This is a genomic window from Aeromonas sp. QDB62 (assembly GCF_027705695.1).
Lineage (GTDB): Bacteria > Pseudomonadota > Gammaproteobacteria > Enterobacterales > Aeromonadaceae > Aeromonas > Aeromonas allosaccharophila.
In genome coordinates this window covers 1-57,671 of record NZ_JAPDCD010000002.1, presented here as the reverse complement: position 1 = coordinate 57,671, position 57,671 = coordinate 1, and the positions used below count along the sequence as shown (strand labels likewise).

Below are 57,671 nucleotides of genomic sequence, written 5' to 3'. Positions count from 1 at the left end.
TGGCAGAGGCCGGTCAGGTCGATCTGGTGCTGGATCTGGTGGGCGGCGAGAGCGGCAAGGCGGCGCTCGCCTGCGTCAAGCCGGGTGGCCGTCTGGTGACGGTGCCCACTATTACCGCCCAGCTGATCAAGGATGCGGGTGCTGCGGCGGGTATCGAGGTGGTCGGCATGCTGGTTCACCCCGATCAGAAGCAGCTGGGTCAGATGTTGATGCTGCTGCGTCAGGGGGAGGTGAAGGTCACCCTCGCCGGTGAGTTCGCTCTGGCTGAGGGTGCGCTGGCCCATCAGGCCATCGAAGGGGGCCATGTGCGTGGCAAGCTGTTGCTGCGGATGCCTGCGGCCGACGGCCTGCCCGGATGAATGGCATTACCGAGATGGGTCTGGGGTGGCTGTTTCTGAGCGCCTTCACCTCCGCCACCCTGCTGCCCGGCAGCTCCGAAGTGCTGCTGGGGGCCATGGCGGCCAAGGGGGAGTGGAGCATGGCGAGCCTGCTGCTGTGGGCGACGCTGGGCAATACCCTCGGCTCCATGACCACCTGGTGGCTCGGCTGGCTCGCCACCTTCAAGAAGAAACCGGAAGATTTTCAAGGCCGTGGGGAACAAAAAGCCTTAGGCTGGCTCAAACAACATGGTCACTGGTGTCTGCTGCTTGCCTGGACGCCGGTGGTCGGTGATGGTCTCTGTCTGTTGGCCGGTTGGCTGCGCTTCTCCTTCTGGCGCTCTCTTATCCTGATCGGGCTCGGCAAATTGTTCCGTTATGCCCTGGTTTTTCTGCTGGCCAGTCACATTTTCTAGCCTGTTTTTGTCACTCACGAGGTTACCGTGAACAAAGTCATACCTTTAACGATTCTGCTGGGCTTCACCCTGCCGGTGCTGGCGGCACCGACCCTGATCGCCGAACAGGGCAAGGAGGAGGGCAAGCTCGCCATCCCCTACCAGATGTACAAGCTGGACAACGGCCTGACCGTGATCCTGGCCCCCGATCGCTCCGATCCGCTGGTGCACCTCGATGTGACCTATCACGTCGGCTCATCCCGCGAGACGGTCGGCAAGTCCGGCTTCGCCCACTTCTTCGAGCACATGATGTTCCAGGGCTCGAAACACGTCGGTGATCAGGAGCATATGCGGATCATCAACGAGGCCGGTGGTGACATGAACGGCACCACCAACAAGGACCGCACCAACTACTACGAGACTGTGCCTGCCAACCAGCTGGAAAAAGTGCTCTGGCTGGAGGCGGATCGGATGGGCTTCCTGCTCGATGCTGTGAGCCAGAAGAAGTTCGAGATCCAGCGCGCCACCGTCAAGAACGAGCGGGCCCAGCGGGTCGATAACCAGCCATACGGGCTGGTGAGCGAGAAAGTGGGGGAGGCGCTCTATCCGCGCACTCACCCCTACTCCTGGCAGCCCATCGGTTACGTGGAAGATCTCGACCGGGTCGATGTGAACGACCTCAAGCAGTTCTTCCTGCGCTGGTATGGCCCCAACAACGCCACCCTGACACTGGGCGGCGACTTTGACAGCAAGCAGGCCCTCGCGTGGATTGAGCAGTACTTCGGCTCTATCCCGCGCGGCCCGGATGTGGCTGAGCCTGCTCCCAAGCCGGTGACCCTGCCCGAGACCCGTTATGTGACGCTGCAGGACAAGGTACACCTGCCGTTGCTCTATATCAGTTACCCCACCGTCTCTCTTGGCGATCCGCAGGAGCCGGCGCTCGACATGTTTGCCGACGTGCTCGGCGGCTCGGCCAGCTCCATGCTCTACCAGTCGCTGGTGAAAACCGGCAAGGCGATCGATGTGGGGGCGTCCCACTACTGTGAAGAGCTGGCCTGTACCCTGACCGTCTACGCCTACCCCAATCCGTCGCAGGACGGCAGCCTCAAGACCCTCAAGGGGGAGGTGGACAAGGTGATCGGCGAGTTCGCCCAGCGCGGTCTCAAGCCGGAAGATCTGGAGAAGGCGATCGCCAAGTACCGTGCCTCCGCCATCTGGGGTCTGGATAGCGTCTCCGGCAAGGTGAGCCAGCTCGCCATGGGTCAGGTGTTTACTCAGGATCCCAACTATGTATTCAAGACTCTCGATGCCATCGGCAAGGTGACCCCGGAGCAGGTGAAGGCCGCTTACGACCAGTTCATCGCGGGCAAACCGGCGGTGGTGCTGAGCGTGGTGCCCAAGGGCAAGACAGAGTGGCAGGTCGCTACCCCGAACTTTACCCCCGCCAAGCGTGAGCTGCCGGATTACAGCAAGCATGACGAGGCGCTGGCCGAACGACCGGTGAAAGACAATTTCGATCGCAGCGTGCAGCCCAAGGCAAGCGAGGCGGTGAGCGTCAAGGTGCCCGCCATCTGGCACGGCAAGCTCGACAAGAACATCGAGATTATCGGCACCAAGAGTGACGAGATCCCCGCCGTCTCCATCATGATCGCCCTGCCGGGCGGCATTCGTGCCGAAGATAAGGGGCAGCTTGGGCTGGCCAATCTGACTGCCGCCATGATGGGGCAGGGCACGGTGCGCCTGACCGAGGCTCAGCTCAGCGACGAGCTGCAAAAGCTGGGCTCTTCCATCGATGTCTCCAGCGCCCAGTACAACAACCTGATCACCGTCAGCTCTCTGGCGGACAAGTTGCCCCAGACGCTGGCGCTGGTGCGCGAGGTGCTGGAGCGCCCGGGCATGCGGGAGGCGGACTTCGAGCGGGTCAAGGCGCAGCTGCTGCAAGGGATGCAACAAGCGCAGCAACAGCCCGAGTGGCTGGCCGGGCAGGCGTTCCGCGAGCTGGTCTACGGTAAGCAGAACCGCCTCGGTCAGCCTTCCGACGGGGTGCCGGCCGATGTGGCCAAGCTGACGCTGGCGGATGTGAAGCACTTCTATCAGGCCTACTACAACCCCACCAATGCCAAAGTGGTAGTGGTCGGTGATGTGGGCCAGAAGCAGATCGAGGAGCAACTGGGCTTCCTGACCGAGTGGAAGGGGGCCACGCCGACCCTGGGGGATCTCAAGCTCAAGGGTGAGCAGGCCAAGCCGGGCATCTATCTGGTCGACAAGCCGGGGGCGCCCCAGTCGGTGATCCGCATCGGTCGTCGTGCCATGCCGTTCGATACCACGGGGGATTACTTCACCGCCGGGCTGATGAACTTCAACCTGGGTGGTAACTTCAACAGCCGCATCAATCTCAACCTGCGGGAAGAGAAGGGCTACACCTACGGCGCCAGCTCCGGTTTCTCCGCCAACCGCGAGGTGGGTACCTTCGCCACCGGCGCCAATGTGCGGGCCGATGCGACCGTCGATGCCATCCGTCAGTTCCTCAAGGAGATGGACACCTACCGCAAGAGCGGTCCGACCCCGGTCGAGCTGGCCTATATGCGCAGTGCGGTCTCCCAGCAGGATGCCCTCTCCTACGAGACCCTAGGCCAGAAGGCAGGCTTCCTGTTGCAGATGGTGATGTATGATCTGAAGCCGGACTATGTGCAGGCCCAGAGCAACCTGATCAAGACGGTGTCGCCCGAGGCGCTGAAGGCCAGTGCCGCCCGTTGGCTCAATCCGGCCGACATGGTGATCGTGGTGGTGGGAGACAAGCAAAAGCTTGAAAAACCCCTGCAGGAGCTTCATCTTCCCATCTATCCGCTGCAGTTGCCGTAACTGACGCTTTATAAAAATCAAGAGCCGCGCCGGATGGGGCGGCCTCACATGAGCCGTGAATATGACTACAACAAGCTTGTCGCTCACCGAGTTGCTGAATGCGTTGGGATCACCGGAGCGCCGCACCGCGCTCAAGGGGATCCGGCGCGGGATCGAACGTGAATGCCTGCGCATCACGCCGGATGGCCGACTTGCCCAGAGTGACCATCCCCGGGCGCTGGGCTCGGCCCTGACCCATCCCAATATCACCACCGACTACTCGGAGAGCCTGCTGGAGTTCATTACCCCGGCCACCGACTCCATCGACAGTCTGATGGATCAGCTCGGCGACATCCATCACCATGTGATTCAGCATCTGGGTAACGAGCGGATTTGGCCGCTCTCCATGCCCTGCTTCGTCGGCGGGGAAGAGAGCATCCGGCTGGCCCAGTACGGCAGCTCTAACATCGGCAAGATGAAGACCCTCTACCGGCAGGGCTTGAAGAACCGCTATGGCAGCCTGATGCAGGTGATCGCCGGGGTGCACTTCAACTTCTCCATGCCCGATAGCTTCTGGTGCGAGTGGCAGGATCTGGAGTGCGTCGGCTGCTGCAGCCAGCGCTTTATCTCCGACAAGTACATGGGGCTTATTCGCAACGTCTACCGCTTCGGCTGGCTGGTGCCCTATCTGTTTGGTGCCTCCCCGGCCATCTGCGAATCCTTCCTCAAAGGGCGCAAGAGCAACCTGCCGTTCGAGAAGACCGGCAAGGGCACCCTCTATCTGCCTTACGCCACCGCGCTGCGTCTCTCTGATCTCGGTTACACCAACAGTTCCCAGGCGGGGCTCAAGATCAGCCACGACAGCCTGCCGGCTTATGTCAGTAGCCTGCGCCGTGCCATCAATACCCATGACCCCGAGTTCGCCAAGATCGGGGTCAAGGTGAATGGCGAGTACCGTCAGCTCAACGACAACGTGCTGCAGCTGGAGAACGAGCTGTACGCCCCGATCCGCCCCAAGCGCACCCCGCGCAGCGGCGAGAAGCCCTCGGATGCGCTGGATCAGCGCGGCATCGAATACATCGAGCTGCGCACCGTGGACGTCAACCCCTTCACCCCGCTCGGTATCGATGCGGATCAGATTCGCTTCTTCGACCTGTTCCTGGTCTGGTGCCTGCTGCGCCCCTCTCCGGTGCTGAGTGACGAGGAGATTGCCCGCAACCGCCGCAACCAGAACAAGGTGGTGCTGGAAGGGCGTCGTCCCGGCCTGATGCTTGAAGATGAGCAGGGCAATGCCATTGGCCTCAAAGAGTACGGTCTCAAGCTGTTCGACGAGCTGGCTCAGGTAGCCGAGCTGCTGGATCGCTGCTGCGGCCGCAACCGCTACCGCGAGACGCTGGCGATGCACCGGGAGAAGCTGCTCGACCCCGAGCTCACCTACTCCGCCCGCATGCTCAAGGAGCTGCTGGAGAGCGGCAAGGACAATGGCTGCTACGGCGACAAGCTGGCGACCCGTTATCGCGAGGAGCTGCTTGCAGGGGAGCTGCAGTACTGGGATGAGGCCTACTTTGCCGGTGAGGCGAAGGATTCGCTGGCCAAGCAGCGGGAGCGCGAGCGCAGCGACAGCCTGTCGTTCGATGACTTCCTGGCCGACTACTTCGGTACCAGTACCACCACAGCCTGATATCAAATAAACCAGAAGCCGCTCGATGAGCGGCTTTTTTATTGGTTAAGGCGTTATGGATTGCGGCTGAGGCAAACCAGCCAGATGACGTAGTTGGGTCAGCAGATAATCCCGGTAGAACTGCCCGAACAGTTTGTTTGGCTCTATTGAGTCTAAAAATGTCTGACGCAGCCGCTCCAGATTGCTGGGCAGGCGGCGCACATGGGTATCGATCCAGACGATATTGCCGGCAGGGGATAGCATCAGGTTGCCCAGATGAAGATCCCGATGATAGTAGCCGTGCTTGGCCAGGTGATAGAGATCCTGGGCGAGCCGATGCAGCAGGGCCAGGCGATCGTTCTCCCCTGCCTGTTTGAAGTAGTGTTCGCCGGAGCAGTGCTCCGCCAGGTAGTGCACTGCCAGAAAAGAGGCATGGGGATTGAGTGGATTGAGGGCGATCCCGGCGGCCTTGCAGGGAACCACCTGTAGCCCGGCTTTGCGCAGACGGCGATTGCTCTGCCACTCGCGCAGGGCATCGATATGACCCACCAGACGCTTGCCGAGCAGATCCCGACGCCACCAGCCAAGGCTCCAGCGCGGGTACTTGTCTGGCACTATCTTGCACAGGCTGTTGCTGGCGGGATGTAGCCAGAATTGGCTGCTGGCAATGGACTCCAGCCTGCGGGTCAGCTCGCTCTGTTGCAGGGCCCAGTGATCCAGTCCGAGCTCGTCGTGGAGCAGCAGGTAATAGTGTTTCTTGCCGTGCAAGTCGAGAGTGGTCAGCGTCATGGCATCGGGTGTCAAATGGGGGGATGAATCTCATCCATAGGGGATGATGAATATCTGAACCACTTTATGCCCCCCTTGCTGACCGAGGCTGAATGAGCAACAAAAAAGCCGTCCCGGGAGGGGACGGCTTTCTTGGGGAGGACGTAGAGGCGATATCAGACGTGGTTATACATGGCCTCGATTTCGCTCTGGTACTTGGCCTCGATGATCTTGCGGCGCAGCTTCATGGTGGGGGTGAGTTCACCCAGCTCCATGGAGAAGGCGCTCGGCAGCAGGGTGAACTTCTTCACCTGCTCGAACTTGGCCAGCTCTTTTTGCAAGTCAGCGATGCGTGCTTCGAAGAACTCCTTCACCCGGGAGTTGCGCAGCAGCTCGCTCTTGCACTGGTATTGCAGGTTGATGGAGCGGGCGTACTCTTCCAGCGACTCGAAGCAGGGGACGATCAGTGCCGAGACGAAGTGGCGGGCATCGGCGACGATGGCGATCTGCTCGATAAAGCGATCCTTGCCGATGGTCCCTTCCACCAGTTGCGGGGCCACATATTTGCCGTTGGAGGTCTTCATCAGCTCCTTGAGGCGCTCGGTGAAGTAGATATTGCCCTGGCTATCGAGCTCACCGGCATCGCCGGTACGCAGGAAGCCATCTTCGGTCATCACCTCGGCAGTGGCGTCCGGTTTGTTGTAGTAGCCGCGCATCACGGTGGGGGAGCGCACCAGCAATTCGTTGTTCTCACCCAGCTTCACTTCGATGCCGTTCAGTGCTGTGCCGATGGAGCCGAGCTTGAACTGGCTGTCTTCATAGCAGCAGACGGTGGCTGTGGTTTCGGTCATGCCGTAGCCGTACTTGAGATTGAGCCCCATCGCCTGGAAGAAGAGGTTTACATCATCGGCCAGACGGGCGCCTGCCACCGGCAGGAAGCGGGTACGGCCGCCAAAGCGGGCACGCAGCTTGCGAAACACCAGTCGCTCCGCCAGCCAGAGCTGGGCATAGAGTTGCGGGGAGGCGGATTTGCCCGCCTGACGGGTAGCAACCATCTGCTTGCCTACCTTGGTCGCCCAGCCAAACAGGGCGCGACGCAGGGCCGGCGCCTGAGCCACCTTGGCCTGGATCATGGCGTAGGCCTTCTCGTAGAGGCGCGGCACGGCGCACATCACGGTCGGTTGTACTTCGCCAATCACATCCATCACTTTCTGCGGGTCGCGGATATAGACGTTTTCACCACCGCAGTAGAGCACGTAGAAACTCCAGACCCGCTCGAACACATGGCTGAGCGGCAGCATGCAGAGCGACACATCCTGCGGATTGAGGTCGAGGCGGCTGTTGTGCATCTCGAAACAGGCGGCAACGTTGGCAAAATCGAGCATCACCCCCTTGGGTTCGCCGGTGGTGCCGGAGGTGTAGATCAGGGTCAGCAGGTCGTCCATCCGGTACTGACTCTCGCGCTCCCGTAGCACCTGTTCGCTGGGCTGATGGTTGCCGGAGACCAGAAACTCCTGAAAGTGGCTCGCTTGCGGGCAGCCGTGCAGATTAACGTTGCCATCGAGGGCGACGATCTGGCGGATTTCGCCATCCTTTAACAAGTTGAGCGCCTGATCGAACTGGGGCTGTTCACCGACGAACAGCAGGCCGATGTTGGCATCGCGCACGATATAGCGCAGCTGTTCGAGGGTGCTGGTGGGGTAGATTGGGACACTGACGCCGCGGGCGGCAAGGATGCCGAGATCGGCCTGGGTCCACTCCGGCATGTTGCGGGCGTAGATGCCGACCATTTCGGTTGGCTGGTGGCCGGCACGGATCAGCGCCTGGGCGCAGTAGTCCATGGCCTGGCCCAGAGTACGCCAGCCGATGGCGCGCCACTGGCCATCTTGCTGAACCCGCAGGGCAGCCTTGTTGCCAAGCTGGGCAATACGTTCACGCATCAGTCGAACCAGATGAAGCTTCGGCATCAGTCAAACATCCTTTAATTACAGTTGTACGCCCGCGAGGGCACTAAAAATCGGGCTAGAGTTTAAACTCCAACATTACAGCTTACAAGTGTTCGCCGTTTGTCTTGGATCACAAAGAGTGCAAATAGCTACGCCTTCGGGCAGGCTGGCCGATACTGCAAGGGAGTGCAAAGAGGGTTAACGATATGAATCTGTGGGTGAAAGTAGCGTTGGCCGCAGTCGGGCTCATGGTGGTGGGTGGCGGTGCAGCCTGGTTCTTTTTTGGCAAGGGGGCTCAGGGGCCCGCCAATCCCTGGTATCAGGGAGCCGAGGGGTATCATCAGGCCCAGCAACAGGCGCTGGCGTTGGGTTATCCGCTGCTCTATGTGCTGGAGACCCCCAAGTGCCGCCGCTGCGGCGATCTGGAGAAGAAATTCTGGCAGAGCAAGGAGATGGCAGGCCCGCTCGCCCGGCTGGTGAAGGTGCGGCTCAACCCGGGCAAGGGGGATGGCAGCGAGCAGATCCTGCGCCGCTTTCCCAAGGTCGCCACACCGCCCGGTATCTATATCCAGCAGCCGGGTCAGCCCCTCAGGCCCATCAAGGTCGTGGTGGATATCGACCAGATCTGGATGCCCGGAAAAACCTGGCAGCGGGGCTTCTATATGCCGCTCTCTGCCGCCGGATTCGAGGCGGTGGTGCACACGACCCTCTCCTTGCAGGACCCCGCGCTGGACAACGCCCCCCTCGATTGAGGGGGCCAAGACGCCTGAGCACGGCGAATTGGCCGGATCAGCCGAAATCGAACAGTCGCGACATCAATACCGCATCTTCCCGATCGTTGCCGGTGCCGTAGTAGTCGGCGCGGCGGCAATATTCGGCAAAACCGGCGCTCTCGTAGAGGTTGATGGCGGTCTGGTTACCGGCCCGCACCTCGAGAAACCAGGCCTCTGCGCCGGCTTGCTTGCTGCGTGCCAGATAGGCCTGCAACAGCGCCCGTCCCAACCCCTTGCCCTGAAACGCCGGATGCACGCAGATGTTCATCAGCGAGCTGTCACCGGCCACCAGATCCGAGATATAAAAGCCCGCCGGGCGACCGTCGACCAGCATCAAGCCGTTGAGATAGCGAGGGCCGAAGCAGGAGAGCAGGTTGGCCTGACTCCACGGCTCCTTGTGAGCGGCTTGCTCGATGGGGTAAACAAGGTCGAAATCGCTCTCGAGCAGGGGACGAAACTCAGGCATGGGGGCTCCGGATGGCAAGATATTGGGCACTGGGGGTGGCAGGGGCGGCGTGTATAAAATCAGGTAAAAAGAGCGGCATCACGGTGGGGCTCGGCGGCATGATGCAGGATCACGCCGCGCTGGCCGCAAGGTGCTGGCGCAGTTGTTGCCACAGGGCGCGCTTTTGCGCGGCGCTGGGGACGAGCGGGCAGATCAGCGCATCCGGCCGCGCGGGGTTGGCCTCCGTCAGCCAGAGCAGGGGGGAGGTGTCCGCCCTTTGCAGGTCGGCGGGCGGCAGCTCGCTGAGCAGGGAGACCTCATCGGGCGTCATGCCGAGCAGCTGGCAGATATCCGCCAGCAGCGTGGTGGCAGGCAGTCTGGGCGCCAGCAGCCAGAGTTTGCCGCTGGGCAGCGGGGCGCTGCTGGCCGGGGCCGTCTGGCCGGTATGTTGCTCAAGTTCGGGAGCAGGTTCTGCGCCCAGCAATGCCGGACGACGCAGCTGCCAGCTTTGAATGCCCATGCGGGCCAACATGCTCTGACGAACGGGATCTTGCATCTGGGGCGACTCACTCTTGATCTGCATTGGGGAAAATCGTGTTGCGCAGGGTACACTCGAACCGGTTTTGCTGCACCCTTTGCAACGTATCATCTGGCGCATGCGGGCATGACACGCAGATCATGATGCTGATAACCACTCTGGTCACACATGGGCGCTGCAACGGTATCGCACCGCCCTGGCGTTTTTTCCTGCCAGAGTCGGGTATTCTGTGGCAAGAGATACCAGAATAAACATCATAACAAGACAAAACCCAAGGTCGAACAAATGGATATCGCACCTTGGGGCTATCATCATCCCAGCTTCGGAACAGTCTCTATGTCGTCTTTAGCTCAAGCCCAGAACCCCGCGCGTCTTATTCCCATCCAGGAGCGGCTGCCCCGGCTGCTGGCGGCCCTTGGCGAGGGGCTCTACGAACGGCAGGATGCCCTGCGCCTCGGTCTGCTGGCCGCCCTCAGCGGCGAGAGCCTCTTCTTGCTGGGCCCGCCCGGCATCGCCAAGAGCCTGATTGCCCGCCGCCTCAAGCTGGCATTTCACGACGCCCGCCACTTCGAATACCTGATGACCCGTTTCAGTACGCCGGAGGAGGTGTTTGGCCCCCTCTCCATTCAGGCGCTGAAAGAGGACGGCAAATACCTGCGCCTCACCGCCGGTTATCTGCCGGAGGCCGAGGTGGTGTTCCTCGACGAGATCTGGAAGGCGGGCCCCGCCATCCTCAATACCCTGCTCACCGCCATTAACGAGCGGCAGTTCCGTAATGGCGACAGTCAGCACCCCATCCCGATGCGCTTGCTGGTGACCGCCTCCAACGAATTGCCCGCGCCGGATAGCGGGCTGGAAGCGCTCTACGACCGGATGCTGGTGCGGATCTGGATGGACCGGGTGCAGGAGAAGTCGAACTTTCAGGCGATGCTGGCCAGCGATGGCCATGCTCACCAGAACTTGCCGGAATCCTTGCAGATCCGGGGCGATGAGTACGAGCAGTGGCAGAGCCAGATTGAGCAGGTGCGCCTGCCGGATGCCTGTTTCGAGCTCATCTACCAGCTGCGCCAGCAGCTCGACAGCCAGCTGGCCCACCGCTGTTATGTGTCGGATCGCCGCTGGAAGAAGGCGGTACGGCTCATCAAGGCGAGTGCCTTCTTCAATGGCCGCGACGAGGTGGCCCCCCTCGACCTGCTGCTGTTCAAGGATTGCCTCTGGCATGACGAGGAGTCCCGCACCACCCTGATGGAGATGATGACCGAGTTCTCCCGTCTCTATGGTTATCAGCAACTGGCGATGACTCGCCAGTTGCTGGCGCTGCGGGATCAGTTCAAACAGCTCAAACAGAGCGTGGCCCAGCGGCTCTGCACCAAAGCGCGCCAGCGCAAGCAGTGGTTTGGCCGCCGCGCCCGGGGCATCGAGATCCCGCTCGCCAATGCCAGACCCTTTGGCAAGCAGGTGCACTTTCATCTGCTCACTCCGGCGCCGCTGGATGGCAGCGATCCCGAGCGCCTCACCCGCACGCTGGTGTTCGATCGTACCCTGCTCTCCCACTGGCGCCCCACCGGCGAGGCGCTGGTCGGCTATCAGTTCGGCAACCCGAAAGAGGGGCACTACGAGTTGGTGCTCGATGATGAGCTGCGGCTGCAGGTGCTCGATATCCAGCGCCAGCAGATCCCGCTGGTATTGATGGAGCGCAACGCCATTCCCGAGGTGGTGCTGGAGCCCTGGTTGCAGGCGCTCGACGAGCAACTGGTCCAGGTCGGCAAGGTGATGCAGGAGCTCAAGCAGCAGCGCAGCCTGTTCGAGCGTCATCAACAACACCTCTTTATTTCCTCACGCTGGCTGCAGCAGGTGGAGGACAGCTTCTTCGTACTGAACCGGGATCTTGAACTGCTGCGCAGCGAGTTGGTGCAGTGGCGCGAACGGTTGCCGAGGCTGGACGAGTAAGGGACGCACATGCTTGAGATTGGCATGCTGGATCTGGGGCTCCTGATGGGCGAAGGGGAGCTGGCGGGTGAGGTGGCGCTCCTGCTGGCAGCCTCGCCCAAGATATCCGAATTTATCAAACGCTCCCCGCTGCAAGGCAAGCTGCTGAAAAAGCGCCTGCAGAGCTGGGGCGAACAGCTCGGCGAGGAGATCCGCCACAAGCCGGTGCCGGTGGCGCTGGAGCAGGAGTACCTGCTCTATCAGGCACACCGGCAACTGCCGATGACCGAGTTGATTGGTCGCCTGCCCGGCCTGCTGGAGTCGCTGGATCAGTACAGCCCCTTCGCCGGTGAGGCCCGCTCCTTGGTGCGCCAGCTGATGGCTCACCCCACCGAGGGGCTGCGCCAGCTCTTTATCGACAAGTGGCGCGCCAGTCTGGTGGGGAGCCTGTTGCAGTTGCAGCAGCAGATCGCCGAGTCGGAGCGGGAGAAGCAGCGTCAGGAGATTGAAGATCAGCTGCTGGCGAGCCGCACTCTGGCCGATGCCCTCGATCCCAACCAGATTTCTGCGGGCGGCCTTTGGGATCTGGCGCAGGGATACTGGCACAAGCGCAGTCTGGTGCTGATCAAGCAATATGCCCGCATGTTGCAGCGCGAGCCCTTGCTGGCGGAGATCGCGGGTCTGCTCGGGCGCAGCGAGCGGGATCGGCGGGCGCAGGAACAACCGGTGCCGCCGGTCGAGGTACTGGAGCTGGAGCCCGCCCCCAGCGATGATGTGCCGGACGATCTGGTGGGCATTCATCAGGCCAGCGATCTGATGCGCCTGCTGCCAAGCGAGGCGGTGATGCTGGGCTTGCCCGAACTGGAGCTGGAGTTCTACCGTCGCTATCTGGAGCGGCGCCTGCTCAGCTACCAGTCGCGCGGTACCCTGCCGCGCCAGCGTATCATGCTGCGCACCCCGGAGCAGGGCGGCAAGCAACTGCAGCAGCGCGGCCCCTTTATCGTCTGTGTCGATACTTCCGGCTCCATGGGCGGTTATCCCGAGGAGTGTGCCAAGGCGCTGTTTCTGGCGTTGCTCAAGGTGGCGATGGATGAGAAGCGCGGCTGCTACCTGATGCTCTTTTCCACCGAGGTGGCGACCCTCGAGATCACCGCCGATACCGGTCTGGAGAAGGCGGAGCGCTTTCTCTCCATGAGTTTTCACGGCGGTACCGATCTGGTGCCCTGCCTGGAAAAAGCGCTGGCCAAGCTCGATGATCCTGCCTTTGCCAAGGCCGATGTGCTGGTCATCTCCGACTTTATCGCCCAGAGCCTGCCGCACGCCCTGCTCGATCAGATGAATCGCTATCGTCAGCGCCAGACCCGTTTTCACGCTGTCGCCATGTCCCGCCATGCCAAACCGGCCTTGCTGCGGGTGTTCGACAACAGCTGGCTGCTCGATTGCGGCTTGCGTGGTCGGCTGCTGCGGCGCTGGCAGCATCACTAGTAACCGGGAGGGCCCTGCGTTACGTTGCGCCCTCTTGCCGCCGTGATTGTCCCGCGAGCGTTCAACTCAATGATGTCGCTGTAAAATGTGACCAGACAGCCATTCGGGCGGCAGCGTGGGACTCAGGTCTTTACAACCCTTGTTGCAGGGGAAAAGATAGTGATTTTCCGGCATCCACTGCCCGATGACCTCTCCCATTCACCCGGAGTCTTTATGCGTCACCTTGCTTTACTGCTGTTGCTGGCGGTGTTCGGGCTGGCGGCCCAACCCTTGTCACCCGCCCAGCTGGAGAGCGAACTGGATGATATGGAGCGGGTCTATCAGCCGATAGAACTGTTACATGAACGGATCGACCGGCTGTTGCAGGATGGCGATGCTTATTCGCAGCCACAGCAGATGCGGATCCGGCGGTTGGCTTGCTGGGCGCACTCGGCCGATGACATGCAGGAGTCCCGTCGTGCCATTGCATATGCCGACAGCCAGCTGGCGCTCGCTAAAAAGCGGGAAGATGGCGCCGCCATGGCCGATCTGACTATTTGCCGTGGCTGGTTCAATCAGTTGCTTGGCGAGGTGGCACAGGCTCGTCATGACTTCGATGAGGGATTGCGCCTTGCGAGGGTGGCGGCCTTGCCAAAGCTGGAGGCGCTGGCGCTGTCCCGACGGGGGGCCATGCTGTCGTTTCAGGGGGCGTCCGGGCAGGGGCTGGTGGATCTTACCAAGGCGCATGACATCTATGAAGAACTGGGGCTGGTCACCTGGTATCACCAGGCGCAGCTCGAGATCGCGGCAGCATTTCGCCGGATGGGGCTCTATACCGAGGCGCTAACCACTCTGCACCGGCTGGATGAACACTTTGTCAAGAACCACAACGGCTTCGGGGCGGCCAGGATGAGCGAGCAGTTGGCACTGGTCTATCTGGATACTGGGCGCTATCAGGAGGCGCAACAGGAGCTTGAGCGAAGCCTCGCTTTTTTCCACCAGCCGGAATACCGGATTGAACATGCCGATCGTCAGGTGATGCTGTCGGAGGCTCTGCTCGGTCAGGGGCGCACGGAGGAGGCTGGGCGCTTGTTGGGGCAGGCTGCACGGGTGCTCTCTCCGCAAGTGGATCTCATTCTCCATGCCCATCTCGAGCTGGTGATGGCCAAGCTGCAGGTAAAAAAGCGGGAGCCGATTTCGGCCCTGCGCGCGCTTGCGACAATTGAACCGATCCTGAAGGCGGAGGGGCACATTCGTTACCTGATGGATCTCTACGGCGTGCGTAGCGAAGCATTCGAGTTGCAAGGGGACTATCCGGCGGCGCTGGCAGCGTTGCGGGATCATCTGGTGCAGGAGCAGCGTCTCGATCAGTTGCAACGGGAGCAGAGCACTGCCTGGGTGCGCGGCGAGTTTGAACTGGCCCGCCAGGAGGTGGAGAACAAGCAGTTGCGGATCGAGCAGCAGTTGCAGCAGCAGGAGCTGGCGCAGATCAAGGAGCGTCGCTTCTGGTTGCTGGTGGTGATGGTACTCTGCGGGGGGCTGGCTTTGCTGACCATGGGGTGGCTGATTGAGCGCAATCGTCGGATGCATCGGTTGGCCTTTACCGATGAGCTGACCGGCATCAATAACCGGCGCCGGGTTTTGCAGCACGGCAGCGATATGTTTGCGCTGGCTCGCAGGCAGGGCACACCCTTTTGTCTGCTGGTGTTCGATATCGATCACTTCAAGCGGATCAACGACACCCTGGGCCATCATCAGGGAGACCGGGTGCTGCAATGGGTCTCGCAAGCGGTAGTGAGTCAGTTACGCCAGCATGATGTGTTGGGACGTATCGGGGGAGAAGAATTTTTGGTCCTGTTGCCGGATACCGGTATCGAGGAGGCGTGCCGGGTGGCTGAGCGGATCCGCGAGAGGGTGGCCAACCTGACGCTGCCCGGTCTCTCCCATCCGGTGACCATCAGCATAGGCGTCGCTTGCCAGCAGGCTGATGATCCGGATCTGGCTGCCCTGACCCGGCGCGCAGACGAGGCCCTCTACCGCGCCAAGGAGGCTGGTCGCAACCGGGTGGAAACAGACGACTGACGGGCTGGGTATTTTTCACTCGCGCGGGTATAATGTCGCGCAATTTTGCTTTGACTCAGGCGAGAAGACCCATGTAACGCAACCCTCCTCCCTCTCTCCACCAGGTTGGCAACACGCCAGCTGGCGTGGCTTTCGTTGCGTATACATGTGCCGTGAGCGGCATTCCGGATTTATTCCCACGGTGGCTGATGCCACCGCTCAATAGAAGAACGTTGAATTATGTCAGCTGAATTTCTGAGTGAAGTCTCCAAGAGGCGCACTTTTGCGATCATTTCGCACCCGGATGCGGGTAAAACCACCATCACCGAAAAAGTCCTGCTGTTCGGACAGGCCATTCAGCGCGCCGGTACCGTCAAGGGCCGTGGCTCAGGCCAGCACGCCAAATCCGACTGGATGGAGATGGAGAAGCAGCGTGGTATCTCCATCACTACCTCGGTGATGCAGTTCCCCTATGCCGACTGTCTGGTCAACCTGCTCGACACCCCGGGTCACGAGGACTTCTCCGAAGATACCTACCGTACCCTGACCGCGGTCGACTGCTGCCTGATGGTCATCGACGCCGCCAAGGGTGTTGAAGACCGGACCCGCAAGCTGATGGAAGTGACCCGTCTGCGCGATACTCCCATCCTCACCTTCATGAACAAACTGGACCGCGAAGTGCGCGACCCGATGGAAGTGATGGACGAGGTGGAGCGCGAACTGAAGATCATGTGCGCCCCCATCACCTGGCCGATCGGCTGTGGCAAATCCTTCAAGGGGGTCTACCACCTCTACAAGGATGAGACCTATCTCTATCAGACCGGTCAGGGCCACACCATTCAGGAGAAGCGGGTGGTCAAGGGGTTGAACAACCCGGATCTGGATGCCGCCATCGGCGAGGATCTGGCTGCCCAACTACGCGGCGAGCTGGAGCTGGTGCAGGGCGCCTCTCCCGAATTCGACCAAGAGGCTTTTATCGCGGGCGAGATGACCCCGGTGTTCTTCGGTACTGCACTCGGTAACTTCGGTGTCGACCACATGCTGGACGGTCTGACCGACTGGGCGCCGTCTCCGATGCCGCGCAAGGCCGAGAGCCGCGAAGTCGAAGCGACCGAGGAGAAGTTCTCCGGCTTCGTGTTCAAGATCCAGGCAAACATGGATCCGAAACACCGCGACCGTATCGCCTTTATGCGTATCGTGTCAGGCACTTACAGCAAGGGCATGAAGATGCGCCACGTGCGCATCGGCAAGGATGTGAACATCTCCGACGCCGTGACCTTTATGGCTGGTGACCGGGAGCAGGCGGAAGACGCCTTCGCCGGTGACATCATTGGTCTGCACAACCACGGCACCATTCAGATCGGTGACACCTTCACCCAGGGTGAAGATCTCAAGTTCACCGGCATTCCGAACTTCGCACCGGAACTGTTCCGCCGCATCCGCCTGCGCGACCCGCTCAAGCAGAAGCAGCTGCTCAAGGGGTTGGTGCAGCTCTCCGAAGAGGGCGCGGTGCAGGTGTTCCGTCCGCTGATCAGCAACGATCTGATCGTGGGTGCGGTCGGTGTGCTGCAGTTTGACGTGGTGGTATCGCGCCTGAAGAGCGAATACAACGTCGAAGCGCTGTACGAGGCGGTCAACGTCTCCACCGCCCGCTGGGTGGAAGGGACCGACGTCAAGAAGTTCGAAGAGTTCAAACGCAAGAACGAGGTCAACCTGGCCCTCGATGGCGGTGACAACCTCACCTATATCGCGCCGACCATGGTCAACCTGCGTCTGGCGCAGGAGCGTCACCCCGACGTTCACTTCCGCCAGACTCGCGAGCACTGATCACCGCTGGTTTGCCTGTTGGCAGATGATCAAAGAGACCCCGCTTCGGCGGGGTCTCTTTTTTGTATCGCTTTGCCTGAAAGGAGAGATGCGGGTGGCAATGGCATCACACCTGGCCGGTCGCCAGCGACCTTTGCTCTGGTGATCTCCCGGAGGGAACCATCCGATATCTGTCCGAAAGATAGCGGAAGTGTTTTTGCTCCCTTCTCCCCTTGCGGGAGAAGGGGTGGGGATGAGGGGGCTTTACTCCAGCGTCAACACCATGCAGATCTCGCAATCCCCGTGACCGGTGCAGCCGAGGGGGCCGGGAAGGTGTTCAAAGCCGAGGGATTCATAGAGGCTGGTGGCTTCGCGAAGTACTTCGGTTGTCTCCAGATAGCAGCGTTGATAGCCCAAGTCACGAGCGGCATCCAGCGCCTGCAGCACCAGCCGCTTGCCAAGGCCCAATCCGCGCAGGGCGGGCATAAAGTACATCTTCTGCAGCTCGCAGACTCCCTCTTCTCCCGCCAGCGGCGCTATGCCGCCACCGCCGAGGATGGCACCGTCCGGCCCTTCGATCACCCAGTAGCGGCTTTTCTCCCCCTGATAGCTTCGGGAGAGGGTATCGAGATTGGGATCGGAGACCCCATAACCCTTGTCGGCGGTGAGGCCATATTCGGCCGATACGGCGCGGATCACCGTGGCGATCCGGGGATCATCTGCCGCCGTGATGGGGCGAATGCGGTAACCCTGCTGGCGGCGGGCGCGGGAGAGGGCGCTGCGGTAGAGCAGCAGGCCGCTCCACAACTGTTCACGCTCGGGCTGGCTCAACTGCGCCAGCATCTCCTCCATCGCCCCGTCCATCTCCCGGTGCAACTCCAGCAGCATCGTTTGCCCCTCGGCAGTGAGACGGGCCTCCTTGCTGCGCCCGTCGGAGGGGTGCGGGTGCCAGCTGATCAGCTCCCGTTCGGCGAGGCGAGCCAGCGGGCGGCTGGCATTGGATTTGTCGATGTGCAGTTTTTCCGCCAGTTGCTGGTTGGTGGCGGGGGCGTTTTCCAGCTCGATCAGCAGGTGAGCCTCGATGGGGGTGAGGGCCAGATTGCCGCACTGCTGTGAGAGCATGCCGAGTTCGCGGACCAGATCGCGCGACAGGGCGCGCAGGGGACGGGGATCCATATCGTGGTTTCCTTTTTAGTTGTGCATAACAACTAAAGTAGCGTAAAAGTTGTAATTCGCAACCTTTTTTCTCCGTCATGTTGGTCCGAGGGAGGCGGGTCAGGCCAACCCTGTGCCATGGGGTGGGCTCAGGGTTGGCTGCCGTGATTACCCGATATCAGCCTTTGGCTACCGGAATGCCCCATTCGTTCAAAATCCCCCACTCGCTCAATCTGGCCTGCCACTGGGGGCGCCCTTCATTGATTCGAAATGGTCCGAGTTGCCATGGTGTTGGCATGGCTTGCTCCAGCGTGCGGGCCAGCAGCTGTTTGGCCCAGCCTGCGCGGTCGATCCCCTGCCAGCTGCCACCCTGTAACTGCAACAGGGTGATGACCTGCCGCAGCTCGTGCAACTTGCCGATGCTCTGCTCCTGTTTGAGCTGGCGCACCCTGGCCTGAGCGGGCAGTAACCAGCCCAGCAAGCGGCCGGTGCGGCTGGTGGCCGGTTGCCGCAGTGCCTGGATGCCATCGTCCAGCACCTTGAGGTAGGGCTGGGTGAACGTTATGCCCAGCATGTCGAGGGTATGAGGGGAAAACCGATCCGCATCGGCGTGGGTCGGCAGATGCACGGTATGCTCCTCGACCCGTCGCAGGTAGCGGTTGTTCTCCTCTGTCAGCTGGGCAGCCAACTCGCGTACCTGCGGCAGCGTGAGTGCAGCCAGAGTCGCCATATCGATATGGGTTACCGGAATGGATTCGGCTGGTGGCAGGTGCTTTCCATCCAGTTCAGCCTGCAGATTGGCGGCCGATCTGGTCAGCTTCGCCAGGATTTGGCAGGCAGGTCGGTTGCCCAGCTGGCGGGTGATCTCCTTTTCCAGATTGAGATGTTCTTCCGCCTCGAGGCGGCGTAGCTGTTCCGCCTGCTGTTGTGCCAGCGCCGGGTCTGCCGTTCTTGCTTGGGGGTCTGCGCGCTGGGCTGTGGATGGAGTGGCAACGACGGCTGGCGGCAGTGGTTCGGCTCGCACCGTGAAGCTGAGCGCCAGCATGCCTTCGAGTTTGAAGTGGCGGCCCAGCATGCCTGCCCGTCCGCTCTCTTGGGCGAAGGCGTGATAGAGCGCGCCACGGCCATGACCGGCCAGCAGGCGGTTCATCACGTTTGCAATCTCCTCCTTGCGGGAGGGAAGGGCGTTGATCTTGACCTGTGCGCCGTCGGGCGTGTCGAGCAAGCCAAGATAGCGGCCGATCTCGGGTTGTTGCAGGTAGTCGCGTAGATACGCAGTATGGCACTCACGCTTGGCCGGGTTGGCATCCAGATAGTGCTGCAACACCTGTTTCAGCTCCAGCGCCAGTTGCTGCAGTTCGGGTTTGCCCAAGGCTCTCGGTGGAAGGGGCTGACTGCGTAATTGGCAGGATTTGCTGCCAAAGGATCCCTTGAGGGTGACATAGCGTCCGATCTCACCGGCAGGATCCTTGACCAGCGCGTTGGTGAGCGCCTTGCCATCCGGCAGTTTTTTCAGCCGGTTGAGCAGGGTGACCAGATGGGTCAGGGGATCTGCGGTCGCCAGCGTCGGCTTGCCGAGTTCATTGCGCATCTGTCCGGCTCTCAGCAAGTCATCGAGTGCGGTTTGCTGTTCGGGGTGTTGTTGCACATAGCCAGAGAGCCCCTTGCGTAGTTCGCGATTCAACTGCTGCTGGCTATCGGGGGCCAGCGCTGGCGGGGCCGGCAGCGCCAGTTCGGGGCGATCGGTGGTAGGGGCGGTCAGGTTGCGACACGCGTTCACAAAGCGACTGCCGGGATTGCTTCGGGGGCGGGAGGGCGTTGCGACAGTCGCGAGTGGGGCGGTGGGTTCGATTTTCATGGTGGGCTCCTTGCTTGCTATTGCTCTGCGTAGAGTCGGGGCGTGAGGTCGTGGGCCAGTTCGGCAAGCTGACCCATCAGGTTGTCGAGCAAGGGTTCATCGCAGTGTGCGAGAAAAATCTGGGCGTAGAGGGTGAGGGTGGGTACATCCCCCTCCAGTCCGAGCCAGGCACCGCCCATCCGGTTGACCTCGCTATTGAGGCTCAGCCAGTGCTGCAGGTTGGCGGGGGTCAGGCGATTGGCATCCAGCTGGCATGTCATCGGGGTGGTGATGAGCAGCACGCTCTCATCGGGATCAACCTCCAGCCACCACTCCCTGTCCTGCTGGTCGAGTAATAGAAACATCCGGTTTTTCCCATCCGGAGCAGCGGTAGCCTGCGTACCGGAGAGGCGTGCGATCCAGTGATAAGCATGGTGGTGTGACATGGTGTGCTCTCCCCTTGGCAAGGTGTCGGGAAGAGTATTCCATGGCGAGGCGGCGCTATCTGTCAGTGCTGGCCGCGATTATGGCGGGAAAGGACGAACGGTAGCCCCGTTGACGGGGCTGCCGCAGGTAAGGAGGGGCGTCAGGCGGCGGCCCTGATGGCCAGTTCCGGGCGGCGGGAGAAGCAGCGGGCGAGCAGCAGCATGGTGGCCACGCCTATGGTGCCCAGCACCAGCCAGGGGAGGGCTGGTTGCCCCTGTTGCAGCGAGAAGTCATAGAGAGAACCGCCGCCCACGTAGCCGGTCATGCCGCCCAGTGCCAGCCCAAGGCGGCTGAAGCCCATGTAGCTGCCACGGGCATTGGGGTTGGCGAGCTTGGTCATCAGGGTCTCCCGCGCCGGTTCGCAGATGATGATCCCCAGATAGAAGCAGGCCAGCAGCACGAAGATGCCGGAGAGGGTGCTGACAAACGCAACCAGCCCAATCCCCACCGTCATCAGCAGGATACCCGCCATCAGTCGGCTCTCCAGCCGGTAGCGCCGCTCGCTGAAGCGGGCGATGGGGTAGAGCAGCGCCAGCGACAGCGCCGTTTCGAGACTGTACATCCAGCCCACCGCCGTGGTGGTACCCGCCAGTTGCTTGACCAGGATCGGGAAGATCAGCATCACCTGCACCCACAGCATGTAGTAGCCGCTCAGGATCAGCACCAGCCGACAGAAGGCGCGATCGGCCAGTACCTGCCCCAACCCTTCCCGCATCGGCGTCGGTTTTACCGAGAGGCGATAGGCGGGCAGCAGGGTCCAGTTGCAGAGCGCCGCCAGCGTGAAGAGCCCGGCGCCCAGCAGGCAGACGTAGGTGAAGTCGAAACGCAGCAGCCAGCTGCCGAGCAGGGCACCGGTGACGGCGCCTGCGCTCTCCAGCATCATCAGCAGGGAGATAAAGCGGCCCCGCTCATGGGGACGGGTAAATTTGATCACCAGCGCCGCTCGTGGCGGGTCAAACAGGCAACCACCGAGCCCGGAGAGGAAGCAGGAGAAGATCAGCATGGCGCCGCTGTCGGCCCAGGCCAGGGTGGCGAAGCCGACGGCGCGCAACAGCATGCCGGTGACGATGAGCGGGCGGGCGCCAAAGCGGTCGGCCAGCGAACCGCCGAAGATCCCCAGCCCCTGCTGGGTCAGCTGGCGCAGGCCGAGGGCCAGCCCCACCAGACCCGCCGCCCAGCCGAGTTGATCGACGAAGCGCAGGCTGATCATCGGCATCACCACAAAGAAACCCAGGATCACCAGTGTGGTATCCAGCGCCAGAAACCAGCGTCCCCAAAACCTCGCCCTATCGACCATAACACCCTCTCATTCACAGATAACTTCATTCTGGAGAGGGTTTAGATATAGTGGTAGACGACAACTACCTATATTTCATATCAGGATTATTTATGTCTATGGATCTGGACGATCTGCAACTGCTGCTGGATGTCGCCGAGTTGGGCAGTTTCAGTCAGGCGGCTGCCATTCGTGGCTGGTCGCAGCCGCTGGTGAGCCAGCGCATAGCCCAGCTCGAACTCAGTCTCGGTGCGCCGCTGTTTCAGCGCCATCGGCGCGGGGTAACGCCGACCCGTGCCTGCGAGCAGTTTCTGCCATCAGCCCGTTCGGCACTGGCCACCTTGAGTGAGGGACGTCTGGCACTGCAGGGGGCGCCAGCCTTGCCTTGCATCCGTCTTGCCAGCCTGCCCTCTCTGACTGCTGTGGTATTCGGTTCCTTGTTGATGGAGCTGGTGGACGAGCCCTTCGAGATCCGCTGCACCACGGATCACTCCGGGGTCATCATGCAGGAGTTGCTGACCGGGGTGACCGATATCGGCTTTGTGCTCAAGTGTCCGCCGGTGGCAGGCCTGCAGATGGAGCTGCTCTGCTGCTCCCCCATCATCGCCATCGCCTCGCCGCTGCATCCGTTGGCTGGATGCCATGGCCTGACCCTGCAGGATATCGCCGACCAGCGGCTGGCGCCTCAGGTGTGGGGGCCAGGGTGTGACGTCTTTATCCAGCAGTTGCGGCGGCTACGGCGGGCGGCCAGCCCATTGCATGCGGTACAGCCCGCCAGTGCAGCGCGCGATCTGGCGCTGGAGCACGGTTTTATTACCCTGATGCCGGAGCTGGCCATCAAGCGGGATCTGGAGGTGGGGCGGCTGGTCAGGCTCGATGTGCGCAATCTGCCGCAGGAGCATTGGGATGTGATGATGGCGTGGCGCGGTGGCAAGCGGCCCAATCCGGCCCGGGAAACCGTGTTGGCCACCGCCCGCACACTGGCGAAACGGTGGCGGAATGAGGGGTGAATGGGAAGAGGGGGGCTGCAGTGTAAAAGGGTTGGCGCGGCCAGTGGCGATTGGCTACATTGGGTGGCTGGTTCGCTATTTGATCACTGATTTGAAAGGAGAATTCCATGTTTTCATGGCAGTTGGACGACGAGCTTGCGCTGCTCTTCTTGCAGCCCGATATGGCGAGCGAACTGTTTGCCCTCTGCAATGACAACCGGGAGTATCTCTCCCAGTGGCTACCCTGGCCGCCGCTGATCCAGCGCCCCGTCGACAGCGCCCTCTTCATTCGCAGTGCCATCGAGAAGTTCGCCCGCGGCGAGGGGCTCACCACCGCCATCGAGTATCAGGGGGAGGTGGTGGGGGTTATCGGTTACAACAGCATCGATCACGACCTTGGCAAGGTGGTTATCGGTTACTGGCTGGCGGAGCGCTGGCAGGGCAACGGCATTATCACCCGGGCCTGTCAGGCCCTGATCCATCACGCCTTCGAGGAGATGGGGATGGAGAAGGTGGAGATAAGCGCCGCCACCGATAACGAACCCAGCAGAGCCGTCTGTGAACGGCTCGGGATGCAGCAGGAGGGGGTGACCCGGCGCGCAGAGCGGCTGGGCAACCGGATTGTGGACCATGCCCACTACAGCCTGCTGCGCGACGAGTGGCTAAGACAGAGGGAGTCCTGATGGCACTGCCACATATCAAGACGGCCCGAACCCATCTGACCATACTGGCGCCGGATCAGGCTCCGATGATGCTCGACTTCTACCGGCGCAACCGCGCCCATCTCGCCCCCTGGGAGCCGTTGCGTGACGAGCACTTTTACACACTCTCTTACTGGCATGCCCGGTTGCAGGACAGTTACAGCCAGTTCTTCAACGGCACCGGCGTCAATCTGGTGGCGCTGGACCCCGCTGGTGAGCGGGTGATCGCCACCTGCAATTTCAGCAATATCCTGATGGGGGTCTTCAAGGCGTGTCATCTGGGCTATGCCATCGACCAGCAGCATCAGGGGCAGGGGGTGATGCGGGAGGCGTTGTCCGCCGCCATCGACTACCTGTTTCGGGAGCACGATCTGCATCGCATCATGGCTTGCTACATGCCTGCCAATCAGCGCAGTGGAGCCTTGCTGGAGCGGCTCGGTTTCGAGCGGGAGGGATTCGCACGGGCGTATCTGATGATCAATGGCCGCTGGGAGGATCACATCCTCACCTCGCTGATTAATCCGGCGCTCTGAGCGACAGATAAAAAAACGGGCCCGAAGTTGCCTTCGGACCCGTCTTCGAATGAGGTGCAGGCTTAGTTGGCCTTGGCATCGCTCACTGCAGCTTCAACCTTGGTAGCCACTTCGTCAGCAGCTTTCTCAACGGTTGCAGCCGCTTCGGAGGTGGCCTTCTCTACGGTAGAGGTGGCTTCGCTAGCGGCTTTTTCTACAGTTGCAGCAACTTCGGCGGCCGGAGCAGCAGCAGGCGCGGCAGCTTTTTCTTCTTTCTGACCGCAAGCGGTCAACATCAGACCCAGGATACCGGCTACCAGTACTTTGTTCATGTGCATACCCTCAAAAAAAGATGGAGAGATGGTCTGTGCAACCATCACAGCGCCCACCGTTGCCCGGTATTGAAACAAGAGGCCGGGAGGCAGCAGGCGGGCGCAATATAGCCCCATTAGTTACCGATGAAAACGGATATCACAATGACATTTTTTCGTGCCGTGGATGAAAAGCACTACTGCAACGACTGATATCAATACAAGATGCCGAACAAAGGCCGGTTTTGCACAATAAAACACCGCTTTGCTGCCATCTCCTGGCGGTTTAACAAGGCCAAGGTTAGCCGATGGCCAGCGCCTTAGTCAGACAGCTTCTGACAGGGCAGCCGTTTTCCCTCAAGGTGGCTCTGACGGGCCAGATCCAGCAGTGCCATCACCGCCAGTGCTTCGCATGCTGGCACCGGGTTGCTCCCTTCGCCCTTGATGGCGGCGCAGACACCGCGATAGTAGGCACCATAATCTCCCGCTTCACCCACCACGCTCTGCTGCTGTAACTGACCATCGACAATGCGGCTGAGCTGACCGGGCTCGCTATCCACGCCCCAATCCCCCGCCGGTGGCCGTTTGCCCAGCTTGAGCTGATCTTCCTGCACATCCATACCGAATTTGACGAAGGAGCCCTGGCTGCCGTGTACGATGAAACGCGGCATGGTGGCCGATACCAGACAGCTGCCGTGCAGAACGACCCGCAGCTCGCCATACCGTTCACCATAGCCCAGCACTACGTGGAAGTAGTCGTCCGCCAGTGCACCGGGGCGCTGCTCGGCCAGATCGGCCTGCAACCAGTCCGGCTGCCCGAATAGCTGCAGCGCCTGATCCAGCACGTGGGGGCCGAGATCGAACCAGAGGCCGGAACCCGGGCCACCCGCTTCGCGCCAGCGCTGGCGCACCTCGGGGCGATAGCGATCGAAGTGCGATTCGAACTGGGCGATCTGCCCGAGCGTCCCTTCTGCCAGCAGACGGCGCACGGTGAGAAAATCCCCGTCCCAACGGCGGTTGTGGAAGATGCTGAGCAGTCGCTGCTGTTTTTCGGCCAGTTCGACCAGTGCTTGTGCCTCGGCCAGATCCAGTGCAAACGGCTTGTCGATCACCACATGTTTGCCTGCCAGCAGCGCCTGGCGGGCGAGGGGGGCATGGGTGTCGTTGGGGGTGGCGATCACCACCAGATCGACGGTCTCATCGCTCAGCACTTCTTCCAGTGAACCGACCCGGCAGCCGGGCAGATCGGCCTGCACCTTGGCGGCATCACGGCTTACCACCCAACTCAGGGACAAGCCCGGCGTGGTGGAGAGGAAAGGGGCGTGGAAGGTCTTGCCTGCAAAGCCATAGCCCACCAGGGCTGCGTTGAGAGTGTGGCTCATCGGGAGTTCTCCGCTGACATCGAGTGAGTGGGGTTGCCATCGCAGCCGGGCTGCCGGATGGCCATACGCTGTAAAGTCGATACAAACGAGAAGGGGGCCGATGGCCCCCTGAGTGTGCTCATCAGAACACAGGATTTATTGCAAACACAAGCGGCGTCCGCGACGGGTCATCAGCATCACCAGGGGCGGCAGCAGCAGCCACATATGCAGCGCCAGCTGGCTGAGCGGGTCGTGCATCAGGGCGCCGGTCAGGCCAACCAGCGCGCCGGATCCGCTCATCTGGAACAGGCCGAGCAGGGCCGCGGCGGTACCGGCGCAGTGGCCGAATGGTGCCAGCGCCATCCCGGCGGCCGAACCCAGAATCATGGCAAAGCCGATGCTGGAGAGGAATACCGGCCCCATCATCGCCAGCGGATGTTCTATGTGCATCGCCAGGGTCAGGGTGATGGCCGAGAGCATCAACACCAGCAGGCCGATGCGCAGGGTGCGTCTTGGCCCCACCTTGGCGATAAAGCGCGGCGCCATAAAGCAGGCCAAGATGTTGAGCGCGGCGTTGGCGGTAAACCAGTAGCTAAAGCCGCTCATATCGAGCCCCAATTTCACCATCAGCTGCACCGGTGCGGCTGTGACATAAGCGAGGATCACCGCCATCGCCAGCATGCACAGCGCCGCGTTGAACAGGAAGCTGGGGGAGCGCAGCACCGGGCTGTAGCGGGACCAGCTGATGAGGGCCCCTTCACTGCGGGTCTCCTCCGGGCGGGTCTCCGGCATCCGCCACATCAGCCAGCTGCCGACGATGAGCGCATAGCCAGCCATAAACCAGAAGTTGGCAGACCAGCCCGCCTTGGCGGTGAGCCAGCCACCGAGCAGAGGTGCCAGCGCAGGAATAAAGCAGATGGCGCCATTGAGATAGGAGATCATCTGACCGCTCTTTTTCGGGCCGTAGCTGTCACGTACCACCGAGAAGGCGGCGACCGAGGTGGCGCAGGCGCCGAAGCCCTGCAGCACTCGCGCCAGCATCAATTCGCCGAGGCTGGCGGCAAAACCGGCCCCCAGCGCGCTCAGGCCATAGAGCAGCACGCCGCCCAGCGCGATGGGCTTGCGACCGTAGCGATCGGCCAGCGGGCCAACAAGCAGTTGTCCCAGCCCCATGCTGAACAGGAACCAGGTGATGGTGCCCTGCATCAGGGTTACTTCGGCACCCAGCTGCTCGGCCATCTGCGGAATGGCGGGCAGGTAGATGTCGATAGCCAGCGGACTGAACAGCACCAGTAGTACGAGTAAAAGTATTAATGGCATCTGTCACCTCTTTAGTCAGCCAGGTTAATGAATTGGGGCGCGAGTCTACTGACTCACAGTAATGAATAGAAATGGTATTTAATCACTTTGGTTATTCCATTATGGAAACATGTATTAAAAAGCTGGTTATTCGATGGCGGCAAATCCCCCGTAACCCCATCACAGCGGGTGTAATTGACGCTTTTACTAAACGCTTGCGCCGCATAGAATGCGCAGATTATTTTTGCGGAGGTGCTCGATGAACAAGCTTGTCCTGGCAACAGGTAACCAGAAAAAGGTGAAGGAATTGGCCACCATGCTGGCCGATATGAAGATCCAGGTGATCCCACAGAGCGAGTTTGCGGTCTCCGATGCCGATGAGACCGGCACCACCTTCGTCGAGAATGCCATCATCAAGGCCCGCCACGCTGCCCGCATTACCGGTCTGCCCGCCGTGGCCGATGACTCCGGTCTGGAAGTCGATCTGCTGCAAGGGCGCCCCGGCGTTTACTCCGCCCGTTTTGCCGGTGTGGGGGCCGGTGACAAGGCCAACATCGAGAAGCTGCTCGGCGAGCTGCAAGGTGCCCCCGAGTACCTGAAGAGCGCCCGCTTCTGGTGTGTGCTGGTCTATATGCGCCACGCCGACGATCCCACCCCCATCATCTGTCAGGCGAGCTGGGAAGGGATGATCATCGACGAGCCACGCGGTCAACATGGCTTTTGCTATGACCCGGTATTCTTCGTGCCGGATCACGACTGCACCGCCGCCCAGATGCCGGCCGAACTGAAAAACCAGCTTAGCCATCGCGGTCAGGCGCTGGCCAAGCTCAAAGCGGCGCTGGCTGCGGCGCACTGAGCCACTTCGCCACCTTGTCGGTTACACACGGTCAATTACACATAGTCATCTACAATGGGGGCCTTGAGCCCCCGTTTTATTGGAAGCCCCATGCTGCAACTGCCGCCGCTATCTCTCTATATTCATGTGCCCTGGTGCGTCCAGAAGTGCCCTTACTGTGACTTCAACTCCCATGCCCAGAAGGGGGAGCTGCCTCACCTCGAATATGTCACTGCCCTGCTGGAGGATCTGGATCAGGATCTGAAGTGGGCGCAGGGGCGGCCGCTCTCCTCGATCTTTATCGGCGGCGGCACCCCCAGCCTGTTGACGGTGGAGGCGATGCAAACCTTGCTGGATGGGGTGCGGGCCCGTATTCCGCTCGCCGCGGATTGCGAGATCACCATGGAGGCCAATCCGGGCACGGTGGAGGCGGACAAGTTCGCCGGTTTCCAGCGCGCCGGTATCAACCGCATCTCTATCGGCGTGCAGAGCTTCCAGCAGGAGAAGCTGACCCGCCTCGGCCGCATTCACGGCCCGGAAGAGGCGCGCAAGGCCGCCGCACTGGCCCATGCCATCAAGTTGCCTACCTTCAATCTGGATCTGATGCACGGTCTGCCGGATCAGAGTCTGGATGACGCCCTTTATGACCTGCAGCAGGCTATCGACTGCGTCCCGCCGCACCTCTCCTGGTATCAGCTCACCATAGAGCCGAACACGGCCTTTGCCTCCAAACCGCCCACACTGCCGGAAGATGACACCCTGTGGGACATCTACGAGCAGGGTCACGCCATGCTCACCGCCAGCGGTTATCGCCAGTACGAGATATCGGCTTATGCCAAAGAGGGCTACCAGTGCCATCACAACCTCAACTACTGGCGCTTTGGTGACTATCTGGGGATCGGCTGTGGTGCTCACGGCAAGGTGACTGATCTCGCGGCTCAGCAGATCCTGCGCACCGCCAAGGTGAAGCATCCGAAAGGGTATCTGGACAAGAGTCGCCCCTATCTGGACGAGCAGTGGCAGGTGACGGCAGACGATCTGCCGCTCGAATACTTTATGAACCGCTTCCGCCTGTTTGAACCTGCCCCCAAGGCGGAGTTCGAGGCCTATACCGGCTTGCCGCTGGAACGGGTGGAGACGGTGCTCGCCATCGCACAGAGCAAGGAGCTTATCGAGGATCTGGGAGAGAGCTGGCAGCTCACTTCTCTCGGCCATCGTTATCTGAACGTATTGCTCGAACTGTTTATGGATGAGTGAAAACTGGCTCACGATCTGGCTGCGAAGCCGTGATCAAGGTTCATGCGCTGCTCGGAAGCCTCACGTATATCTATACGCTCCGGTTCCTGCGCTGATCTTCACCTCGCTGACAGCTTCTCGCAACAGGTCGTGAGGCAGTTTTGGCGAACCGTGTTTCGAGATAACAATCAGGGCGCCAATGGCGCCCTGATTGTTTATGGTCGGTAGAAACCCGCTCAGCAGCAGACGCGGATCATCTGCTGTTGGCCGGGCTCCCACCGCTTGCCGAATTTGGCCTTGCGCTGGTAACTCCCCTTGCCCTTCTTGTTGCGCTCGACCCGGTTGCGAAACAGCGGATCGGAGAGCAGGGCGTGCAGATGGTTATCCTTTATCTCGCCGCGCTGATGGGCATAGTTGCCCCCTTGCGCATTTTCCTCACGGGGGAGGGCGGGTTGGTCGACCCGAATTTTGGCCATGATGGCTCCTCTTCTTTTCTCTTGGTGTGTTGATTCTTGTGTCTGGCTGGTGGTTTTCGCTGCGAGCGCCTGTGCAGGCTAGCGCCCAGCAACCGGATGCACTGGCACCGGTTAAAAACGCGGCGATTTTGTCACCAAATCGCCGCCGGAGCAATGCGTCGGCGGCGCCGAGTCAGTCACTCTGAGCCAGGCACGCTCAGTCAGGCGTAGCATGTCAGCCGTGAACAGTGTCATTTTGGTCGTGGCTATGATGCTCGTGATGGGCCGGGGCGCCAGATTCCAGCGTCTCGAGGATGGCGCAGTGCTCCGCCGAGCGGGGGCCGCCGCAGCAGATATTGGAGAGCTCGCGCAGGTTGTCGCGAAAGCGGGTCAGTTCGATGATCTTCTGCTCCACCTGGGCCAGCTTGGTGTCGGCCACCGCTTTCACCTCCTGACAGGTGACTTTGGCCTTGTTGGTATCGAGGTCGAGCAGCTCGCCGATATCGGCCAGCGAGAATCCCACCGACTTGGCGCGGATAATAAACTCCAGCCGCCGCTTGTCCTGCTCGCTGTAGAGGCGGTAGCCGGATTCGTTGCGGATCCCCGGTGAGATAAGCCCGTTCTTCTCGTAAAAACGCAGGGTATCTGCCTTGACCCCGCACGCCTTGGCCAGTTCACCGATCCGATACATGCCCTTTTCTCCCCTTGAATGTATGCCGCCACAAAAACCGGAATCCACTATCACCCCTTTGCCCATGGATTGCCAGCCAAGGGCATAAAAGGGGCAGATAAACATCTCCTGGCGACCCTTTTTCCCATAAAACACTGAAAGTGCAAACGTTTCGAGAAAATCAAGTAGAAAACGTTTAACGCCGCGCCAAATAAGGCTTTGCTGTTTCAAAAAATCCACCACAGGTCACATTTTTTGTGTAGAATACGCGCCCATAACAGAGCGCCGCACCAAGCGGGCATTTCCTAAAACGCTTTTGCCGGATGTCGGGGCGAGAGTGGTTTGCGAAATCCCCCACTTCCATTTATTTGGGGACTCTCTGTGTTGAGCCTCGCCTCCCATGGAACGGTCCCCGTTATGTTGAGGACGATAGTGTGATGGAACAAGCTCGACCCATTCGCCGTGCACTGCTGAGTGTGTCTGACAAAACTGGCATTCTGGAATTTGCCAAGGCACTCAACGAGCGTGGTGTTGCCCTGCTCTCCACGGGCGGTACCGCCAAGCTGCTTGGCGAGGCGGGTCTGTCGGTGACAGAGGTCTCCGACTACACGGGTTTCCCTGAAATGATGGATGGCCGGGTCAAGACCCTGCATCCCAAGGTTCATGGCGGCATCCTCGGCCGTCGGGATCAGGATGACGCCATCATGGCCCAGCACGCTATCTCCCCCATCGACATGGTTGTCGTCAACCTCTACCCCTTCGCCGCGACAGTGGCCAAAGCGGGCTGCACCCTGGCCGATGCGGTCGAGAACATCGACATCGGCGGCCCGACCATGGTGCGCTCTGCCGCCAAAAACCATAAAGATGTCGCTATCGTCGTCAAAGCTGCCGACTATGATCGGGTTATTCGCGAAATGGATACCAACGGCAACAGCCTGAAACTGGCGACCCGTTTCGATCTGGCCATCGCAGCGTTCGAGCACACCGCTGCCTACGACGGCATGATCGCCAACTACTTCGGCACCATGGTGCCCTCTTATGGTGACAACAAGGAGGGTGACGAGGAGTCCCGTTTCCCGCGCACCTTCAACAGCCAGTTCATCAAGAAGCAGGACATGCGTTACGGCGAAAACAGCCATCAGGCAGCCGCCTTCTACGCCGAAGAGCATGCTGCTCCGGGTTCTGTCTCCAGCGCTATCCAGCTGCAGGGCAAGGCGCTCTCCTACAACAACATCGCCGATACCGATGCGGCGCTGGAGTGTGTTAAGGAGTTTGACGAGCCGACCTGCGTCATCGTCAAGCATGCCAACCCCTGCGGCGTGGCCATCGGTGACGATCTGCTGAGTGCCTACGATCGTGCCTACCAGACCGACCCCACCTCTGCCTTCGGCGGCATCATCGCCTTCAACCGTGAGCTGGATGGTGCCACTGCGACAGCCATCGTGGCCCGCCAGTTTGTCGAAGTGATCATCGCCCCGACCGTCAGCCAGGAGGCCCGCGATGCGGTCGCCGCCAAGCAGAACGTGCGTCTGCTCGAATGCGGGCAGTGGACTGCTCCGGCGCAAGGGTTTGACCTCAAACGCGTCAACGGCGGCCTGCTGGTGCAGGAGCGGGATCTCGGCATGGTGACGCTGGGTGACCTGACCGTGGTCAGCAAGCGCCAGCCGACCGAGGCCGAGCTGCAGGATCTGCTGTTCTGCTGGAAAGTGGCCAAGTTCGTCAAATCCAATGCCATCGTCTACGCCAAAGATGGCCAGACCATCGGCGTCGGCGCAGGCCAGATGAGCCGTGTTTATTCGGCCAAAATCGCCGGCATCAAGGCGGCGGACGAAGGGCTGACCGTGGCGGGCTCCGTGATGGCGTCCGATGCCTTCTTCCCGTTCCGCGACGGTATCGATGCTGCCGCGCAGGCCGGTATCTCCTGCGTGATCCAGCCGGGTGGCTCGATGCGCGATCAGGAGGTGATCGATGCCGCCGACGAACACGGTATGTGCATGGTGTTCACCAACATGCGCCATTTCCGTCATTGATGGGTCAGGGGCTGCCGATGGCGGCCCTTTTGTTGTCTCTTTTCAACTGACTATTTCCACTGACTGACGGCCCGGGTGGCCGTCCAGTGACCACAAATAGAAGCGAGCGATACGATGAAAGTACTGATCATTGGCAACGGTGGCCGCGAACACGCCCTGGCCTGGAAGGCCAAACACTCCCCGCTGGTGCGCCACGTTTTTGTAGCGCCGGGCAACGCAGGTACCCAGCTTGAGCCGGGGGTCGAGAACGTTGCCATCGAGGCGACCGATATCGAAGGGCTGCTGGCCTTTGCCAAAGAGAAGCAGGTCGGCCTCACCATCGTCGGGCCGGAAGCGCCACTGGTGAAAGGGGTGGTGGATGCTTTCCGCGCCGCCGGCCAGCCGATCTTTGGCCCGACCGCTGCCGCTGCCCAGCTGGAAGGCTCCAAGGCTTTCACCAAGGATTTCCTGGCCCGCCACGCCATCCCGACCGCCGAGTACCAGAACTTCACCGAAGTGGAGCCAGCACTCGCCTACTTGCGCGAGAAGGGTGCCCCCATCGTCATCAAGGCCGATGGTCTGGCGGCGGGCAAGGGGGTGATTGTCGCCATGACCTTGCAAGAGGCGGAAGACGCGGTGCGCGACATGCTCTCCGGCAATGCCTTTGGCGAAGCGGGCTCCCGGGTGGTGATCGAGGAGTTTCTGGATGGTGAAGAGGCAAGCTTCATCGTCATGGTCGATGGCGAGCACGTGCTGCCGATGGCCACCAGTCAGGATCACAAGCGGGTTGGCGACGGTGATACCGGTCTCAACACCGGCGGTATGGGGGCTTACTCCCCGGCACCGGTAGTGACCGCCGAGGTACATCAGAAGGTGATGGAGCAGGTGATCATGCCGACCGTGCGCGGCATGGCGGCCGAAGGTAACGTCTACACCGGTTTCCTCTACGCCGGTCTGATGATCGACGGCGCAGGCAATCCCAAGGTGATCGAGTTCAACTGCCGTTTCGGCGATCCCGAGACCCAGCCCATCATGCTGCGGATGCAATCCGATCTGGTGGAGCTCTGTCTGGCCGCTTGCGCGGGCAAGCTGGATCAGAAAGAGGCCATCTATGATCCCCGCGCCGCCATCGGCGTAGTACTGGCAGCGGGAGGCTATCCCGGCGATTACAGCACCAATCACCCCATCAGCGGCTTGCCGGTGGATGAGGTTGCGGGCGAGAAGGTGTTCCATGCCGGTACCCGCCTGGAAGGCGATACCAGCCTGACCCAGGGTGGCCGTGTGCTGTGCGCCACCGCCCTTGGCCACACTGTGGCAGAAGCCCAGCAGCGTGCCTACCAGCTCGCTGGCCGCATCAAGTGGGATGGCGTCTTCTACCGCAAGGATATCGGCTGGCGCGCCATTGCTCGCGAACAGGAGTAACCGACGCAAGCCATTGGCCCGCTGATCCAGACCCCGCTGCGGCGGGGTTTTTTGTCCCTGTTTACCGCTTTCAACCATCCTAATGGTGCGCGTCACCTGCGTTCAATCAGTTACCAAGCGCAAACAAGCGCGGCATATCTGTCACTATTTGCCACAAAAAACAGCATTTTTCACAAACATTTCACCATGAGTCATGGCATCATGCCCTGATGAATTCTTGTTGGGATTCATAAGTACCCCTAACAATTCGAGCATGTCGTTATATAAGGAAATCCCATGTTGAAAACCGTCCGCCCCCTGCTGCTGCCCCTGATGTTTGGCCTGATGACCCTGCCTGCCGTGGCGGGTGATCTGGAACAGCCGATGAAGAAGATTGGCTTCAACTACAAGCAGGCCGTCAAGGCTGATGATGCAGCCACCATGGAGCAGCACATCAACGAGATGAAGGCCCAGCTGGATGTGGCCAAGCAGAAGAACATGCCAGCCGCCAAGAAAGAGAAATTCCTTGAAGGGATGAACGAGGTACAGACCGAGCTGGACGCCAGCCTGGCCGCACTCAAGGCGGGTGATGAGGCCAAGGCGCGCGAACATCTGGCCAAGGTCAACGACCTGAAGAAGGAGTACCACAAATATGCCAAGCAAAAAGGGTGAGCCCTTTCGCTGGGATCCGCTGGTTCGCCTGACCCACTGGGGCTTGGCGGCGGTCTGCATCGGCAACCTCTGGGTTAACGAAGTGGGGGAGGAGTGGCACGAGTGGCTGGGTTACGGCGCCATTGGGCTGGTCTCCTTGCGTCTGCTCTGGGGGCTCACTTTCGCCCGTGGCTACGCCCGCCTTGGTGCCCTCATCCCCAGCGGGGAGGATTTTCGCCAGCAGGCGCGCGAGATGCGTGAGCGGCAGCCTCCGGCACCGGGTCATCATGGCAGCGGCAAGCTAGCCGTGTGGGCGCTCTGGCTGGTCGTGCTGGCGACAGCAGGCAGCGGCTGGTTTCAAAATACCGAGACTGGATTTGAACTGGGGGCTGACGAGTGGCATGAGTGGTGCGTGGTGGCGTTGCAGGGGCTGATTGGTCTGCATCTGCTGGCCATCGTCTTCACCTCCTGGCGTCAGCGCAGCAATCTGGTCACCCGGATGCTGCCTGCTATCGGGCGTCGCTCATCCATCCAGAGCGGCAGCAACGAGCAAACCTGAGGCTCAGCATTAGGCTCCTTGTCTCTGAGTGAGGCGCCTGATCTGGACCCTGCCCAGACCCGCCCCTGGCGGGTCTTTTCTATGACCTCATCGAGCTCATCACTGGAGATTGCCCGATCGGCAGATGCAAAAAGGCCGCTCATGATGAGCGGCCTTTTTCAAGTTGGTGGCCCCTGGGGGACTTGAACCCACGACCAATCGATTATGAGTCGTGAATTTAACGTTTTCACAACGTTTCACGCTGTCTCATAAATCATATAAAAACCCCTTAAATCACAGACATATAGCAAAATCACTTGTATCATTGAGTCTCACAAAGTATCAGGTAGCTTCACCTTAAAAGCACCCATTACAGCACCCAATTTAACGTTTGGGTGCCTTTAACTGAGACCAATCGACTATGCCGCTAACACACAACGAGATCGCCGCGCTGGTGACGAAAGAAAGCGCCTATTACAAGATGGATGATGACCGCACCCGTGGTGCTGGTGGGCTAGGCGTCAAGGTGTTGCCGAGTGGCGGCAAGATGTTTGTGTTTCGCTATACCCGCAACGAGAAACGCGCCTTCATTCAGCTTGGCCGCTTTCCGACCCTATCCCTTGCTGATGCCCGCGAAAAGGCCAAGGCATTCAGCCAGATGATCCGTGATGGCCTAGACCCCAAAGATGAGCTGACGCGCCAAACCAGAGAGCGGGATCAAGAGCAGCGGGAGCATGAACAGCAAGGCACTATTGAACAGCTATTCAAAAGCTACACCGAGCAGATGAAGAAGGACGGCAAGCGCACCCATGCCGCCGTGTTGCTGGCCTTGGAGAAAGAGACGTACCCAGTAATCAAACCCACGACCAAAGCCAAGGACGTGACCCCACACGACATAAAAATCATTCTGGCGCACATGATCCGCCGTGGGGCTGATACCCAATCCAATCGCGTTAGAAGTTACTTGATGGCGGCGTTTAATCACGGCCTCAAACATGACAACGACCCCGCCAACTTCATTGATGATGCCAAATTTGGCTTGGTGCTAAATCCAGTGGCAGCAATACCCAAGCAAAAGGCCGCCGAGCGTGTTGGGGAGCGTTTCCTGACGTGGGCAGAGGCTCGCCAGTTGCTCGATGATATGGAGCGGCCCACCAGCTTAGGCTTGACCCTGCGCAGCCTGATCCGACTTTGCTTCTTCACGGGTGGCCAGCGTCCCTACGAACTGGCCGCCTCACGTTGGGCAAGTATCGACTGGCAAGCCAAGACTCTGACCATTACCGCCGATATTTCCAAGAATGGCCGCCCTCATCTGATCCCTCTTACTGATAGCGCCCTGCGTGTGTTGAGAGAGCAACAAGATGCAGTGGCAGATAGTCCCTTTATATTTGCCCACGCAACCAAACCAAACGAACCTATGCCGATGGCGTCATTAAGCCAAGCAGTCGATCGTTACCGCAAACGCACAGAGATGGCGCACTTTATCCCCCGCGATTTCCGCCGCACCTGTAAGACCCTGATGGGTGAGCTTGGCATAGCTAAAGATCTGCGCGACCGCCTACAGAACCACGCCCTGAATGACGTATCCAGTAAACACTATGACCGCTATGAGTATCTTCCAGAAAAGCGGCGAGCCTTGGAGCTATGGGAGCGGCGGTTGTTGGATCTCGCAGAGGATACTGTGGTTTCCGTCAACTTTGGGGGGCGTGGATGATGTTGCTTCCAAGCAGGGATGAAATATTTTACCCCCTTCCAGAGTCGGGTTTCGCCATGCTGGATTTAGCAATCAGTAGCGGCGAGCTTCGCAGTTGTGAGCAAATACCACCTAAAACATTTGGGGCAGCCGCGTTTTTGGCGATCTTAACAACCCAACGCAAGGGGAAATACTTAGATGAAATTGAAAAGCGGCGCGTTAATCTCAAGCAGGCATTGGCTAGGTTTGGAAAGAATATCGACATTCTTCGACAAGATACGCCAAGAGTTGCTGAGTACTTAGGGCTTGCCACAAATGGAATGCAAGGCCGCCATGTACTTGAAAAGTCATTAGAGAAAATAGAGAACGATCTCCACGATGCTGTTTTTGCTGGGCACTGCAAGCTGGCTTGGCGAAAGAACCGAGAGCGTGGCTATGACAACATTATGTCAGTTCTAGGAAATGTGTATGGGCATCCTTTGGGTACGAAACAAGACCAAAAAGGCCGACTCGATACGATTAGGAGAAAGGTTAAACGATACAGACCCACCACCTATCTAGCTGAGGGGCTTATCATGGCGTGTATTGACTGTTTTGGCTGCGTCCCTACGTCTACGGAATTGATGCTCAACCCCGTTTGGCTGCCTGATGCCCTGAATATCGCCGCAATATTATTGGCAAGGGATCTTGAGGAAATATGCTACAGGGCACCCACACAAAAGACGAAAGGGCCAAAGTTTGATTTGTCAGAACTGGTGTATATCCGATTGGAACCCATAACTTTTTAGTAGGGTGAATCACTCTATCACCATAAGCGAATATACCCCTGAGACGCGGCGATCCCCGCCGCAATAACGACAGGGGGTCTTATGACCACTCCAGCACAATCCTTAATTACCATCGCAACCACGTGCACACTGCTCAATATCTCACGTCCGACCATCTATCGCTGGATGAAGAACGAGTCGTTGCAATTCCCCCCCGCGATCAAGATCGGGCCAAACAGCATTCGATTCAGACATTCCGATGTCGTGGATTTTATTAGCCGTAGAGCTGGCCAGTGAGTTGCAAAAAAAATCCCCGCATATGCAGGGATTCTATAGCTTTTTTTCAATCTCGACAGGGTATCCGACAAGAGACCTGTCAAAACCAAAAGGTAATGTTTATATGAACGATATTAACAGAAATCAGGGCAGTGTCAACTACGCCCAGCGCCAAGCCCAGAGCATTCACTGGCTGGTAACTCTCAATAACATTTCAGAACAGGTTACGCAGATTGGCTATGAAGTTGCGTCAGCCCGCCGAGAGATAGCCGCCACTCTTGCGGAGTATCCAGCGCCCGCAGGGTTGCCTGCACTGCCCGAAGCTGTAGAAGTGAAGATCCCCAGAGAGGGGCTTTTTCTTCGCAAGCTGCACGCTCTTCGCGTTATCGGTGCCCGTAGCGTAGGGGGTTGCAAATGATGGATCACAACATCAACGCCGCCGCAGTGACCGCAGCAGCACAGGGCCAATGGCGTGACGTTCTAACAGCTAATGGGATCAGCCTACCTTCGGGGCGCCATCATGGCGCGTGTCCTATCTGCATGGCTGGTAAAGACCGCTTCCGTTTCGATGACAAGGAAGGGCGCGGCACATTCATCTGCAACCAATGCGGTGCTGGTGATGGGCTGGATTTGTATAAGCGGGCGACAGGGCAAAGCATGAGCGAGGCGCTGCATTCCCTGGCTAGATACCTTGGACTTTCTGGCCCTATGAGCGCCGCAGACCATGCCCGCATCGAGAAACAGCGCCAGAAGGCCGCCAAAGCCGTCGGGGAGCAACAGCAAATGGAAGCTCGCCAGAGGGATGCGGCAGCAGCCCTAGCGCAGCGCATGGAGGTTGAGGCCGTCCCCTGCATGGCCGAGCAAGTTCCATATCTGGCCCGCAAGGGGTTCTCAGGCTTTGTCGTTGACGTGCTGGCCCGTGATTACGACCACCACAAGGCGGGTTCGCTCTTGGTTGTGCTGTTTAATATTGACGGTGTGACGACTTGCGCTGAAATCATCGATAACAAAATCATCGACAACAAGAGGGCCCTTGCGGGTGGGCAGAAGATAGGCAGCGCCGCATATATCGAACCGTTTGATGGCTTGCCAGAGAATGCAGCGCATTGCGGAGTGGTTGAAGGCTACGCCACCGGCTTGTCCGTCCGTGCGCTCACTGGCTGGCCTGTGTTCTGTGGAATGTCCAAGGCTGGTCTGGCCGATGCGGCGTTAATTGCCCGCTACAACTGCCCCAAGGCGCAGATTGTGATCTGTGGTGATGTTGGAGCCGAGCGAGATGCGGAGGAGGCAGCGCAAGCTGTGGGCGGCCTTGTGAGTTATCCGCCTAGCGGCGGTGATTGGAACGACTATCACCAAGCAGTAGCGCAGGGGGTGGCAGCATGAACGCGATGAATCCGATCCTTGATCGCGCCTACGTGCCGGAACCACTGGCTGTTGGACAGAGCGAGGTGCCAACCAAGTCTGAGGTGTACGCCGAGCCCATTTCATTGCTCAACATAGCAGGAGATCACCCCCTGGCCACCTACGTCCGCGAGGTTGCCGATTCTATCCAGATCAGCCGTGATTCGACATTTATGATCGGCTTGGGTCTAACGTCTGCTGTTGTTGGCTCTACCTACTGTATAAAGACGCCATGGAATGCAGATTTACCACTTGGGCTGTATGTCACCGCTGAGCAACCCCCAGCCGCGGGCAAATCTGGAGTGATGTCTGCATTCCAAAGGCCGTTTAGATCTGCTCTTCGTCGGATGAATGAAGATAGAAACAAGGCGCTTGATGCCCTAGAGGCTCAGATTGACGTCGCAGAAGATCCAGCGGTAAAGGGGGCGCTACAGGAACAGGTGCAGGGAATGTCACGGCCTGTAAGGGGTTGGATTAGCAACGCAACACCGGAGGCATTGGAGAAGGACGCAATCAGCCCTAACGATGGCTTTTTCATGCTCGCCAGTGATGAACGTGGGCTATTGAATAGCGTCTTTGGCCTGAGCTATGGCAAAGGTGCCGCCCCAAATATGGATGCAGCTTTGAAGGGGTTTGATGGTGGCTCTTATGTATCGGTTCGAGCAACACGGCGCGGATTCGATGGAGAGGTTCACGGATCGATAGTTTGCTTTGCGCAGCCTGGAAGCATTGAGGCGATTATGCGGGCAAGCGACGGGACAGGTCTGGCCGAGCGGTTTCTGTGGCTGAGTGATGATCATAACCTTGGTAAGCGTGACCACTTGAAGCCACACCGCAGTCCGGACAGTGAGCCTTACGCCCGCCTGTGTGATGAGATCATCAGGTTGATACCCTTTAGGCCGTCACTCGATAGGTTAACGCCGCTGGCAATTCCTGCCTCCTTGCATGTGCAGATGCAAAAGGCAAAGCAGGAGATCGAGGCGGAACTGGGGGACGATGGCCGATTCGGGAATGATGCTGTACGAGGGGCCGCTGGTAAGTTTGACATGCAGGTGATGAAGGTTGCCTCAATCCTGCATGTTACCCGTAACCTTTGCGAAGGCAGACCAGTACCGCCAAACATTGGGGGTGTCGATTTCGAGATCGCGCTAGCCCTATGCCGTGAGTTGCTGGAACGCTACAGGATGGCACTGGTAAACAAGCGGATCATCGGGTTTGGTGCCGAAGCTGATGCTGTTGTCGACTACCTAGAGAAGTTCCCTCAGGGTAAGGATATCGAGCAAGCCAAGAACAGCCTGAGATCGAAAACTGTATTCAAGGGCAGGAGCACCAGACAGATTGCAGTGACCATGGATAAGCTGGTAGCCGCTGGGGTTGCATCGATAGAGGTGGGGTTAACTAGGCGCAGGATTATTAGGCTAGTTTGAATGTTTGAATGCCAGTTGATACAAGGGGGGCTTGATGCCCCCCTTTTTCGTTTCCAGAAACCCGAAAACACACAAAAGACACAAAAAAAGCACGAAACCCAAGCATGACAAGGCTTTGCGATTGTGTGTCGATACACAAGAAAACACAAAAGGCACAAAAACCGACAGGCAACCCATCGAATTTGTGTGTTTTGTGTGTTTTGTTTTTTTGGCACACAACCCGAAACCAGCGCCGTTACTGGCTTTGAATCGAATTTGTGTGTTTTGTGTGTTTTCGGGGTTTAAGCAATCGACCGCAGCCAAGTTTATCAAGCACCATTCCTTTCTCTGGCGAGCCATGTGGATAGTCCAGAGGTGTGCTGTCCCATTGGCTTTCCGTGAGCGCGCATTCCGGCATATCGACCACGGCCCGATTGCTGGCCTAGTGATATCCGAAAACCCAGCGTACACCTGTAAGTTGAACCTCAGGTTTTATTAGGTTCACCCTTAGTTTTGAGAAGTTCCGCCTTCTTACAAATTATTTTGCCTGGTTGGCATGACTTTTGCTTTGGCGCGACCCTTGGGGAAGCTAGCTTCACCTTAAAAGCACCCATTACAGCACCCAAAAACGCCAGACAAGCAAAAGGCGTAGCGGTTACTAACCTGCTACGCCTTGCGGAATGTGGTGGCCCCTGCCCGACTTGAACGGGCGACCAATCGATTATGAGTCGACTGCTCTGACCAACTGAGCTAAGGGGCCAAATTGTGCGTTTAGCGGCGTGGATTATAGGGGAAGAGGAAAGGGCAGTCTATAGGCATATCAACCACTTGGCGACTAATTGTCCAGCTTGATAGAGGGGGCAAAGCGGGTCGCAAGGGGAAATGCCAGACAAAACAAAGCCCCGCATGGCGGGGCTTTGGCAGAGCAGTTTGACACAGGGTCAGGACTATTCGTCCAGGAAGCTGCGCAGCACTTCCGAGCGGCTCGGGTGGCGCAGTTTGCGCAGTGCCTTGGCTTCGATCTGACGAATACGCTCACGGGTAACGTCGAACTGCTTGCCCACTTCCTCGAGGGTGTGGTCAGTGTTCATGTCGATACCGAAACGCATCCGCAGCACCTTGGCCTCGCGGGCGGTCAGGCCAGCCAGCACTTCGCGGGTGGCGTTGCGCAGGCTTTCGCTGGTCGCCGCATCCGCTGGCAGAGCCAGGGTGGTATCTTCGATAAAGTCGCCCAAGTGGGAATCTTCATCATCACCGATGGGCGTCTCCATGGAGATAGGCTCTTTGGCGATTTTCAGTACCTTGCGGATCTTGTCTTCCGGCATGCCCATGCGCATGGCCAGCTCTTCCGGGTTCGGTTCACGACCCATCTCCTGCAGCATCTGACGGGAGATACGGTTGAGCTTGTTGATGGTCTCGATCATGTGTACCGGGATACGGATGGTACGGGCCTGATCCGCGATGGAGCGGGTAATGGCCTGACGGATCCACCAGGTTGCATAGGTCGAGAACTTGTAGCCACGACGGTATTCAAACTTGTCTACCGCCTTCATCAGACCGATGTTGCCCTCCTGGATCAGATCCAGGAACTGCAGACCACGGTTGGTGTACTTCTTGGCGATAGAGATAACCAGACGCAAGTTGGCCTCAACCATCTCTTTCTTCGCACGGCGGGCTTTGGCCTCACCGATGCTCATGCGACGGTTGATATCCTTGATCTGGGCAATCGACAGACCGGTCTCTTCTTCAATCTGCTGCAGTTTGCCGATGGCGCGCTGAATATCCTCGTCCATTTCAACCAGACGGGGAGACCAGGCTTTGCCAGCCTGCTTCTGGTATTCAAACCAGGCAGTTTCACACTCGTTGTTGGTGAAGGCCGCGACGAAGGTTTTCTTCGGCATCTTGGCCTGCTCAACGCAGAGCTTCATGATGATGCGTTCCTGCACGCGGACGCGCTCCATCATCTCGCGCATGTTGTTGACCAGGCGATCGAACTGCTTGGGCATCAGGCGGAATTGACGGAATACATCGGCCAGCTGGGCGATGGCAGCCTGTGTATCTTCGTGCGCGCGACCATTCTTCTGAATGGAGAGGCGGGTCACTTCATACTGGGCACGCAGTTCGCCAAACTTCTCGCGAGCGACTTCCGGATCCGGACCACCGTCACCGTCGTCGTCAGAGCTGTCACCATCTTCGTCTTCGTCTTCTTCGTCTTCTTCATCTTCGTCGGCCAGATCGTCTTCGCCGAGTTCGGAACCGATGTGCGTGGCGGTAGGTGCCATGTCTTCAGTTTCGTTCGGATCAATAAAGCCAGAGATGATGTCAGAGAGACGCAGCTGCTCGGCTTCGTACTTGTCGTACTGTTCGAGCAGGTAAGTAATTGCTTCAGGGTACTCGGCTACGGAGCTTTGTACCTGGTTGATACCGTCTTCGATCCGCTTGGCGATGTCGATTTCGCCTTCACGGGTCAGCAGTTCGACGGTACCCATTTCCCGCATGTACATGCGGACGGGATCGGTCGTGCGACCAATCTCAGATTCAACAGATGCCAGGGCCTGGGCCGCTGCTTCGGCAGCGTCCTCATCGGCGGTACCACCTTCAGCCATGATAAGGTCATCGGCATCCGGAGCGTTTTCAACCACTTGAATGCCCATATCGTTGATCATCTGAATGATGTCTTCGATCTGGTCTGAATCGACAATGTCTTGCGGGAGGTGATCGTTCACCTCGGCATAGGTCAGGTAGCCCTGTTCTTTACCTTTGGCAACGAGGAGTTTAAGCTGAGACTGCGGGGTTTGCTCCATAGAACTCATCCGGTTGGTGTTGCTAGGTTGCGCGTACAGTGCGCTGCTGCGCAAATAGCCAATTCTAATAGAAAACCGCCAGACATGCTATGTCTGGTTGCGGCGTCGGTCATGAGAAACCCCTGCCCGCAGTATTGTCGGGGCCAGGCGGTTATAAAATTTTTGCTTTTCATCCCGTCGATTCGGGCAACGCTATCCATATTGGGACTAATCACTCAAATATCAAGCCCCACTCTCATTTCTTTTCTCAATTTGCACCTCTCTTATCAGCATCATCAGCTCTTGGGTTTCTTCGGAGCTTAGTCCTTCCTGAGCCACTTTGGCCTGCAATTCTTCGATCCGTTGCTTCAGGAAAAGGTTGATGAAACCGACAAAGGTATCCTGCAATTCTCCCAGAATATCCGGTTCCTGGTCGAGCCTGACCTCTTCAAAGAGGTCGTGCATCGCCAGCTGAGCGAGGATCTCTCCCTCCTTGGTTCCACGCCAGTGTTCCAGCAGGATACCGGTGGTGATACCGGGCTGGGCCAGGATCTGCTGGTGCAGCTGCAGCAGGAACTTGATGCCCTGTACGCGCAGTCCGGCCAATTCCGGCATAGGGGGAAGTTCGGCCGTTACCGCCGGATATTGCACCATCAGTGCCAGCGCACGCCGTAGTGGCGTCAGCTTGGCTGCCTTGGGTTTGTTGACCTCGGCCTTAGGCTGACTGTTGCGGGCAAACAGTTCGGCGATGCGCTGCTTGTTCTCGCCCCAGCGCATCATGCTGGAGAGACGGGTGATCAATCCTTCGCGGGTAAACCCTTCCGGTACGCGGCGAATAAGCTCGGCCGCCTTGTTGGCCACTTCGAACTTGCCTGCCTCACCGGAGAGTGCCGCATCGCGACCGAGACGCTCGAACATGAAGTCGGCGAACGGTTGGGCTTCATCGAGCAGGGCTTCGAAGCCCTCCTTGCCGATCTGGCGTACCAGCGAGTCGGGATCTTCGCCATCGGGCAGGAACACGAACTTCAGCTCGCGGCCATCCTGCAGATGGGAGAGGGCATTATCCAGCGCCCGCCAGGCGGCTTCACGACCGGCGTTATCACCGTCGTAGCAGCAGACCACCTCGGCGGTGGTGCGAAACAGGGTGTGGATATGGTCGCTGGTTGTCGCAGTACCCAGCGCCGCCACCGCATAGTCGATGTCGTACTGACCGAGTGCCACCACATCCATGTAGCCTTCCACTACAAGGATCCGACGCGGATCCTTGTGTGCCTGTTTCACTTCGTAGAGACCGAACAGCTCCCGCCCTTTATGGAAGATGGGGGTCTCCGGCGAGTTCAGATACTTGGGGGTGCCATCACCCAGCACCCGGCCACCGAAACCGATGACTCGGCCCCGCTTGTCGCGGATCGGGAACATGATGCGATCGCGGAAACGATCATAACTACCCGGGCCATTGTCACGGGTGATCAGCATGCCACCCGAGATGAGCAACTGCTCGTGATCCCGGCTGGCACCAAAGCGGCGGCGCACCTGATCCCAGTCACTGGGGGCATAGCCGATATTGAATCGTTTGACCACTTCACCGGTCAGACCGCGCCCTTTGAGGTACTCCACCGCATGGGGAGCATTCTTGAGATTGCTCTCGTAGAAGCGGGCAATCTGGTTCATCAGCTCGAACAGATCCTTGCTGACGGCGGGCTGGCTATTGGCCGAGCCGCCAATGCTCTGTTCGCGAGGCACCTGCATGCCTTGCATGCTGGCGAGCTCTTCGATGGCATCGGGAAATTCGAGACCGTCGTACTCCATGACAAAGCCGATGGCGTTGCCGTGGGCGCCACAACCGAAACAGTGGTAGAACTGCTTCTCCTGGCTGACGGTAAAAGAGGGGCTTTTTTCGTTATGAAAAGGGCAGCAAGCCTGGTAGTTCTTACCGGCTTTTTTCAGCCGCACTCGCGAGTCGATCAGCTCGACTATGTCTGTGCGTACGAGCAGATCGTCGATAAAGGATTGGGGGATCCTGCCTGCCATAACCGTCCTGTTTCATTGCGGAGAAAATAAAAAAGCCGCGCATTCCAAGGGAAGCACGGCTTCTTCGACCAAACAAGAGAGTTGCCTGTTACGCCAAGCGGGTTTTCACCTGAGCACTGACGGCGCCGACATCGGCACGCCCCTGAATTTTCGGCTTCAAGACAGCCATGACCTTGCCCATATCAGCCATGACGGCAGCACCACTTTCAGTGATGGCTTGCTCGATCAGAGCGGCAATTTCATCTGCAGTCAGCTGTTGCGGCAGGAATTCCTGCAACACAACGATCTCGGCGGACTCTTTGTCGGCGAGATCCTGGCGACCGGCAGCTTCAAATTGGCTGATGGAATCGCGGCGCTGTTTGACCATTTTGGTCACGACAGCGAGGATATCCTCATCATTCAGCTCGATACGGGTATCGACTTCACGTTGCTTGATTTCTGCCATCAACAGGCGGATCGCTCCCAGACGTGCCTTATCTTTGGCAAGCATGGCGAGTTTTTGTTGATCCTTGAGTTGATCCTTCAGAGACACGGCAATATCTCCCGATTAGTACAGGCGGATACGACGTGCGTTTTCGCGAGACAGCTTCTTGGCGTGACGCTTAACAGCAGACGCTTTGGCGCGCTTACGAATGGTAGTCGGCTTCTCGTAGAACTCACGGCTACGAACTTCGGACAGGATACCGGCTTTTTCGCAAGAACGCTTGAAACGACGCAGAGCAACGTCAAACGGCTCATTTTCACGGACTTTGATTACTGGCATGTGCCTTTCACCTCAGTGATAAATTGTTAGCTGACCTTCAATCGATCAGCATGTCTTAAAATGGTGCGAAATTATACTCTGGACAGGGAATGAAAGTAAACCCGCAGAGATCGCTCTGGTTTAAAAAACCCGCGAAGGTTACCATAGCCGTCTCATTTTAGCAGTGAAATTTTTTAGCAATGCGTGTATTGGGCATAGAGACATCCTGTGACGAAACCGGGATCGCGATCTTCGACGATCAAAAAGGGATCCTTTCCCATCAGTTATACAGCCAGGTCAAGCTGCATGCGGACTACGGTGGCGTCGTCCCCGAGCTCGCCAGCCGGGATCATGTTCGCAAGACGATCCCGTTGATCCAGGCCGCATTGCAAGAGGCGGGACTGGGCAAAGATGACATCGACGGCATCGCGTATACCGCGGGTCCGGGTCTGGTTGGCGCCATTCTGGTGGGGGCCACTATTGGCCGTTCGCTGGCGATGGCATGGAACAAGCCGGCCATCGCCGTCCATCATATGGAAGGCCACCTGCTGGCCCCCATGCTGGAGGAGAAGGCCCCCGAGTTCCCCTTCGTGGCGCTGCTGGTCTCCGGTGGTCACTCCATGCTGGTGCGGGTTGACGGTATCGGCAGCTATCAGCTGCTGGGGGAATCCATCGATGATGCCGCTGGCGAGGCGTTCGACAAGACCGCCAAGCTGATGGGGCTGGACTACCCGGGCGGCCCGCTGCTTTCCCGCCTGGCCGAGAAGGGCACCACCGGGCGTTTCCACTTCCCCCGTCCGATGACTGATCGACCGGGACTCGACATGAGCTTTTCCGGTCTCAAGACCTTTGCCGCCAACACCATCGCCGCCAACGGTGATGATGAGCAGACCCGTGCCGATATCGCCCGGGCGTTTGAAGATGCGGTGGTTGATACCCTGGCCATCAAGTGCCGCCGTGCGCTGAAAGAGACCGGTCTCACGCGTCTGGTGGTCGCCGGTGGCGTCAGTGCCAACCGTCATTTGCGTGCCCAGCTGGCCGAGCTGATGGAGAGCCTCAAGGGTGAGGTGTTCTATCCGCGCACCGAATATTGCACCGATAACGGCGCCATGATCGCCTATGCCGGTATGCAGCGCCTGAAGGCGGGCGTGTTCGAGCCGCTGGCGGTCAAGGCCGTACCGCGCTGGCCGCTGGATACTCTGGATCCGGTCTGATCCGCAGGATCCCGCCTTCTGGCGTGGTGGTGAGTATCAGGGTGGCCTACTGCTCCTGCAATTCGGCAGCGGCGGTTATAGCGCCGCTGGCACGCTGTTGCGCTGGCTGCTGTCGCCGTGGTTGAGCCATCCGGATAAGACGTCGGGTCTGTTGCTGGCAGACAGCAAAGCACACAGTAAAGAGATAAAAAAATCCCCGCCAGTTGGCGGGGATTTTTGTTTGGCTATCGGCAGTCGATGGGATTACAGCAGGATGCCGCCGAAGAAGAAGCCCAGCGCCACGGCGATGGCGATGGTGGCGGTGCCCGGTACGAAGAAGGGGTGGTTGAACACCGCTTTACCGATACGGGTGGAGCCGGTGTCGTCCATCTCTACCGCGGCCAGCAGGGTCGGGTAGGTCGGCAGTACGAACAGGGCGCTTACGGCTGCGAAGGAGGCAATCGCAGTCAGCGGGCTGACACCCAGTGCCAGTGCGGCAGGCATCAGGGCTTTGGTGGTGGCGCCTTGTGAATAGAGCAGCATGGCAGCGAAGAACAGCACCACGGCCAGCAGCCAGGAGTACTGGTTCAGCAGGTCGCCAGCGATCAGCTGGATGGTGTCCATGTTGCCTTTTACGAAGACGTTACCCAGCCAGGCGACACCCAGCACACAGATACAGGCGGACATACCTGACTTGAAGGTCGGCATGTTGGTGACTTGAGTGGCGTCCAGTTTGCACACCAGAGTCATGATGGTGGCAGCGGCCAGCATAATGCCCATGATGGCGCCGTCACGGGGGATCGGCGGGTTGGCGATCAGGCCCACTTTACCGGAGATGGCAGTGGCATAGGCCATGACAGCAACGATGGCAGCGATGAAGATCCAGACAGAAACCTTGGCGTAAGGCTTCAGCTCAAGCTTGGTAGTGCCACGCAGTTTGATCAGGCCCTTGGCTTTACGCTCCAGATAGACTTCGTCCTGATCCAGCGGCTTGCCCATCATGTTGGCAATGAAGGCGCCCAGGATACAGGCCAGGAAGGTAGAGGGGATGCAGATGGCCAGCAGGGTCAGGTAGTCAACACCGAACGGCTCCAGCATGCCGGAGAAGGCAACCACAGCGGCAGAGATCGGGGAGGCTGTGATGGCGATCTGGGAGGCGACAACCGCGATGGAGAGAGGACGGGATGGGCGGATCCCTTGCTCTTTGGCCACTTCAGCGATCACCGGCAGGGTGGAGAAGGCGGTATGACCGGTACCGGCCAGCATGGTCATCAGATAGGTGACGACCGGGGCGGCGAAGGTGATGTATTTGGGGTTCTTGCGCAGCGCTTTCTCTGCCAGAGAGACCAGGTAGTCCATCCCGCCAGCCAGTTGCATACAGGCGATGGCGCAGATGACGGACGCGATGATCATGATTACATCCCAGGGGATGTAGGTGACCAATTGGTCGCTCGGGATGGGCATGCCCAGACCCCACGTCAGTACCAGTACCCCCAGACCACCGGCAAAGCCGATGCCGATGCTGCCTATCCGGGCCCCCAGATAGATAGCGGCGAGCACGACAAGTAACTCGATTCCAATCATAGCGATAACTCCATTTTTTAGTTTTTTGGTTTTTATTTGGCAAAAAGCCAATTCCCGATCGGGCTGGGGATAAAGACCAATCGGGAACTGACTTTATGGGCCGGGAAGATCCCGGCCCATACTCGCTTATACGGCAGCTTCGCGGGTGAAACGCTTGGCTTTGTATTGCGGGTTCATCAGGTTCTCGATGGAGAGAATTTCGTCCAGTTGCTCGGCGCTCAGCAGGCCGCGCTCCAGAACGACTTCGCGGACGTTCTTGCCGGTCTGGGCACAGATCTTGCCGACGATGTCACCTTCGTGGTGGCCGATGAAGGGGTTCAGGTAGGTCACGATACCGATGGAGTTCAGCACGTGGTTCATGCAGATTTCCGGGTTGGCGGTGATACCTTCCACGCACTTCTCGCGCAGGGAGATACAGGCTTTTTCCATCAGGCTCAGGGATTCGAACATCGCCTGACCAATCACCGGCTCCATGACGTTCAGCTGCAGCTGACCGGCTTCGGCGGCGAAGGTAATGGTGATGTCGTTACCGAATACCTTGAAGCAGGACTGGTTGACCACTTCCGGGATAACCGGGTTGACCTTGGCTGGCATGATGGAGGAACCCGCCTGCATTTCCGGCAGGTTGATCTCTTTCAGTGCAGTGCGCGGGCCGGAGGAGAGCAGACGCAGGTCATTACAGATCTTGGACATTTTCATGGCCAGACGCTTGATGGCGCCGTGCAGCATGACGTAGGCGCCACAGTCGGAGGTCGCTTCGATCAGGTCTTCTGCCGGCACATAGGCACGACCGGTGATCTCGGCCAGACGCTTGATGGCCAGCTCGGAGTACTCGGGCGGAGTGTTCAGGCCGGTACCGATAGCGGTAGCGCCCAAGTTCACTTCCAGCAGCAGCTCCTGGCAACGCTTGATGGACTTGATCTCTTCACGCAGGGTGACGGCGAACGCGTGGAACTCCTGACCCAGGGTCATCGGAACCGCATCTTGCAGCTGGGTACGGCCCATCTTCAGGATGTTTTTGAACTCTTCAGCCTTGACATCGAATGCCGCGATCAGGTGCTCCAGCGCGTGCAGGGTCACATCGGTGCTGTTGACTACCGCTACGCGGAAACCGGTCGGGTAGGCATCGTTGGTGGACTGGCACTTGTTGACGTGGTCGTTCGGGTTGATGACGTCGTAACGGCCCTTCTCCAGACCCATGATTTCCAGGGCGATGTTGGCCAGTACTTCGTTGGTGTTCATGTTGACGGAGGTGCCGGCACCACCCTGGTAAACGTCGACCGGGAACTGGTCGAAGCATTTGCCGGTGTTCAGCATCAGGTCGCAGGCTTCTACGATCTTGTCAGCAATTTCAGGACGGATGGTACCCAGTTCACCGTTTGCCAGCGCAGCGGCTTTCTTGGTCAGAACCATACCGCGGACGAATTCCGGAACGTCAGAAATCTTCTGAGAGCTGATCTTGAAGTTCTCGACAGCGCGCAGGGTGTGCACACCGTAGTAGAGATCATTGGAAACTTCTTTGGTGCCCAGCAGGTCTTCTTCAATGCGGACGTTCTTGATGTCGCTCATTGTAATGCCTCAGAAATCAGATAAATGGAAAAATCCTCACCGAGTGGTCGCGAGTTCCTTGCGCACAGCTCATCCTGAAGCACCACACATCGAGTGGGGCGGTAGGGAGAATGACCTCCCGAAAAACTAATCAATATACTACTCCAATTGAGGTATCGGTTATTAGAGGTGGATCACTAAATTTGAGACATTTTCAAATTACTTTGAGGAAAGTACACATATGTTATGACGCTTTTATCATGATGATTATTATAAATTTTTGTGAATTTTTGCCGGTTTTTTAGATGGTTGCTGACGTAGGTGTCATTTGAGAGGCTTGAAAAGGGCAGGGAAGACCCCACTTATTCAGGGTAAAAGTGGTGATGATGCGATGAACGCATCGCGCATGGGCCGCCTTGTGAAGGGCACCACTTTTTCTCAATTTACCGGTGCTGGAGTGGATATGGGCAAGTTGTTTCTGTTGTTGGTGGGTCTGGTGGTACTGGAGCTCACCGTGATGATCGAGGTCGGCTCAGTGATTGGGGCGCTGCCGACAGTCGGCTTGCTCATACTGACCGCGGTATTGGGCTCTTCGCTGGTGCGCAGTGAAGGGATCAAGACCCTGTTCAGTGCCCAGCAAAAGATGCAGATGGGCGAGATGCCGGGCCGCGAGGTGATGGGTGGCATGATGCTGGCGTTGGCTGGTTTGCTGCTGATTATCCCGGGTTTCGTGACCGACATTTTCGGTGTGCTGTTGCTGCAACCCTGGCTGCGCAACAAACTGGCCGACAAGCTGATCGGCAGCAGCCAGTTCCGGATGCAGATGGGTGGTTTCCAGCAGGGAACACCATCGCCGTTTGGCAATGCGCCGTCCGATGATCATCTGGGTCACACCAAGCAGGGCGGTACCACCATCGAAGGCGAATTTGAGCGCAAAGAGTGAGCGTAAAGAGTAATCGACGAGGCGAAAACCCGAGGCGAGTGACTGATCAGGGTTTGCCCTGATGGCACAGCGCCTCGAAGCGGTGTCGGGCATACCACCACGCGAGGGAGCCCGCCGCCAGATTGGCCAGCAGTATTCCCAGATAGATCCCCTGTTCTCCCCCCAGCTTTGCCCCCAGCCAGGCTCCTGGCAACAGAAAACCAAACAGTCGTAATCCGTTGAACAAGAACGAGATACTGGATGCCCGCACGCCATTGAGCGCCGAGGCCAGCAGCATCACCATGCCCTGAAAGCCATAACCGATCGGCACCAGATGCAGATAGAGAATAATCAGGCGAATGACCTGCGGATGATCGCTAAACAGATTGGCGATCAGCGGTGCGAGCAGCCAGGTCAGGCCATAGATGGCGAGCTGGAATAGCAAGGCGAAACGCATGCAGCTTTGCAGTGCTGCCTTGGCGCGGGCCGGATTGCCGGCGCCGCAGTTTTGCGAGATGAAAGGGGCCAGCACGGAGGCGAGCGCCATCATCACGATCAGCAGCAGCGCCTCGACCCGCGATGCGGCGCCGTAAGCGGCCACCACCTCGGTGCCCAGGCCCGCAAAAATTGTCATCAGCACCGCGTTGGCCAGGGGGTTGAGCATATTGGTAAAAGAGGCGGGAACGGCGACATGGAGCAGGGATCGCCAGTGATATAGCAACCGCGCTCGCGGCGAGAGGCGCCATAACAGCAAACCTTCCCGATGGCGCAGGATATAGAGGCTGACCAGCATCGCCATCAACCAGGAGATAGAGGTCGCGATGGCGGCCCCGCGGATCCCCCATTCGGGAAAGGGACCGATGCCGAAGATCAACAGAGGATCCAGCACTCCGTTGACCAGCCCGGCCACCGCCATCACCAGACTGGGGGTTTTGGTATCGCCGGTCGCCCGGATGGCGGCATTTCCCACCATGGGTAGTACCAGCATGGGGACGGTGAGATACCAGATCAGCATGTAGTCATGGATGAGGGAGATCAGCTCGGCACTGGCGCCCAGCAGGGTAAACAGCGGTGTGATGGTGAGGGCGCCGCCCGTGGAGAGCATGGCCACCATGATCACCGCCAGAAACAGGCTGTCGGTGGTGAGGTGGGCCGCCTCATCGTGTTTGCCCTGTCCCAGGGTGTGACCGATCACCGCTGACAATCCGGCGCCCAATCCCATCGCCAGTGAGGTGACCACAAAGGTGACCGGAAAGGTAAAGCTGATGGCGGCCAGTGCCTGGGTGCCCAGCATGCCGATAAAAAAGGTGTCGACCAGATTGAAGGCCAGAATGGCGATGATGCCGAAGATCATGGGGCCCGTCATCTGGCGCAATACGACCGGAATAGGGGCTGTCAGCATGGGGTTGGTGCGGGTCAAGGGCTCGTCTCTACAGCTGGCTTTGAAGGTTCTGGCATGAAAAACGGGCGGGGTGAACCGACCTTGCACCATGGTGCGGACATGGGTGAACCATCGAAGATATTCATAGTACGTGAAAAAATTTTTTTTGTATTTGCCCTTGAAGGGTTAGCAACTCTGCCCCACATCAGGGACATATCTAATTTGGCCTGGAACGGCCATTCCTCAAAGCAACAATGAGACTCATTTTGGGAGAGTTATCGATGAAAATTCGTCCACTGCACGACCGCGTCATCATCAAGCGCATCGAAGCTGAAGCCAAATCTGCCGGCGGTATCGTCTTGACTGGTACTGCGGCCCAGAAGTCCACCCGTGGTGAAGTGCTTGCCGTGGGGACTGGTCGCATCCTGGATAATGGCGAAGTCAAAGCGCTGGCCGTGAAGGTTGGTGACAAGGTTATCTTCAACGAAGGCTACGGTGTTAAGACCGAGAAGCTGGATGGTCAGGACGTCCTGATTCTTTCCGAAACCGACATCCTGGCGATTGTCGAAGAGTAATCCATCCTCCTTTTCCCCGAATTGATTTAAGGATTGAAGAAAAATGGCAGCTAAAGACGTTAAGTTTGGTAACGAAGCCCGCATCAAGATGCTGGAAGGCGTAAACATCCTGGCTGATGCCGTCAAGGTGACTCTGGGCCCGAAAGGCCGCAACGTGGTGCTGGACAAGTCCTTCGGCGCCCCGACCATCACTAAAGATGGTGTGTCTGTTGCGCGCGAAATCGAGCTGGAAGACAAGTTCCAGAACATGGGCGCCCAGATGGTCAAGGAAGTGGCTTCCAAGGCCAACGATGCCGCCGGTGACGGTACCACTACTGCAACTGTTCTGGCTCAGGCGATCGTCAACGAAGGTCTGAAAGCCGTTGCCGCCGGTATGAACCCGATGGATCTGAAGCGCGGTATCGACAAAGCCGTTGTGGCTGCGGTTGCCGAGCTGCAAGCGCTGTCCCAGCCGTGTGCTGACAGCAATGCCATCGCTCAGGTGGGCACCATCTCCGCCAACTCCGACGAGAAAGTGGGCAAGCTGATTGCTGAAGCCATGGACAAAGTGGGTCGCGATGGCGTCATCACCGTTGAAGATGGTCAGGGTCTGGAAGACGAGCTGGCTGTTGTCGAAGGTATGCAGTTCGACCGTGGCTACCTGTCCCCCTACTTCATCAACAAGCAAGAGACCGGTTCCGTTGAACTGGACGACCCGTTCATCCTGCTGGTTGACAAGAAAGTCTCCAACATCCGCGAAATGCTGCCGGTGCTGGAAGGCGTTGCCAAAGCTGGCAAGCCGCTGCTGATCGTTGCCGAAGACGTTGAAGGCGAAGCGCTGGCGACTTTGGTGGTCAACACCATGCGCGGTATCGTGAAAGTGGCTGCCGTCAAGGCGCCGGGCTTCGGTGACCGTCGCAAGGCCATGCTGCAGGATATCGCCGCACTGACTGGTGGTACCGTCATTTCTGAAGAAGTTGGCATGGAGCTGGAAAAAGCGACGCTGGAAGATCTGGGTCGTGCCAAGCGCATTGTTATCACCAAAGAGAACACCACCATCATCGATGGCGTGGGCGATACCGGTGTGATCGAAGGCCGTGTTGCCCAGATCCGTCAGCAGATCGAAGAGACCTCTTCCGATTACGACCGTGAGAAGCTGCAAGAGCGCGTAGCCAAGCTGGCTGGCGGTGTTGCCGTGATCAAGGTTGGCGCTGCCACCGAAGTCGAGATGAAAGAGAAGAAAGCCCGTGTTGACGATGCTCTGCATGCAACTCGCGCTGCCGTAGAAGAAGGTGTGGTTGCCGGTGGTGGTGTTGCGCTGGTGCGCGTAGCTGCCAAGCTGTCTGGCCTGCGTGGTGACAACGAAGACCAGAACGTCGGTATCAAGGTTGCCCTGCGCGCCATGGAAGCCCCGCTGCGTCAGATCGTGATCAACGCCGGTGAAGAGGCTTCCGTCATTGCCAACGCAGTGAAAAACGGCGAAGGCAACTTCGGTTACAACGCTTACACCGAGCAGTATGGCGACATGCTGGCCATGGGTATCCTGGATCCGACCAAGGTAACCCGCTCTGCCCTGCAGTTTGCCTCTTCCATCGCCGGTCTGATGATCACCACCGAGTGCATGGTCACCGAACTGCCGAAGAAAGATACCCCTGCCATGCCTGACATGGGCGGCATGGGTGGCATGGGCATGATGTAATCATCATCCTTGCTCTGTTTGAGAAACGGCTCGCCCAAGGCGAGCCGTTTTTTTATATCTGACTAAACTGAGTCTGTTGAGACAGCAAATTTGGGGGCGATATGAAGATATTTGGTTGGCTGACGCTACTGTGCTCATTGGTGATCATGCCGGTTATGGCTGCTGAGGCACTGACCGGGCCGGTGATCCTGAAAGTGGGTGGCAACATCAGGTCGACAGATGAAGTTGATGGCAAGGTATTGTTTGATCTGGCCAAACTGCAGGCACTGCCGCAACATGAGATCGTGACCGGCAATCCCTGGGTCGATAAACCTCACAAATACAGAGGCCCCAAACTGGCGGATGTATTGGCTGCGGTCGGGGCTGATGGCAAGACCATTACGCTGACGGCGCTGAACAGTTTCCAGATCCGTATTGAATGGGACAAGGTCGCTAAATATGACCCTATCCTTGCATGGGAAGACAATGGCGCTGTCATGCGGGTGCGTGACAAGGGGCCGGTCTGGTTTATGCTGCCTCTTGATCAATATCCGGAATTGAAGCGATCCGAATATACCGACATGATGATCTGGCAACTTGATTTGATAGACATTCAGCACTGATAAAAACAGCACGGGAGCATGGGGTGAAAGGAAAGACCAGGGCGTGGCCACTGCTCGTCATTCTGTATGTATCCATCCTGTCGTTTACCGGGAGCACGCTCTATTGCCTGATGCAGATCCAGAATGCGACCAGAGCGATGGAGAAATACACCTACGATGTCTCCTGGGCGCTGATGCAGTTGCAGTTGGAGCTCGGACGTTTCCTCAATGCGGTAGAGGTCTATCACTATGGCGGAATTGATCATGACACCTTGATGCTGCGCTATGACATCCTCTGGAGTAGAACGCCAATCCTGTTGAGCGGTCAGCTGCGCAAAAGCATGCAGGACAAGCAGAAAACCTTGCGTCTGGTGCAGCTGATTGAAACCAATATTCGCCAAATAGAACCCGATATCACCAAGTTGCAGAGCGGGGCGCCCGATTATCAGCAGATCATGATGCGCCTAGCCCCGCTGCAAGAGCCACTCTCCTACTCCCTCGCTTCTGTGATGCAGAAAAACATCAACGTCTATTCCGAGAACGATCGCCATTTTGGCCAGCTGCGCAATGCCTTGTTGCTGATGGTCTCTGGTCTGGTCATTTCGGTGCTGCTGCTCAGCATGCTGCTTATATATGAAGGGCGTCGTCATTTCAGGGCGGCCAGACGGGATCCGCTAACCGGGTTGTCCAATCGGGTTGCCTTGCTGGAGCGGATGGAGCTGTATGCCACTCAGGAAGTACCGTTCGGGCTGGTGCTGGTCGATATCAATGACTTCAGGGATATCAACAGCAAGTTCGGCTATGACACCGGTGATCATCTGCTCAGCGAGTTTGCCAAACGGATCAAGGTGCTCTGTGAGGAGGGCGAGTGGAGCGGGCGCTTGGGGGGCGATCAATTTGCCATTATTCAACGAGGCAGCAGTGATCTGCGTCAGGTCAGGGAGCTGGTTGCGCGGCTGCTGCACGCGTTGAAGCAGGATATCGTCTATGACGACTATCCCTTCCGGCTGGAAGTCGGGATCGGCATTGCGTTCTATCCGATGGACAGTGACAAGACCCAGGAGTTGTTAAGCCGTGCGGAACAGGCCCTGTTTCATAGTCGCAAGACCCACGTTCCCTATGTGATTTACGATAACTCCCTGCTCAACGAGACGGCTCGGCGCAAGCATCTGGCCTCGGACATGATCATGGCGCTGGAGCACAATGCCCTGGAGCTCTATTACCAACCCATCGTCAATCTCGAGAGTGGCCGCTGCGAAGCTGTCGAGGCATTGCTGCGCTGGCGGCATCCGGAGCTCGGTTTTATTCCGCCAAACGAAGTTATCATGGTGGCAGAGGAGTTCCAGCTTGCCGAACGGGTTGGCAGCTGGGTGCTGAACACCGCGTGCGAGCAGCTCTATCAGTGGCACCAGCTTGGTATGGTGGATCTGCAGATGTGCGTCAATATTTCACCAGGCATGTACCAGCGCAATTTGCTCAAACTGGTAGCCAAGGCATTGATGGAGCACCACCTGCCTGCCAGCAGTCTGGTTCTGGAGGTCACGGAAGATACCACCATGCGGGAAGTGAAGAACTCGCTGCAACTGATGCAGGATCTCAATCAGCAGGGTGTTCTGTTGGCTCTGGACGATTTTGGTACCGGTTATTCATCGTTGAGTTATCTGCAAAAACTGCCGGTCAGTAAGGTGAAGATCGACCGCTCCTTTATACAGGGCATTGACACCTCAATGGAGGCATCCGAGCTGGTCGCCAATATCTGCCGGATGGGGTCCATGCTGGGCAAGAGTCTGGTTTGTGAAGGAATTGAGACTCAGGCCCAGCTGGATGTGCTGCGATCTCTGACCGATATCCATCTTTATGGGCAGGGGTATCTGTTCAGCCGGCCAGAGCAGGCGGAGAAAATCTATCAAACCTTGCTGGAGATGGAGGAGCTTTGGCTGGCGCGTCAACAATCTGAAATGGTTTATATGAGTTGAAGGGTGGAGTACTTGGTTGTCATCTACCTCCGGAATGTGTGATTCGGTTCAAATGTCCCTCTCATTGTTTGTTGTTTGAACGGTTGTGCGGTTTTATCAAAAAAACATGCAATTTACCCTTGCCAGAAAGATTCAACTCCCTATAATGCGCCCCATCGACAGGGCAAGCGGCAACGCAGAAAGCCAAGTCGATAACCTCGAAAAGCCTTTGAAAATAAGGCTTGACTCGAGAAGGCGGTTGAGTAGAATTCCACTCCCGCAGCAACGAACTGTTGCGTCGCTCTTTAACAATTTGAATCAAGCAATCTGTGTGGGCACTCACAGCATCGAACATCAAACAATTTTGTTGATTTTCAATGTCTGGTGAAGTGACCAAGACGATTTCTTAGTAATAAGAAGTCGAACAGTT

General features: G+C 58.7%; 50 protein-coding genes and 1 tRNA gene (1 of these 51 running past the window's edge). 30 read left to right on the top strand and 21 right to left on the bottom strand.

Annotated elements, in window-relative coordinates; translation table 11 throughout:
• The 4 genes from OKC27_RS01300 to gshA form a co-directional block, all read left to right on the top strand.
• Positions 1–359, top strand: the 3' portion of a protein-coding gene (locus OKC27_RS01300) for an NADP-dependent oxidoreductase (protein WP_270692746.1). It extends 619 nt beyond the left edge of the window; the window shows 359 of its 978 coding nt (coding positions 620–978); the start codon falls outside the window, past its left edge; the stop codon is at positions 357–359.
• Positions 356–793: a YqaA family protein gene (locus OKC27_RS01295; RefSeq protein ID WP_182938788.1), complete on the top strand. Its 438-nt coding sequence runs from the start codon at positions 356–358 to the stop codon at positions 791–793. Before OKC27_RS01300 ends, OKC27_RS01295 begins: the two co-directional genes overlap by 4 nt.
• A 27-nt stretch (positions 794–820) precedes the next feature.
• Positions 821–3,634, top strand: coding sequence for a M16 family metallopeptidase (locus OKC27_RS01290; protein WP_182938789.1), 2,814 nt, complete (start codon positions 821–823; stop codon positions 3,632–3,634).
• Between the two features lie 61 nt (positions 3,635–3,695).
• Positions 3,696–5,294: a glutamate--cysteine ligase gene (gene gshA, locus OKC27_RS01285; RefSeq protein WP_182938790.1), complete on the top strand. Its 1,599-nt coding sequence runs from the start codon at positions 3,696–3,698 to the stop codon at positions 5,292–5,294.
• A gap of 45 nt (positions 5,295–5,339) precedes the next feature.
• Here the strand turns inward: gshA and OKC27_RS01280 are convergent, their stop codons facing one another.
• Together OKC27_RS01280 and OKC27_RS01275 are read right to left on the bottom strand one after the other, a co-directional pair.
• Positions 5,340–6,062: a lipopolysaccharide kinase InaA family protein gene (locus OKC27_RS01280; RefSeq protein WP_182938791.1), complete on the bottom strand. Its 723-nt coding sequence runs from the start codon at positions 6,060–6,062 to the stop codon at positions 5,340–5,342.
• A 155-nt stretch (positions 6,063–6,217) separates the two neighbouring features.
• Positions 6,218–8,008 (bottom strand): AMP-dependent synthetase/ligase, encoded by a 1,791-nt coding sequence (locus OKC27_RS01275; RefSeq protein ID WP_182938792.1) that lies wholly within the window; start codon positions 8,006–8,008, stop codon positions 6,218–6,220.
• A 185-nt stretch (positions 8,009–8,193) separates the two neighbouring features.
• Between OKC27_RS01275 and OKC27_RS01270 the strand changes: the two genes are divergently transcribed.
• The gene (locus OKC27_RS01270; RefSeq protein ID WP_182938793.1) at positions 8,194–8,739 is read left to right on the top strand and encodes a hypothetical protein; all 546 of its coding nucleotides are present in this window, start codon (positions 8,194–8,196) and stop codon (positions 8,737–8,739) included.
• A gap of 37 nt (positions 8,740–8,776) precedes the next feature.
• Here the strand turns inward: OKC27_RS01270 and rimI are convergent, their stop codons facing one another.
• Positions 8,777–9,226, bottom strand: coding sequence for a ribosomal protein S18-alanine N-acetyltransferase (gene rimI / locus OKC27_RS01265; protein WP_042656300.1), 450 nt, complete (start codon positions 9,224–9,226; stop codon positions 8,777–8,779).
• A gap of 109 nt (positions 9,227–9,335) precedes the next feature.
• On the bottom strand, positions 9,336–9,761 hold the full coding sequence (locus OKC27_RS01260) for a DNA polymerase III subunit psi (RefSeq protein ID WP_182939696.1): 426 nt from the start codon (positions 9,759–9,761) through the stop codon (positions 9,336–9,338).
• Between the two features lie 318 nt (positions 9,762–10,079).
• Here OKC27_RS01260 and OKC27_RS01255 point away from each other — a divergent pair, with 318 nt between their 5' ends.
• From OKC27_RS01255 to prfC, 4 genes are all read left to right on the top strand, one after another.
• On the top strand, positions 10,080–11,693 hold the full coding sequence (locus tag OKC27_RS01255; protein ID WP_162518083.1) for an ATPase RavA domain-containing protein: 1,614 nt from the start codon (positions 10,080–10,082) through the stop codon (positions 11,691–11,693).
• 9 nt (positions 11,694–11,702) lie between these two features.
• Entirely contained in the window at positions 11,703–13,157 is a 1,455-nt protein-coding gene (gene viaA / locus OKC27_RS01250; RefSeq protein ID WP_182938794.1) for an ATPase RavA stimulator ViaA, read from the top strand.
• A gap of 213 nt (positions 13,158–13,370) precedes the next feature.
• Positions 13,371–15,218 (top strand): diguanylate cyclase, encoded by a 1,848-nt coding sequence (locus OKC27_RS01245; protein WP_182938795.1) that lies wholly within the window; start codon positions 13,371–13,373, stop codon positions 15,216–15,218.
• Between the two features lie 216 nt (positions 15,219–15,434).
• Positions 15,435–17,024: a peptide chain release factor 3 gene (prfC, locus tag OKC27_RS01240; RefSeq protein WP_270805906.1), complete on the top strand. Its 1,590-nt coding sequence runs from the start codon at positions 15,435–15,437 to the stop codon at positions 17,022–17,024.
• Between the two features lie 243 nt (positions 17,025–17,267).
• Here prfC and OKC27_RS01235 read toward each other — a convergent pair whose 3' ends face one another.
• The 4 genes from OKC27_RS01235 to mdtH all read right to left on the bottom strand — a co-directional run bounded on the left by OKC27_RS01235 (position 17,268) and on the right by mdtH (position 21,778).
• Complete coding sequence (locus OKC27_RS01235) at positions 17,268–18,179, bottom strand: bifunctional helix-turn-helix transcriptional regulator/GNAT family N-acetyltransferase (protein ID WP_111807567.1); 912 nt, start codon at positions 18,177–18,179, stop codon at positions 17,268–17,270.
• 157 nt (positions 18,180–18,336) lie between these two features.
• Positions 18,337–20,016, bottom strand: a complete 1,680-nt coding sequence (locus OKC27_RS01230) for a hypothetical protein (protein ID WP_182938796.1) — start codon at positions 20,014–20,016, stop codon at positions 18,337–18,339.
• Positions 20,017–20,033: 17 nt separating this feature from the next.
• The gene (locus tag OKC27_RS01225; protein WP_182938797.1) at positions 20,034–20,441 is read right to left on the bottom strand and encodes a type III secretion system chaperone; all 408 of its coding nucleotides are present in this window, start codon (positions 20,439–20,441) and stop codon (positions 20,034–20,036) included.
• 140 nt (positions 20,442–20,581) lie between these two features.
• On the bottom strand, positions 20,582–21,778 hold the full coding sequence (mdtH, locus tag OKC27_RS01220; RefSeq protein ID WP_042063034.1) for a multidrug efflux MFS transporter MdtH: 1,197 nt from the start codon (positions 21,776–21,778) through the stop codon (positions 20,582–20,584).
• Between the two features lie 92 nt (positions 21,779–21,870).
• Between mdtH and OKC27_RS01215 the strand changes: the two genes are divergently transcribed.
• The 3 genes from OKC27_RS01215 to rimJ all read left to right on the top strand — a co-directional run bounded on the left by OKC27_RS01215 (position 21,871) and on the right by rimJ (position 23,980).
• Positions 21,871–22,767: a LysR family transcriptional regulator gene (locus OKC27_RS01215; protein ID WP_075113960.1), complete on the top strand. Its 897-nt coding sequence runs from the start codon at positions 21,871–21,873 to the stop codon at positions 22,765–22,767.
• A gap of 107 nt (positions 22,768–22,874) precedes the next feature.
• Positions 22,875–23,429 carry a GNAT family N-acetyltransferase gene (locus OKC27_RS01210; protein WP_005341258.1) on the top strand — a complete coding sequence of 185 codons (555 nt, stop codon included), beginning with the start codon at positions 22,875–22,877 and terminating at the stop codon, positions 23,427–23,429.
• Complete coding sequence (rimJ, locus tag OKC27_RS01205) at positions 23,429–23,980, top strand: ribosomal protein S5-alanine N-acetyltransferase (RefSeq protein ID WP_058053977.1); 552 nt, start codon at positions 23,429–23,431, stop codon at positions 23,978–23,980. Before OKC27_RS01210 ends, rimJ begins: the two co-directional genes overlap by 1 nt.
• Before the next feature lie 62 nt (positions 23,981–24,042).
• On the opposite strand, the gene OKC27_RS01200 is transcribed toward rimJ, so the two are convergent.
• From OKC27_RS01200 to OKC27_RS01190, 3 genes are all read right to left on the bottom strand, one after another.
• Positions 24,043–24,291, bottom strand: coding sequence for a hypothetical protein (locus tag OKC27_RS01200; RefSeq protein ID WP_058053978.1), 249 nt, complete (start codon positions 24,289–24,291; stop codon positions 24,043–24,045).
• Positions 24,292–24,590: 299 nt separating this feature from the next.
• Positions 24,591–25,652 carry an oxidoreductase gene (locus OKC27_RS01195; protein WP_182938799.1) on the bottom strand — a complete coding sequence of 354 codons (1,062 nt, stop codon included), beginning with the start codon at positions 25,650–25,652 and terminating at the stop codon, positions 24,591–24,593.
• Between the two features lie 135 nt (positions 25,653–25,787).
• Entirely contained in the window at positions 25,788–26,951 is a 1,164-nt protein-coding gene (locus tag OKC27_RS01190; RefSeq protein WP_005340537.1) for a multidrug effflux MFS transporter, read from the bottom strand.
• Positions 26,952–27,189: 238 nt separating this feature from the next.
• On the opposite strand from OKC27_RS01190, the gene rdgB reads away from it, so the two are divergent.
• On the top strand, positions 27,190–27,786 hold the full coding sequence (rdgB, locus tag OKC27_RS01185; protein WP_270805866.1) for an RdgB/HAM1 family non-canonical purine NTP pyrophosphatase: 597 nt from the start codon (positions 27,190–27,192) through the stop codon (positions 27,784–27,786).
• A gap of 90 nt (positions 27,787–27,876) precedes the next feature.
• Positions 27,877–29,022: a radical SAM family heme chaperone HemW gene (gene hemW / locus OKC27_RS01180; protein WP_270805865.1), complete on the top strand. Its 1,146-nt coding sequence runs from the start codon at positions 27,877–27,879 to the stop codon at positions 29,020–29,022.
• A gap of 215 nt (positions 29,023–29,237) precedes the next feature.
• On the opposite strand, the gene OKC27_RS01175 is transcribed toward hemW, so the two are convergent.
• Both OKC27_RS01175 and zntR read right to left on the bottom strand, forming a co-directional pair.
• Positions 29,238–29,477, bottom strand: coding sequence for an alternative ribosome-rescue factor A (locus OKC27_RS01175; RefSeq protein WP_232093604.1), 240 nt, complete (start codon positions 29,475–29,477; stop codon positions 29,238–29,240).
• 214 nt (positions 29,478–29,691) lie between these two features.
• Positions 29,692–30,147 carry a Zn(2+)-responsive transcriptional regulator gene (zntR, locus tag OKC27_RS01170; RefSeq protein WP_182938803.1) on the bottom strand — a complete coding sequence of 152 codons (456 nt, stop codon included), beginning with the start codon at positions 30,145–30,147 and terminating at the stop codon, positions 29,692–29,694.
• Positions 30,148–30,563: 416 nt separating this feature from the next.
• Between zntR and purH the strand changes: the two genes are divergently transcribed.
• From purH to OKC27_RS01125, 10 genes are all read left to right on the top strand, one after another.
• Positions 30,564–32,156 (top strand): bifunctional phosphoribosylaminoimidazolecarboxamide formyltransferase/IMP cyclohydrolase, encoded by a 1,593-nt coding sequence (gene purH / locus OKC27_RS01165; protein ID WP_270805864.1) that lies wholly within the window; start codon positions 30,564–30,566, stop codon positions 32,154–32,156.
• A 114-nt stretch (positions 32,157–32,270) separates the two neighbouring features.
• Positions 32,271–33,557, top strand: a complete 1,287-nt coding sequence (purD, locus tag OKC27_RS01160; RefSeq protein ID WP_182938805.1) for a phosphoribosylamine--glycine ligase — start codon at positions 32,271–32,273, stop codon at positions 33,555–33,557.
• Between the two features lie 276 nt (positions 33,558–33,833).
• Positions 33,834–34,208 (top strand): cytochrome b562, encoded by a 375-nt coding sequence (locus OKC27_RS01155; RefSeq protein ID WP_042656319.1) that lies wholly within the window; start codon positions 33,834–33,836, stop codon positions 34,206–34,208.
• Positions 34,189–34,746 carry a cytochrome b/b6 domain-containing protein gene (locus tag OKC27_RS01150; RefSeq protein ID WP_182938806.1) on the top strand — a complete coding sequence of 186 codons (558 nt, stop codon included), beginning with the start codon at positions 34,189–34,191 and terminating at the stop codon, positions 34,744–34,746. Before OKC27_RS01155 ends, OKC27_RS01150 begins: the two co-directional genes overlap by 20 nt.
• Positions 34,747–35,146: 400 nt before the next feature.
• On the top strand, positions 35,147–36,439 hold the full coding sequence (locus tag OKC27_RS01145) for a tyrosine-type recombinase/integrase (protein WP_270805863.1): 1,293 nt from the start codon (positions 35,147–35,149) through the stop codon (positions 36,437–36,439).
• Positions 36,440–36,495: 56 nt separating this feature from the next.
• A complete protein-coding gene (locus OKC27_RS01140; protein ID WP_264098716.1) occupies positions 36,496–37,206 on the top strand; it encodes a hypothetical protein in 711 nt (236 codons plus the stop codon).
• Positions 37,207–37,287: 81 nt separating this feature from the next.
• Entirely contained in the window at positions 37,288–37,482 is a 195-nt protein-coding gene (locus OKC27_RS22900) for a helix-turn-helix transcriptional regulator (RefSeq protein WP_442866065.1), read from the top strand.
• Positions 37,445–37,879 (top strand): hypothetical protein, encoded by a 435-nt coding sequence (locus OKC27_RS01135; protein WP_270805862.1) that lies wholly within the window; start codon positions 37,445–37,447, stop codon positions 37,877–37,879. Before OKC27_RS22900 ends, OKC27_RS01135 begins: the two co-directional genes overlap by 38 nt.
• Positions 37,876–38,844 carry a primase-helicase zinc-binding domain-containing protein gene (locus OKC27_RS01130; RefSeq protein WP_270805861.1) on the top strand — a complete coding sequence of 323 codons (969 nt, stop codon included), beginning with the start codon at positions 37,876–37,878 and terminating at the stop codon, positions 38,842–38,844. Before OKC27_RS01135 ends, OKC27_RS01130 begins: the two co-directional genes overlap by 4 nt.
• The gene (locus OKC27_RS01125) at positions 38,841–40,289 is read left to right on the top strand and encodes a DUF3987 domain-containing protein (RefSeq protein WP_270805860.1); all 1,449 of its coding nucleotides are present in this window, start codon (positions 38,841–38,843) and stop codon (positions 40,287–40,289) included. The genes OKC27_RS01130 and OKC27_RS01125 overlap by 4 nt, the downstream gene beginning before the upstream one ends.
• Before the next feature lie 662 nt (positions 40,290–40,951).
• On the opposite strand, the gene OKC27_RS01120 is transcribed toward OKC27_RS01125, so the two are convergent.
• The 5 genes from OKC27_RS01120 to rpsU form a co-directional block, all read right to left on the bottom strand.
• Positions 40,952–41,028 (bottom strand) — tRNA-Ile (locus tag OKC27_RS01120).
• Positions 41,029–41,215: 187 nt separating this feature from the next.
• The gene (rpoD, locus tag OKC27_RS01115; RefSeq protein ID WP_263718854.1) at positions 41,216–43,111 is read right to left on the bottom strand and encodes an RNA polymerase sigma factor RpoD; all 1,896 of its coding nucleotides are present in this window, start codon (positions 43,109–43,111) and stop codon (positions 41,216–41,218) included.
• A gap of 183 nt (positions 43,112–43,294) precedes the next feature.
• Entirely contained in the window at positions 43,295–45,082 is a 1,788-nt protein-coding gene (gene dnaG, locus OKC27_RS01110) for a DNA primase (protein WP_182938807.1), read from the bottom strand.
• 88 nt (positions 45,083–45,170) lie between these two features.
• Positions 45,171–45,614: a GatB/YqeY domain-containing protein gene (locus OKC27_RS01105; protein WP_005349081.1), complete on the bottom strand. Its 444-nt coding sequence runs from the start codon at positions 45,612–45,614 to the stop codon at positions 45,171–45,173.
• Between the two features lie 15 nt (positions 45,615–45,629).
• A complete protein-coding gene (rpsU, locus tag OKC27_RS01100; RefSeq protein WP_005309452.1) occupies positions 45,630–45,845 on the bottom strand; it encodes a 30S ribosomal protein S21 in 216 nt (71 codons plus the stop codon).
• 179 nt (positions 45,846–46,024) lie between these two features.
• On the opposite strand from rpsU, the gene tsaD reads away from it, so the two are divergent.
• Entirely contained in the window at positions 46,025–47,038 is a 1,014-nt protein-coding gene (gene tsaD, locus OKC27_RS01095; RefSeq protein ID WP_058053987.1) for a tRNA (adenosine(37)-N6)-threonylcarbamoyltransferase complex transferase subunit TsaD, read from the top strand.
• Positions 47,039–47,281: 243 nt separating this feature from the next.
• Here tsaD and OKC27_RS01090 read toward each other — a convergent pair whose 3' ends face one another.
• Positions 47,282–48,601 (bottom strand): anaerobic C4-dicarboxylate transporter, encoded by a 1,320-nt coding sequence (locus OKC27_RS01090; protein ID WP_042063057.1) that lies wholly within the window; start codon positions 48,599–48,601, stop codon positions 47,282–47,284.
• 126 nt (positions 48,602–48,727) lie between these two features.
• Entirely contained in the window at positions 48,728–50,170 is a 1,443-nt protein-coding gene (aspA, locus tag OKC27_RS01085) for an aspartate ammonia-lyase (RefSeq protein WP_270805859.1), read from the bottom strand.
• A gap of 442 nt (positions 50,171–50,612) precedes the next feature.
• Between aspA and OKC27_RS01080 the strand changes: the two genes are divergently transcribed.
• Positions 50,613–51,092: an FxsA family protein gene (locus OKC27_RS01080; RefSeq protein ID WP_042063060.1), complete on the top strand. Its 480-nt coding sequence runs from the start codon at positions 50,613–50,615 to the stop codon at positions 51,090–51,092.
• Between the two features lie 46 nt (positions 51,093–51,138).
• On the opposite strand, the gene OKC27_RS01075 is transcribed toward OKC27_RS01080, so the two are convergent.
• Positions 51,139–52,473, bottom strand: a complete 1,335-nt coding sequence (locus OKC27_RS01075) for an MATE family efflux transporter (protein WP_270805905.1) — start codon at positions 52,471–52,473, stop codon at positions 51,139–51,141.
• 260 nt (positions 52,474–52,733) lie between these two features.
• On the opposite strand from OKC27_RS01075, the gene OKC27_RS01070 reads away from it, so the two are divergent.
• From OKC27_RS01070 to OKC27_RS01055, 4 genes are all read left to right on the top strand, one after another.
• Positions 52,734–53,027 (top strand): co-chaperone GroES, encoded by a 294-nt coding sequence (locus OKC27_RS01070; RefSeq protein ID WP_005340573.1) that lies wholly within the window; start codon positions 52,734–52,736, stop codon positions 53,025–53,027.
• 43 nt (positions 53,028–53,070) lie between these two features.
• Positions 53,071–54,705 carry a chaperonin GroEL gene (gene groL / locus OKC27_RS01065; protein ID WP_270805858.1) on the top strand — a complete coding sequence of 545 codons (1,635 nt, stop codon included), beginning with the start codon at positions 53,071–53,073 and terminating at the stop codon, positions 54,703–54,705.
• 101 nt (positions 54,706–54,806) lie between these two features.
• Complete coding sequence (locus OKC27_RS01060; protein ID WP_270805857.1) at positions 54,807–55,307, top strand: molybdopterin-dependent oxidoreductase; 501 nt, start codon at positions 54,807–54,809, stop codon at positions 55,305–55,307.
• A 23-nt stretch (positions 55,308–55,330) separates the two neighbouring features.
• Positions 55,331–57,262: a putative bifunctional diguanylate cyclase/phosphodiesterase gene (locus OKC27_RS01055; protein ID WP_042063069.1), complete on the top strand. Its 1,932-nt coding sequence runs from the start codon at positions 55,331–55,333 to the stop codon at positions 57,260–57,262.
• The last annotated feature ends 409 nt before the right edge of the window (positions 57,263–57,671 follow it).

Excerpts from the sequence above, each read along its gene's own strand:
- OKC27_RS01215 (WP_075113960.1), top strand. The coding sequence starts at position 21,871 with ATGTCTATGGATCTGGACGATCTGCAACTGCTGCTGGATGTCGCCGAG.
- gshA (WP_182938790.1), top strand. The coding sequence starts at position 3,696 with ATGACTACAACAAGCTTGTCGCTCACCGAGTTGCTGAATGCGTTGGGA.
- OKC27_RS01210 (WP_005341258.1), top strand. The coding sequence starts at position 22,875 with ATGTTTTCATGGCAGTTGGACGACGAGCTTGCGCTGCTCTTCTTGCAG.
- OKC27_RS01070 (WP_005340573.1), top strand. The coding sequence starts at position 52,734 with ATGAAAATTCGTCCACTGCACGACCGCGTCATCATCAAGCGCATCGAA.
- OKC27_RS01230 (WP_182938796.1), bottom strand. The coding sequence starts at position 20,016 with ATGAAAATCGAACCCACCGCCCCACTCGCGACTGTCGCAACGCCCTCC.
- OKC27_RS01060 (WP_270805857.1), top strand. The coding sequence starts at position 54,807 with ATGAAGATATTTGGTTGGCTGACGCTACTGTGCTCATTGGTGATCATG.
- OKC27_RS01280 (WP_182938791.1), bottom strand. The coding sequence starts at position 6,062 with ATGACGCTGACCACTCTCGACTTGCACGGCAAGAAACACTATTACCTG.
- OKC27_RS01150 (WP_182938806.1), top strand. The coding sequence starts at position 34,189 with ATGCCAAGCAAAAAGGGTGAGCCCTTTCGCTGGGATCCGCTGGTTCGC.
- OKC27_RS01125 (WP_270805860.1), top strand. The coding sequence starts at position 38,841 with ATGAACGCGATGAATCCGATCCTTGATCGCGCCTACGTGCCGGAACCA.
- OKC27_RS01175 (WP_232093604.1), bottom strand. The coding sequence starts at position 29,477 with ATGGCCAAAATTCGGGTCGACCAACCCGCCCTCCCCCGTGAGGAAAAT.
- rimJ (WP_058053977.1), top strand. The coding sequence starts at position 23,429 with ATGGCACTGCCACATATCAAGACGGCCCGAACCCATCTGACCATACTG.
- rdgB (WP_270805866.1), top strand. The coding sequence starts at position 27,190 with ATGAACAAGCTTGTCCTGGCAACAGGTAACCAGAAAAAGGTGAAGGAA.
- OKC27_RS01255 (WP_162518083.1), top strand. The coding sequence starts at position 10,080 with ATGTCGTCTTTAGCTCAAGCCCAGAACCCCGCGCGTCTTATTCCCATC.
- OKC27_RS01245 (WP_182938795.1), top strand. The coding sequence starts at position 13,371 with ATGCGTCACCTTGCTTTACTGCTGTTGCTGGCGGTGTTCGGGCTGGCG.
- rimI (WP_042656300.1), bottom strand. The coding sequence starts at position 9,226 with ATGCCTGAGTTTCGTCCCCTGCTCGAGAGCGATTTCGACCTTGTTTAC.
- OKC27_RS01270 (WP_182938793.1), top strand. The coding sequence starts at position 8,194 with ATGAATCTGTGGGTGAAAGTAGCGTTGGCCGCAGTCGGGCTCATGGTG.
- OKC27_RS01145 (WP_270805863.1), top strand. The coding sequence starts at position 35,147 with ATGCCGCTAACACACAACGAGATCGCCGCGCTGGTGACGAAAGAAAGC.
- OKC27_RS01075 (WP_270805905.1), bottom strand. The coding sequence starts at position 52,473 with ATGCTGACAGCCCCTATTCCGGTCGTATTGCGCCAGATGACGGGCCCC.
- groL (WP_270805858.1), top strand. The coding sequence starts at position 53,071 with ATGGCAGCTAAAGACGTTAAGTTTGGTAACGAAGCCCGCATCAAGATG.
- OKC27_RS01155 (WP_042656319.1), top strand. The coding sequence starts at position 33,834 with ATGTTGAAAACCGTCCGCCCCCTGCTGCTGCCCCTGATGTTTGGCCTG.
- OKC27_RS01200 (WP_058053978.1), bottom strand. The coding sequence starts at position 24,291 with ATGAACAAAGTACTGGTAGCCGGTATCCTGGGTCTGATGTTGACCGCT.
- OKC27_RS22900 (WP_442866065.1), top strand. The coding sequence starts at position 37,288 with ATGACCACTCCAGCACAATCCTTAATTACCATCGCAACCACGTGCACA.
- OKC27_RS01275 (WP_182938792.1), bottom strand. The coding sequence starts at position 8,008 with ATGCCGAAGCTTCATCTGGTTCGACTGATGCGTGAACGTATTGCCCAG.
- OKC27_RS01195 (WP_182938799.1), bottom strand. The coding sequence starts at position 25,652 with ATGAGCCACACTCTCAACGCAGCCCTGGTGGGCTATGGCTTTGCAGGC.
- purD (WP_182938805.1), top strand. The coding sequence starts at position 32,271 with ATGAAAGTACTGATCATTGGCAACGGTGGCCGCGAACACGCCCTGGCC.
- OKC27_RS01235 (WP_111807567.1), bottom strand. The coding sequence starts at position 18,179 with ATGGATCCCCGTCCCCTGCGCGCCCTGTCGCGCGATCTGGTCCGCGAA.
- OKC27_RS01135 (WP_270805862.1), top strand. The coding sequence starts at position 37,445 with ATGTCGTGGATTTTATTAGCCGTAGAGCTGGCCAGTGAGTTGCAAAAA.
- viaA (WP_182938794.1), top strand. The coding sequence starts at position 11,703 with ATGCTTGAGATTGGCATGCTGGATCTGGGGCTCCTGATGGGCGAAGGG.
- mdtH (WP_042063034.1), bottom strand. The coding sequence starts at position 21,778 with ATGGTCGATAGGGCGAGGTTTTGGGGACGCTGGTTTCTGGCGCTGGAT.
- OKC27_RS01080 (WP_042063060.1), top strand. The coding sequence starts at position 50,613 with ATGGGCAAGTTGTTTCTGTTGTTGGTGGGTCTGGTGGTACTGGAGCTC.
- tsaD (WP_058053987.1), top strand. The coding sequence starts at position 46,025 with ATGCGTGTATTGGGCATAGAGACATCCTGTGACGAAACCGGGATCGCG.
- OKC27_RS01295 (WP_182938788.1), top strand. The coding sequence starts at position 356 with ATGAATGGCATTACCGAGATGGGTCTGGGGTGGCTGTTTCTGAGCGCC.
- OKC27_RS01090 (WP_042063057.1), bottom strand. The coding sequence starts at position 48,601 with ATGATTGGAATCGAGTTACTTGTCGTGCTCGCCGCTATCTATCTGGGG.
- purH (WP_270805864.1), top strand. The coding sequence starts at position 30,564 with ATGGAACAAGCTCGACCCATTCGCCGTGCACTGCTGAGTGTGTCTGAC.
- OKC27_RS01130 (WP_270805861.1), top strand. The coding sequence starts at position 37,876 with ATGATGGATCACAACATCAACGCCGCCGCAGTGACCGCAGCAGCACAG.
- OKC27_RS01225 (WP_182938797.1), bottom strand. The coding sequence starts at position 20,441 with ATGTCACACCACCATGCTTATCACTGGATCGCACGCCTCTCCGGTACG.
- OKC27_RS01140 (WP_264098716.1), top strand. The coding sequence starts at position 36,496 with ATGCTGGATTTAGCAATCAGTAGCGGCGAGCTTCGCAGTTGTGAGCAA.
- dnaG (WP_182938807.1), bottom strand. The coding sequence starts at position 45,082 with ATGGCAGGCAGGATCCCCCAATCCTTTATCGACGATCTGCTCGTACGC.
- OKC27_RS01260 (WP_182939696.1), bottom strand. The coding sequence starts at position 9,761 with ATGCAAGATCCCGTTCGTCAGAGCATGTTGGCCCGCATGGGCATTCAA.
- aspA (WP_270805859.1), bottom strand. The coding sequence starts at position 50,170 with ATGAGCGACATCAAGAACGTCCGCATTGAAGAAGACCTGCTGGGCACC.
- OKC27_RS01190 (WP_005340537.1), bottom strand. The coding sequence starts at position 26,951 with ATGCCATTAATACTTTTACTCGTACTACTGGTGCTGTTCAGTCCGCTG.
- rpsU (WP_005309452.1), bottom strand. The coding sequence starts at position 45,845 with ATGCCAGTAATCAAAGTCCGTGAAAATGAGCCGTTTGACGTTGCTCTG.
- zntR (WP_182938803.1), bottom strand. The coding sequence starts at position 30,147 with ATGTATCGGATCGGTGAACTGGCCAAGGCGTGCGGGGTCAAGGCAGAT.
- hemW (WP_270805865.1), top strand. The coding sequence starts at position 27,877 with ATGCTGCAACTGCCGCCGCTATCTCTCTATATTCATGTGCCCTGGTGC.